The sequence below is a fragment of the Aeromonas sp. 604282 genome (assembly GCF_049170575.1).
Lineage (GTDB): Bacteria > Pseudomonadota > Gammaproteobacteria > Enterobacterales > Aeromonadaceae > Aeromonas > Aeromonas veronii_A.
Map to the genome: position 1 here is coordinate 114,428 of NZ_JAAKMV010000011.1, position 45,672 is coordinate 160,099.

Below are 45,672 nucleotides of genomic sequence, written 5' to 3' on the forward strand. Positions count from 1 at the left end.
GCAAGCTCATCAGCGACAGCCGCATCGTCTGCATGGGGGCGGGGGCTGCCGCCACCGCCTGCATGGACCTGCTGATCAAATGTGGCGCCAGAGCGCACAACATCTTCATGCTGGATCGTCAGGGTGTTATCCACACCGGCCGCAGCGATCTCAACAAGTACAAGCTGCGCTTCGCCAACGAGACCCCGTTGCGCACCCTGATGGATGTCATCGAAGGGGCAGATGTGTTTGTCGGCGTCTCCGGCCCCGATGTGCTGCCCGCCGAAGCGGTCGCCCTGATGGCGCCCAATCCGGTGATCTTCGCCTGCTCCAACCCGGACCCGGAGATCAAGCCGGCGCTGGCCCACGGGGTGCGCAGTGACCTCATCATGGGTACCGGCCGCTCTGACTACCCGAACCAGATCAACAACGTGCTCTGCTTCCCCTTCATCTTCCGCGGTGCCCTCGATGCCCGTGCCAGCCGCATCAACGATGCCATGAAGATTGCCGCGGTCGAGGCGATCCGTGCGCTGGCCAAGGAGCCGGTGCCGGCCGAGGTGCTGACCGCCGCCGGGGTCAGCGAGCTCGCCTTCGGCAAGGATTACGTCATTCCCAAGCCGATGGATGCCCGTCTGCTGCCGCGGGTTGCCCGCGCCGTGGCGCTGGCGGCGGTTGCCTCCGGCGTCGCCCGCATCGAGCTGCCCGCGGACTACATGCTGTAATCCGGCATTGCAAACGGCCCCATAGCGGGGCCGTTTTTATCTCTGCTTCTGGCGACAGCCAGAGACGCCAGCCGGGCGACAGGTTGGGGCATATGGAGGCAAATCGGGTGCAAAGGTGGTCAAACAGCGCTCTCCTCTGACACAATATTGCCACTATGACGCTAACGAGAATCAAGATGCAGCAGCCTGTCAGTGGCCGTTTGGCCCACGCCCTCTCCTTCTTGCGCCATGATGGTCGCCACTTTGCCCAGTTTGTCTGGGGCCGTTTCCAGCAGGACAGATTGACGGTTACCGCCGGTTATCTGGCCTATGTCACCCTGCTTTCACTGGTGCCGATGATCGCCGTGGTCTTTGGCATGATGTCCGCCTTCCCGGTGTTCCAGAGCCTCAAGCAGGCGATGGAGCAGTTCGTCTACCACAACTTTGTGCCGACTGCGGGCGATATGCTCAAGGAGTACATCGACGGCTTCGTCGCCAATGCCACCAACACCACGGCTGTGGGGATCGGGGCGCTGGTGGTGGTGGCGCTGATGCTGATCTCCGCCATCGACAAGAACCTCAACTACATCTGGCGTTCGACCCAGGGCCGCCCGCTGGCGCAGGCCTTTGCCATGTACTGGATGATCCTGACCCTGGGGCCTGTGCTTATCGGGGCCAGTATCGCCATCTCCTCCTATATCTTCTCGCTGCGGCTGTTTGGCGCCGAGAGCCTGTTCGGTATCGGTTATCTGCTGTTGCGCGGTTTGCCGTTCCTCTTCTCGGTGCTCACCTTCCTGCTGGTCTATACCGTGGTGCCGAACTGCAAGGTGCGGCTGATCCACGCCTTTATCGGTGCGCTGGTAGCTGCGACCCTGTTCGAGCTGGCCAAGCGCGGCTTTGCCATCTACATCACCAACTTCCCCTCCTATCAGGCCATCTACGGCGCGCTGGCCACCATCCCGATCCTGTTTGTCTGGGTCTATCTCAGCTGGCTGGTGGTGCTGCTGGGGGCTGAAACCACGGCCTGCCTCGGCGAATACGAGAAACCGGCGAGTGAGGAGCTTGGCTAAGCCATCGCCTTGGCCACCGGTTTATTGGTAGCATCGACGACCGCCCCTGCGAGGGGGCGGTCGTTCTGTTTTCAAAGGAGAGGGATGTGATTGCATTGATTCAGCGGGTCAGCGAGGCCAGCGTGACCGTTGAGGGGGAGGTGACCGGCGCCATCGGTCAGGGGCTGCTGGTACTGCTCGGGGTGGAGCAGGGGGATGATGAGGCCAAGGCCGACAAACTGCTGCACAAGGTGAGCGGCTATCGGGTCTTCAGTGACGAGAACGGCAAGATGAACCTCAATGTCGGCCAGATCGGCGGCAGCCTGCTGGTGGTCTCCCAGTTTACCCTGGCGGCCGATACCAAGAGCGGGATGCGCCCGAGCTTCTCCTGCGGTGCCCACCCGAGCGAGGCCGAGCGCCTCTATGACTACTTCGTGGCGAAGGCCGCCGCTAGCGGCATCCCGACCGCAACCGGGCGTTTTGCCGCCGACATGAAGGTGGCTCTGGTCAACGACGGCCCGGTTACCTTCTGGCTACAGGTCTGAGGATGCCTGATCCCGCGGTATGACGTGGACGATCACGTTGATGAGCCCAGCGACCGGATAGGGGGTAGCGGGGCCAATCCACTGCTCAATCAGTGTCAGGGCGTGGGTTAGCTCCAGTGCGGTGCGCGGCAGCAGGTTGATGACCAGAGTGCCGCAGAGGCGGGGGGCCAGCGCCCGGTAGAGTTGCTCCTGAAACAGCAGCAGCGGGTTGCCATCCTGACTGAAGAGATCGAGCAGGATGAGGTCGTACTGCTGCTCGCTCTGCTCCAGAAAGGCGAGGGCATCGGCCTGATGGAGTGCCGGAACGGCTTGCCCATCGTGCGCCTGATGCTGGAAAAACTGCTGATAAACGGTCAGCACCTCTTCGTCGAGGTCAACGCACTCGTGGCGGGCATCTGGCCAGCGCTGACTCAGATGGCGGGTGAGATCGCCGCCACCCAGCCCAAGTTCGAGAATCTGCTCAGCCCGCTCCGGCAGCAGGCAGGCGATGACCCGTTGATGGGGCAGACAGAGGGTCGCGGGGTTGGCGAGCGACATGGCGGATTGCACCACGCCATCTATCTCCAGCCAGCGGTGCTGCTCATTTTCCTGTACCGTGAGGCGGCGCTGGGGTTTGACGCTGAGGTGCAACAAGTGATCGGCTTGGTACGCTTGCAGATTGAAGTCCATGAATTTGCACGGCAAGATGGTTTCCGACCAGTGTAACTCAAGGATGAAACTATGTACCGGGTAGTCACCCCTCAGACAGTCGCCGAGCTGGATGCCTACTACCAGTTGCGCTGGGAGCTTCTGCGTAAGCCCTTCAATCTGCCGGTCGGTTCCGAGCGGGACGAATACGATACGGTCGCCATTCACCGGCTGATGCTGGCACCCGATGGCACTCCCATCGCGGTAGGCCGCCTCTTTATCGGCGGCGACGAGGCACAGATCCGCTTTATGGCGCTGCGGCCCGAATATCGTGGCCAGGGGCTGGGTGCCCAAATGGTGGAAGATCTCGAGCAGCTGGCCCGCAGCGAGAAGGTGAAACGGCTGGTGATGAACGCCCGCCAGGAGGCGGTGGAGTTCTATCGCAAGTGTGGCTTTCTCGAAGTGGGGGGCGGCCCCGTCTCCTTTGGTCGGATTCCCCATCGCCAGATGATCAAATCCCTGAGCCCGTTGCAGACTATCCAGTACCGGCCGGAGTGGTGTCAGGATCTCACCACCCGCTGGTCACGCGGGGTGCCCATCAGCGAGAAGATGGGGATGCACATCAGCCACTACGACGGCCAGACCTTCCATCTCAAGGCCAATCTGGCGGCCAATTTCAACGTGCATGGCAGCATGTTTGCCGGCAGTGTCTACAGCCAGTGCGTGCTGGCGGGCTGGGGGCTGATCTGGCTGCAGCTTAAAGAGGAGGGGCTGGTGGGTGAGCCGGTGCTGGCCGAGAGCACCATCAAATATCATGGCCCTGTTGATGAGGAGCCGGAGGCGCGAGTGGCCCGCGAGGGTATGCCCGCCGTGCTGCAGCCGCTCAAACGGGGTGAGCCTGCCACCTTCAGCCTCAAGATCCAGCTGTTCAGCGGCAGCAAGCTGGCGGCGGAGTTCTGCGGTCACTACGTGGTGCAGCCACCCCGTCGTCCGGGCCAGTAACCGCGTCGCTTCCCCATCAAACAACAAGGCCTCATCATGAGGCCTTGTCTGTTTTTACCCTTGCTGGCTGTCGCTTGTCTGCCCGGTTTGGGTCTGCACTTGGGCCTGGTTTTGGGCTTTCGTTGCGGGAGCCGGTCGCCAGAGCGGGGCGCTGTTGCCTTGCGGCGGATAGCGTACTCCCACTTCCCAGCCGCAGACGTCCTGCTTCTGCGGGAAGCTCCAGGCCAACGTGGGTTCCGTCAGCGGCCCGCGCCACTGGCCGAGCAGCTCGGCGCAGCGGTTGCCATTGAGGATCCCCAGATCGAGCTGCCACTGTTCGTTGACCAGATCGATCCCCCCTTGCAGCGCCAGCAGATGAGTGATGGTGGAGGCGCCAGCCTGCTCGATCTGCAGTTGCCCCTTGTCGATCTTGCCCTGCAGCTTGATGCGGTAGAAGGGGGTGTCACCCTCCTGCATCGCCTGCCACAGCTGATCCGGCGTCAGGGTGGGCGGGGTCGCCCCCTTGAACCACTCATCCAGCAGCGGGTCTATCTTTACCTTGTCCCAGAACGGCTCGTCGGCATCGAGGGCAAAGCTGCCCTGCAGGGTCTGGCGCCACTCGCCCGCCGTTTTGCCATGTTCGGCTTGCAGATCGGCGCTCACGTCCGCCTTGCCAGCGAACGAGACCGGGGAGTGGAATATCTTGCCCCATTGCTGCAGATCCAGCTTGGTCGCCTGCAGTTGGAGGCGGCTGCTCTGGCCCGGTTCGCGGCCCCACTGGCCACTCAGGCTGAGAGTGCCCTCATCCGGCAGCGAGCTGGTGAGTTTGCCCAGTTGCCAGGAGCTGGGGGTCAGCTCCCCATCCAGCTCGCCGTTGCGGGCGCTGAGGCCATCCCACACCAGCTCGAACCACTTGCTCTCGATACGGGCACGGCCGAGCAGCGGGCCGGGTTGGTTATCGCGCAGGGCGAGATCGCTCAGATAGAGCTGCCAGCCGGTCAGCGACAGAGGGATGGAATCGTCGAAGGAGAGCACCTTAAGCTTGTCGAACGCCAGCTTGCGGATATCCACTTGCTGCGGGCGCCAGCCCTGCCAATCCTGCCACCACCCCTGCGGCAGGCTGATATCCATGCCGCTCAGCGCCACGTCTTTCAGGGTCAGCTTCTGCTGCTGGTTATCGAGGGAGAACTCGACATTGAACTCCCCTTCATAGGCCTTGCCCTGCAGTTCGCCGTCGATCTGCTGGGGTGAGAAGGCGAGCTTGCCCTTGATCTCCTCCAGCTGGAACAGACCACGACCCATGTCGCCCAGGGTGCCGCTCAGATAGCCGGTGGGCTGGTTGCCCGCCTGCCAGTTGAAGGCGGTGAGCTGGCCGCTGAAGTTGTTGAAGGAGAGCTCCTGATTGATGTCGTTGAGGCTGACGCCGTCCAACTGACCGCGATCCAGCGACACCCTTTGCAACGGGAAGCGCTGTGGGAAGCCTTGCTGTGTCAGATCCCCCAGCTCCACCCGCATGCCGCGCGCCTTGAGATCGTGCAGTTGCAGGGTGCGGGCGGGCCAGTCCAGCACCATGCCGGTCTCCAGCAGACCGTCGAACAGGTTGGTCACCAGCTTGTCGGTGCGCAGCACTTCCCCCTCCAGCCGTCCTTGCAGGTTGAGACGGGCGAAGGTGAACTGCGGAGTCTCCAGCTGGCCGATATTGAGGCTCAGGTTGGCCTGTGGTTGCCGTTTCGGGTCGATCAGCTCCCAGTCACTCAGGGTGGCGTTGAGGCCGCGCAGGGTCAGCTCGGGGCTCTCCAGACTGAGCCGGTCTATGGTGCTGTCACTGATGGTGAGGGAGTGCACCGGCAGGTTCGGCAGTTGGTTGGGCAGCGGCAGCTTGATGGCGGGGCGAATGAGATCGAGATGGGCGATGCGCACGTCGCGGCTCAGCCAGTCGATGCTCTCGATCTCCAGATAGATCTTGTCGAGGGAGACCGCATCGCCGTAGCGTACCTGCTCTGCCAGCAGGGTGTAGGGGTGGAGCGGGTTGAACACCAGTCGCCCTATGGTGACCGGTACGCCGGTCTGCTGGCTGATCCAGCTGGCGATGGGGCCTTTGGCGCGCTCGGCGTCGAACAGGCCGAGGGCAACCCAGACAAACAGCAGCAGGAAGGCGAAGGTGTAGAGCAGGCCGCGTAGCCAGGAATTCATGGGTGCTTTCCTCCTGTTTTGGGATTGGTTGTCAGGCGTTTGAGTAGTGGTCTCGCAGACCGAGCCAGCGCCGTATCAAGGGTTCGACATGGCTTGGGTGCCTATCCATAAGGAGATGTGCCCATCTTCTGCATCTACCTCGATCAGGCATTGGAATAGTGATCCCGTAAGCCGAGCCAACGGCGAATCAAGGGTTCGACATGGCTCGGATGCCTATCCATAAGGAAGCGCGCCATCTTTTGCACCTGCGGAATAAGCGGTTGATCCCGCACCAGATCGGCGATCTTGAGATCGGCCAGACCGGTCTGGCGAGTACCGAGCAGTTCCCCCGGGCCGCGCAGTTCCAGATCGCGCTGGGCGATGAGGAAGCCATCGTTGGTCTCACGCAGCACCCCGAGTCGGCTCTGGGCCGTTTTGGACAAGGGGGCATGATAGAGCAGCACGCAGTGAGAGGCTACCGCTCCGCGCCCGACCCGGCCGCGCAGCTGGTGCAGCTGCGCCAGCCCGAGCCGTTCCGGGTTCTCGATGATCATCAGGCTGGCGTTGGGCACGTCCACCCCCACCTCGATGACGGTGGTAGCGACCAGTAGTTGCAGTATGCCTGCCTTGAACTCCTCCATCACCCGCTGTTTCTCGACCGGGCGCATTCGGCCGTGCACCAGCCCGATGTGCAGGCCGGGCAGCAGGTTCTGCAGCTCGGCGGCGGTATCTTCGGCGGCTTGGCACTCCAGCACCTCCGACTCCTCGATCAGGGTGCAGACCCAGTAGGCCTGCTTGCCCTCGGTGCAGGCGAGCTTGACCCGCTCGATCACGTCGCCGCGACGGCTGTCAGGCAGCGCGACTGTGGTGATGGGGGTACGGCCCGGCGGCAGTTCGTCGATGACCGAAGTATCGAGGTCGGCATAGGCGGTCATCGCCAGGGTGCGGGGGATGGGGGTGGCGGTCATGATGAGCTGATGGGGATGTACCCCTTCCCGCTCCCCTTTCTCGCGCAGTGCGAGGCGCTGATGCACCCCGAATCTGTGCTGTTCATCGATGATGACCAGCGCCAGACGCTGGAACACCACCTGCTCCTGAAAGATGGCGTGGGTGCCCACCACCATCTTGACGCTGCCATCTTTGATCGCGGCCAGCGCCTCCTCCCGAGCCTTGCCTTTCTGCTTGCCCGCCAGCCAGCCGACTCCGATGCCGAGCGGCTCCAGCCACTTGGCGAAGTTGATGGCGTGCTGTTCCGCCAGCAGTTCGGTCGGCGCCATCAGCCCCACCTGACAGCCGTTGCCGATGGCCTGCAGGGCGGCCAGTGCTGCGACCAGAGTCTTGCCGGAGCCCACGTCGCCCTGCACCAGCCGCATCATGGGGTGGCTCTGTTGCAGATCCTTGCTTATCTCGGTCACCACCCGGCTCTGGGCGCCGGTGGGCTTGAACGGCAGGGCGTCGAGCAGCTGTTCGACCAGCGCGGGCGCCGGTTTGAGGGCGCGGGCCAGCTGGGTTTGTGCCTGAGCGCGCACCTTGAGTACCGAGAGGTTGTGCGCCAGCAGCTCCTCCAGCACCAGCCGCTGCTGGGCTGGATGTTGGCCGCTTTCCAGTAGCGGCAGCGCCACCGAGGGAGGCGGGCGGTGCAGCAATTTCAGGGCGGCGGCCAGTTCAATCTGATGGGGATAGAGTCCGGCGGGCAGCAGCTCCTCCACGCCATAGAGATCGAGCTGGGCCAGTGCCTGATCGGTGAGGTTGCGCAGGGTGAGCTGGCGCAGTCCTTCGGTGGTCGGGTAGACGGGGGTGAGCGCCTCTTCGGTTTGACCGGCCTGCTCCTCGCCGAGCAGCTTGTACTCGGGGTGGGCCATCTCCAGCCCGTATTTGCCGGGGCGCACCTCGCCAAAGCAGCGGATCAGACGGCCCGCCGCCAGACTGTTTTTCTGGGCGGCGGTGAAGTTGAAGAAGCGCAGGGTGAGGGTGCCGGTGCCATCGCTGATGCGACAGACCATCATGCGGCGGCGCCCCATCACCAGCTGAGTGTCCTGGATTTCGCCCTCGACGGCGCCGTGCAGGCCGGGCGGCAGATCGCCTATGGGCCACACCTGGGTGCGGTCCTCGTAGCGCAGGGGAAGGTGGAACAGCAGATCCTGTACCGTGGCCAGCCCCAGCCGCTCGAGCTTCTCCAGCATCTTGCTGCCGACACCCTTGAGGCTATCGAGAGGAATTTTATCCAATTTCATCAATTAGATGCCCGAAAACACTGTAAATATGTCCAGATGATAGGGGTTGTTGAGGGGCCGATGCAAGCCGAGTTGCTGCTGGCAGGGCCGCCAAGGCGGGGGAAACGGCGGATATAACAAAGGCCTGCCGAAAACGGAAGGCCTTTGTGCGGCTGCCAACAGGCAAGGTTTGGGCGCATGGCGCCCAAGGTCAGATGATGCGTTTTAGCAGCAGGTGGGCCTTGACCCGGTGGATCCGTCCCAGCAGCTTGCGCACCTGTTCCGGGTAGTCCTGGATCTGCTCAACCTGATCGAAGTGGCTGATCCGCTTGGTGTTGGTCAGGATGTTCTCCCGCTCCGCGTTGAACTGGGGACGCAGCAGGTGGCGACGATCGTGTACCAGCAGGCCGTTCTCCAGATCCAGCGCCCAGGCGCGGGGGTTGAGGTTGTTGCCGGTGAGCAGGGCCCACTCGTCATCCACGAAGATCCCCTTGAGATGGTAGGAGTTGCGCTCGCAACACCAGAGCATCAGGTTGAGGCGGCCGTCGTCGATGTGGCGCTGGTTGCGCTCGGCAAACTTGCGCAGGTTGGTCTCGTAGAGATAGGGCAGGCCACCGATGGTGGAGAACTTCTCTTCCGGCGGAATGAAGAAGTCGTTGGCGGTCTTGTCGCCCACTACGATGGTCACCTTGCAACCGCGCTGCAGCAGATCCTCGATATCCTTGCTCAACTCCTTGGGCGGGTTGAAGTAAGGGGTGCAGATGAAGATCTCACGCTCGGTGGCGCGAACCAGATTGCGGATCATCAGGTTGAGCTGATTGTTGCGCTTGCCCAGACCCACCATGGGGGTGACGGCCACCTCCTGGGTGTTGACCGGCATGGTGCTGAAACGGTACTGGCTCTGGCGCAGGCTCTGCTTGAAGCGGCGGATTGGCCCCTTCAGCTGCTTGGCGCTGGGGATATCGCTGTGATCCAGTCGCTGCACCGCGTCGCTCTTCACGAACAGGTCATCCACATAGTTGACCATGCTGCTGGCCAGCTCCGGGCTGGTGATCTGGTGATAGCGATCGAAGCGGTAGCGATCCTGCTGATGCAGGTAGATGTCGTTGAGGCTGGCACCGGAGTAGAGCACCACATCATCAAAGATGAAGCCCTTGAGGTGGAGCACGCCGAGCAGCTCGCGCCCTTTGACCGGCACACCGTAGATTTCGATCTGGTGCTCGTGTTCGGCAGCCATGGCCTGATACATCAGGTGGTTGCCGCCCTGCTTGCTTTTGCCGATCAGGCCGCGCTGGGCACGGTGGAAGTCGACGAACAGCTTGATGTCGAGGGCCGGATTGCGCTGCTTGGCGGCGTAGAGGGCGGCGAGGATCTCCCGGCCGGCTTCGTCATCCTGCAGATAGAGCGCGACCAGATAGATGCGCCGGGTGGCACTGGCGATAAGCGCAAGAATGCGGCGTTTGAAATCCTGGGCGCTGTAGAGCACTTCAAACTGATCCGCTGCGACGGCGATCTGGGGCAGGCGCGCCAGCAGTTGTCGATAATGGGCCGATGAATGCATAGATAAACCTGAAATCACGGGGTTAAGCGTTCCACTCGGAGCGATGAATAGGCGATTCTAGCAATCTCGCCCTCTCAGCCAAAGAAAGAATCATCAGAAAGATGAAAAAGGCCTCACGAGTGAGGCCTTTTTGTCAGCATTTTGCCCTTGTCAGAGGAAGCTGTAGATGATCATCGCCATCACGCCGCCGGTGGTGCCGATGATGGTTTCCATCACGGTCCAGGTCTGCAGGGTCTGCTTCTCGGTCAGGCCGAGGTAGCGGTTCGCCAGCCAGAAACCGGAGTCGTTGACGTGGGAGAGCACGATGGCACCGCCGCCGATGGCGATGGTGACGGCAGCCAGCTGGGCACCGCTCAGGCCGAGGGGTTCCAGCATCGGCAGCACCAGACCGCAGGCGGTCAGCATGGCGACGGTGGCAGAGCCCTGAATCACCCGTACCGCAGCGGCCAGAATGAAGGCCAGCGCGACGATGGGCAGACCGGAGTCGGCCAGCATGTTGCCCAGCGCGGCGCCTACGCCGGAATCAACCAGTACCTGTTTGAACACGCCACCGGCACCGGTCACCAGGATGATGACACCGGCGGGCTGGATGGCGCTGTTGCAGACGCTCATCACCTCGTCACGGGACATGCCGCGGCGAATACCCAGCAGATAGAAGGCGGCCAGACAGGCGACCATGATGGCGGTGAAGGGGTGGCCGATGAACTCCAGCCAGTTGTGCAGGGTGGAGCCTGCCTCGACGAAGCGACCGACGATGGTCTTGAGGCCGATCAGCAGCAGCGGCAGACCGATGAGGCCCATGGCCAGCCCGAAAGAGGGCAGGGATTTGCTGTCATCATGGACGCTGTTCTGGGCATCGGCAGGCAGCGGCACATCGACGATCTTGCTGATGAAGTCACCGAACAGCGGGCCAGCCAGGATCAGCGCCGGTACGGCAGCGATCAGACCGAACAGGATCATGTAGCCGAAGTCGGCACCCAGTTGGGATGCCACCAGGATCGGGCCCGGCGCCGGGATAAGGAAGGCTTGGCAAGTTGCGATACCGGCCAGCAGGGCGATACCGATCTTCACCACGCTGCCGCCGCCACGACGGACGATGGCGAAGGCGACGCCGATCAGCAGCACCACGGCCACGTCAAAGAACAGCGGCAGGGCGCAGACAAAGCCGGTCAGGGCCATGGCCCAGTTGGCGCGCTTGACGCCGAACTTGCCGAGCAGGGTGTGAGCCACCCGGTCGAGGGCACCGGTCACTTCCATCACCTTGCCGAACATGGCGCCCAGCGCCACCACCACGGCGACGAAACCGAGGGTGCCACCCATCCCTTTCTGGATGGTGTTGGCGATATCGGCCGGGTTCATGCCAGCGGCGAGACCCGCCACCATGGAGACCAGGGTCAGGGCTACCACGGCGTGGAGCCGGGCCTTCATCACCAGGAAGAGCAGCAGCACAATCGAGCCGGCGGCTGTCATGATCAGGGAGAGGTCAGACATTGTTATGCGTTCCTTTTTCCAAGTTCAGTCGTGACACCTTGCCGATCCGTCGGCAAACCATATCTTTATGATTTATTTAGATTTATGGCAAGGGCTCAACATCATATGCCCAGGTGACTATGGGTTTGCTCAGTCTGTGGCAGACTTCACATTTTCAATCGTTACCGGTAACATGTTACCGGTAACGTGTTAGATTAGAACCCATCAACAGCTGGTTTTTTGAAAAGTGGGACAGAGGTCAAATTATGGCGGGTAAGTGCATTATCGTGATGGGTGTGTGTGGTAGCGGCAAATCCAGCGTGGGTCTGAAAGTGGCCGAAGCGCTGGGCGCCAAGTTCATCGATGGTGATGACCTGCACCCCAAGGCCAACATCCAGAAGATGGCTGGCGGCAACCCCCTCAACGATGAGGATCGTGCCCCCTGGCTGGAGCGGATCCGCGACGCCGCCTACAGTCTCGAGCAGAAGAACGAGACCGGCATCATTGTCTGTTCCGCCCTCAAAAAGAAGTACCGCGACCAGATCCGCGAAGGCAACGAGTCGGTCAGCTTCATCTTCCTCGATGGCAGCCAGCCGCTGATCCTCGAGCGGATGCGTGCCCGCAAGGGCCACTTCATGCGTGAAAGCATGGTACAAAGTCAGTTCGATACTCTGGAGCGCCCGGATGGCGAAGCCGGTGTATTCCACATTGATATAGACGGCACCTTCGAACAGGTGGTTGACCGCGCCGTCACAGCATTGGAGCAAGCCCAATGATTCATCAGGTAATTTCCGACGTCACCGCCCGCATCCGCGAGCGCAGTGTCGCCCGTCGTCAGGCATTTTTGGCCCGCATCCAGCGTCAAGCAGAGCAGGGCAAGACCCGCGCCGCGCTGGCCTGCGGCAACCTGGCCCACGCCGTGGCCGCCTGCAGCAGTGACGAGAAGGGTCGCATTCTCGATATGACCCGTGCCAACGTCGGCATCGTCACCGCCTACAACGATATGCTGAGCGCCCATCAGCCCTATCAGGGCTATCCGGATCAGATCAAGGCGGTGCTGGCCGAGCTGGGCCACAGCGCCCAGGTCGCCGGCGGCGTGCCCGCCATGTGCGACGGCGTGACTCAGGGTCAGCCGGGGATGGACATGTCCCTCTTCTCCCGCGACCTGATCGCCCAGGCGACCGCACTGTCGCTCTCTCACAACACCTTTGATGCCACCCTGCTGCTCGGTATCTGCGACAAGATCGCTCCGGGTCAGATCATGGGGGCCCTCTCCCACGCTCACCTGCCGACTGCATTTGTTCCTGCTGGCCCGATGGCGAGCGGCATCAGCAATGACGAGAAGGTGAAGGTGCGTCAGAAGTACGCTGCCGGTGAAGTGGGTCGCGATGCCCTGCTGGAGATGGAGTGCGGCGCCTACCACGCGGCAGGCACCTGTACCTTCTACGGCACCGCCAACACCAACCAGCTGGTATTCGAGGCCATGGGCCTGATGCTGCCGGGCTCTGCTTTTGTGCATCCCCATAGCGAGCTGCGCCGCGCCCTGACCGCCGAAGCGGCCCGCCGCATCAGCGCCATGATCCCGGGCTCCCCGGCCTATCGCCCGCTGAGCGAGGTGCTGGATGAGCGCTCGCTGGTCAACGGTCTGGTGGCCCTGCTCGCCTCCGGCGGCAGTACCAACCACAGCATCCACATGGTGGCGCTGGCCCGCGCCGCCGGTCTGGTGCTGACCTGGGATGACATCAGCGATCTCTCCGATGTGGTGCCGCTGCTGGTTCGCATGTATCCGAACGGCCCGGCCGACGTCAACGCCTTCGAACAAGCAGGCGGCGTGCCCGGCCTGATGCGCCGTCTGGCGCAAGAGGGGCTGATCCACATGGACGCCACTCCAGTCTTTGGCGAGATGCAGGATTACCTCAGCCGTCCGGCACTGGTCGATGGCCAGCTGGTATGGCAGCCGGTGGGCGAAAGCGGCGATGCGAGCGTGCTTTCACCTTCCGGCAGCGTGTTCCAGGCCACCGGCGGCACCAAGCTGCTGGCGGGCAATCTGGGCCGCGCCGTGGTCAAGGTCTCCGCCGTGGCTCCCGAGTATCGGGTGATTGAAGCCCCAGCGCGGGTCTTCTCCTCCCAGCATGCGGTGGAAGCGGCCTACAAGGCGGGCGATCTCAATCAGGATGCCGTGATCGTGGTGCGCCACAATGGACCGGCCGCCAACGGTATGCCGGAGCTGCACAAGCTGATGCCGGTGCTCGGCAACCTGCAGAAGGCGGGTTACAAGGTGGCGCTGGTCACCGATGGCCGTCTCTCCGGTGCCTCCGGCAAGATCCCAGCCGCCATCCACGTTACCCCGGAAGCGCTGCACGGCGGGGCCATTGGCCTGCTGGCCGACGGCGATCTGCTGCGGGTTGATGCGGTAAACGGCAGCCTCGACTGCCTGACCGATTTGAGTGGCCGTACCCAGGCCGAGATTGACCTCACTCCGGAACAAGAGGGGTGGGGCCGTGAACTGTTCAGCGTGATGCGTCGCGCGGTATCGAGCGCCGAGTGTGGCGCCACCATCTTTGACTAAGGAAGAGCTATGCAGAACTGGAAAGTGACCCCGGCCGAGGTGTTTGCCGCCTCCCCGCTGGTACCCGTGATGGTTATCAACGAGCTGGATCAAGCCCTGCCGATGGCCAAGGCGCTGCTCGACGGCGGCATCTCTGTCTTCGAAATCACCCTGCGCACCCCGGTGGCGCTCGATGCCATCGCCCTCATTGCCAAGGCGATGCCGGATGCCATGGTCGGTGCTGGTACCGTGCTCAACTGCGAGCAGTTTGACGCAGCCGTTGCCGCCGGTGCCCGCTTCGTCATCTCCCCGGGGATGACGCCGGCCCTGCTGGCTCACGCGGCCAAGAGCACCGCGCCGCTGATCCCGGGTGTGGCAACTCCGTCTGAAGTGATGCAGGCGCTGGAAGCGGGCTATGACCACCTGAAGTTCTTCCCGGCCGAAGCGAACGGCGGCACCAAGGCGCTCTCCGCCATTGCCGCGCCGCTGCCCCAGGTGAAGTTCTGCCCGACCGGCGGTATCGGCCCGAAAAACGTGGCCGACTATCTGGCGCTCAAATGCGTGGCCACTGTCGGCGGCTCCTGGATGCTGCCGGCCGATGCGGTCAAGAGCGGCAACTGGGGAGAGGTGACTCGCCTCTCCCGCGAAGCGGTTGAGTTGGTAAAACGCTAAGCCTCAGTTGTGCAGAAAACCAAACAGGCCACCCTCGGGTGGCCTGTTTGCTATCAGCGTGACTTAAGTGGGTGAGGGAAGGGATTACCCCAGACTCTCCCCGACATAGAGGGAGAAGCCGATATCTTTGCGGGTATCGGGTTGGGATTGGCCGTTGAGACGAGCCAGCAGCATGGTGGCCGCCTCCCGACCGATCGCTTCCCGCGGGGTGGCGATACTGGCCAGTTTGGGGGTCATGGCGTGGCCGATGTCGAGAGCGTTGCAACCGGCGATGGCGATCTGCTGGGGCACCGGGATCCACTTGGCCTGACACTGCAGCAGAGCACCCACCGCCAGGTCATCGTTGGTGCAGAACAGGCCGTCGAGGTCGGGATAGCGTACCAGCGCCTGATCCAGCAGCTCGCCCCCCAGAGTGAAGCTGGAGGATTGTTCGGTCAGCAGATGCTGGCCGGTGAGGCCGAAGTCGGTCATCGCCTGATAGTAACCCTCCATCCGCAGCTGGGTGCGCACGTCGAGCCGCGCCCCCAGATAGACCACCTTGCGTCGGCCCCGGCGCAGCATCTCTGTTACCATGGCCCGGGCCGCGGCTCTATGGTCCATGCCGACCACCATATCGATGGGGGTTTGCGGCAGATCCATGGTCTCCACCACCGGAATGCCGGCGGTGGCGATCATCTTGCGAGTGCGCTCTGTGTGCTGGCTGTCGGAGAGGATGAGGCCATCCACATGGTAGGAGAGTAGGGACGCGACCTGCTCCTCCTCCCGCTCCGGACTGTAGCCGTAGTGGGCCAGCAGGGTCTGGTAGCCGGCCGGTCGGGTCACCGACTCGATGCCGTGGATCACCGCCGAGAATACTTGGTTGGAAAGTGAGGGGATCAGGATGCCGATCGCCTTGCTGGTCGCGTTGGAGAGAATATCCGGCGCCCGATTGGGGATATAACCCAGCTCTTCCACTACAGCTGCGATCCGCTCGCGGGTCCCCTCCGCCACGGTCTGCGGGTCGCGCAGATAGCGGCTGACAGTCATCTTGGTCACGCCGGTCTGGTCGGCGATATCTTGCAGGGTGGGGCGGCGCTTGCGGGTGGGGCTCATAGGGGTGTCCAGCGTGGATGTTACATGTAACATTACCGTTTTTGGCGGATAAAGTCAGCATATGAAGCCGTTTTGGCAGGAGTTTTCCGATGATCAGAGGCAAGCAGTTTGTGGATGTCCGGTTCGAGCAACAGGATGTGGAGGGGGAGCAGTTCTCGGAGTGCCGCTTTATCGGCTGCAACTTCTCCTGGCTGGATCTGAGCGATAGCCGCTTCATCGACTGCAGCTTCTACGATCGGGAGAGCGAACGGGGCTGCCTGTTGCAGGGTTGCGATCTGCGCGAGGCCAGCTTTCTACGCTGCGATCTCACCATGGCCGATTGCAGCCGCAGCCAGTGTCTGGGGTTGGAGATGCGCGACTGTCAGGCGGTCGGTATTAACTTCAGCCATGCCAGCTTCGCCAACCAGATCACCGCCAAAAGCTACTTCTGCGAGGCCCATCTGACCGGCAACAACTTCAGCTATGCCAGCTTCGAGGGCTGCCTGCTGGAGAAGTGCGAGCTGACCGGCAACCGTTGGCAGGGGGCCAACCTGTTTGGTGCCTCGCTGGCGGGTTCCGATCTCAGCGGCTCCGAGTTTGGCCAGATTGACTGGACCAGCTTCAAGCTGCAGGGCTGCGATCTGCGCCAGTGCGATCTGCCAGGGCTGGATCTGCGCCGGGTCGATCTGCAGGGAGTACAGATCAACGAGGATCAGCAGCAGACATTGCTGGAGCAGATAGGTCTGGTTGTCTTCCCCTGAGTCGAGCAAAAAAATAGGTAATTTTTCATCAAATGGGAGTGACAGCGGGTTGCTGTACTCCTGAAACGACAAAAGCCTGCGTGATGCAGGCTTTTGCTAGTGAGCGTGTGATGCGTTTGTCGGCCGGGTTGACTCAACCCTTGGCCAGCCATTTGGTCGGGTTGATGGCCTCGCCCTGATAGCGAATTTCGAAGTAGAGGCCCGGTCTGTCCTGGCCACCACTGTCACCGACCAGTGCCACTGGTTCACCCTGTTCCACATTCTGGCCAACCTGACGCAGCAGCGACTGATTGTGACCGTAGAGGCTCATGTAGCCCTTACCGTGATCGATTACCAGCAGCATACCGAAGCCGTCGAGCCAGTCGGCGTAAACCACTTGTCCCGGTGCGACCGCCTTTACCTGGGTTCCTTCGCTGGCGCCGATCAGGGTTCCTTTCCACTTGAGCTGGGCGGTGCGCGGCGAGCCGTAGGCGATGAGGATCGGCCCCTGTACCGGCCAGCGCAGGCTGCCATTGGTCTTGAGCCCGCTGTAGTAACCTGCGGTCCCAATCCCAGAGCCTCGCTCCGGTTTGGTACTGGACATCTCTTCGACCGGTTCTGCCGGTTTGACGGTTTTGTTCTGCTGGGCGGCAAGTCGTTGTTGCTCGGCGCGGCGCTGCTCGGCCAGCTTGCGCTGACGTTCCTGTTCCGCTTTCAGCTTGGCCAGCCGTTCCCGTTCGGCCCGTTCGCGGCGCTCCTGCTCTTCCCGCTGGCGGCGCAGCTCCTCCAGCCGCGCTTTCAGCGCCTTCTCCGCCTTGACCAGCTTGGAGAGCTTCTGCTCGTCATCCTGTACCGACTGCTGCAACTGGTTGCGCACCTTGGCCCGGCTCTGCTGGCTGGCCAGCAGGGCCTGGTGATGCTCCTGCTGTTCGGCAAGCAGGGTCTGCAGTCTGGTTTCGGTCTCTTTGGTTGCTTGCTGGTTTTTCGCCAGCTTGTCACGGGTGGCGCGCAGGGCGTCGATGGCCTCGATGCGGGCCTTGTTGAGGTAGTCGTAGTAGTCGAGCGAGCGGCTCAGTTTGACCGGATCCTGCTGATTGAGCAGCAGTTTGAGGTAGTCGTGGTTGCCCGCCTGAAAGGCGCTTTCCGCCTGCTTGGCCAGCAACTGCTTTTGATGTTTGGCTTGAACTTCCAGCGCCAGCTTGTCTTTTTGCAGGGTCGCCAGCTTCTGCTGGTTCTGCTTCAACTGCTGCTTGGTCTGGTTGAGTTTGGCGGCGGCGGCCGAGATGGCCTGCTCGTCAGCCTTGAGCTGGGTATTGAGCTTGGCAAGCTCCTGCTTGCTGAGCTTGATGGTCTTCTGTTGCTCTTTGATCTGGGACTGCATGGTGCCCAGCTGCTGATTGGCGGCCAAAGCCGATTTGCTGGCGCCAAACAACAGGCAAAAAAACAGCGCGCCGGCCAACAGGCCGACGCGACTGGTTTTCTGTGAAATAACTTCGCATCCCCGCATGGGGAAGGATTATTTCAGAATCATCAGGGGCTTGCCAGTCATTTCCGGCGGCACCGGCAGACCCATCAGGGTCAGCATGGTGGGGGCCAGATCGGACAGTTTGCCACCTTCAACTACCTCGGCTTTGCGACCGAAATAGATGAGCGGAACCGGCAGATTGGTGTGGGCGGTGTGGGCCTGACCAGTCTCTTCGTCCAGCATCTTCTCGGCGTTGCCGTGGTCGGCAGTGATCAGGCACTCGCCACCCACTTCGGCTAGGGCGTCGGTCACACGGCCGATGCAGTGGTCAACGGCTTCACAGGCTTTGACGGCGGCATCGAACACACCGGTGTGGCCAACCATGTCGCCATTCGGGTAGTTACAGATGATGACGTCGTACTTGCCGCTCTTGATGGCCGCAACCAGCTTGTCGGTCAGCTCTTCGGAGCTCATCTCCGGCTGCAGGTCATAGGTAGCCACTTTCGGGCTGGCGACGATTTCGCGATCTTCGCCAGTGAAGCAGGCCTCTTCGCCACCGTTGAAGAAGAAGGTGACGTGAGCGTACTTCTCGGTTTCGGAGATGCGCAGCTGGGTCTTGCCCTGCTTGGCCAGCCACTCACCCAGGGTGTTGACCAGAGCGGTCGGCGGGTAGGCACAGGCAGTTTTGATGTCGGCCGCGTATTCGGTCAGCATCACGAAGTTCAGCTTCGGCTCAACGGCACGGGCGAAGCCGGTGAAGTCGGTGTCAACGAAGGCGCGGGTGATTTCACGGGCACGGTCGGCACGGAAGTTCATGAAAATCAGCGCATCGCCATCTTCCATCGGTGCCGCTTCGCCGATGCGAGTGGCTTTGACGAACTCGTCGTTCTCGTCGCGGGCATAGGCGGCAGCCAGTGCTTCGGTGGCGCTCTCGGCGGTGAACTCGCCCTTGCCCTGGGTCATCAGGTCATAGGCTTGCTGCACGCGATCCCAGCGGTTGTCACGGTCCATGGCGAAGTAACGGCCGATCATGGAGGCGAAACGACCCTTGCCCAGCTTGGCGAACAGGGCATCGAACAGCTCGATGGAGGACTGGGCGGAGCGCGGCGGAACGTCGCGGCCATCCAGGAAGGCGTGCAGGTAGATCTTCTCGGCGCCACGCTTGGCTGCCATTTCGATCATGCCCATGATGTGCTCTTCGTGGCTGTGTACGCCACCCGGGGACATCAGGCCCATGATGTGAACGGCTTTGCCGTTGGTGACGGCAGTGTCAACAGCCTTGGCCAGCTCGACGTTCTGGAAGAATTCACCGTCCTGGATGTCTTTGGAGATGCGGGTCAGCTCCTGATAGACGATGCGACCGGCACCGATGTTGACGTGACCCACTTCGGAGTTACCCATCTGGCCATCCGGCAGACCGACGTCCAGACCGGAGCCGGAGATCAGGGTGCTGGTGTAGTCACGGGCGAGACGATCGAGGTTGGGAGTCTTGGCGGTAGCGACGGCGTTGTGCTCTTGCTTGGTGCTGTAGCCCCAACCGTCCATGATGACCAGAACCAAAGGTTTCTTAGCTGTTGACATAAGACTATGTCCTCTCGGATTGGAAAAAATGCGGGAAATGAAACTAGCGTAATATTACTACATCTGCCGAAATAGTCACCTGATAGCCAAGGGGCGCTCCCGCGGCCCCGCAAGCCACGCCCTTCCTGCCATGATTGATGCCCAATGAGGATGGGAGCCTGCTCGCGCTTTGCCGCCAAGATGGCTGATCTTATCAATACCCCCATGTATACTCGGGCCCTTGTCTTGGTCCCTGGATAGTAGAAGATGCAAGAGTATTTGGATTTTGCGGCCCGTAACCCGCTGCTGACCGCAGCCTGGTTGGGTCTGGCTGGCACCCTGGTTTACACCACTGTGCGTGCCCGTTTGTCCCCGGTAAAAACCGTCAACAATCACACCGCGACCCTGCTGATCAACCGCGAGAATGCCACCGTGGTGGATATTCGCAGTCAGGAAGAGTACGCCAAGGGTCATCTGGCCGGAGCCCAGCACCTGCCGCTGACCCAGATCCAGAGCAATAATCTGGGCCCGGTTGAAAAGCATAAAGATGCCCCCATCATAGTGGTGTGCGAGTCGGGAATGACTGCGGGCGGCGCGGGCCGTCAGCTGAGCAAAGCTGGCTTCAAGCAGGTTTATGTGCTCGGCGGTGGCATGGCCCAATGGCGTGCAGAAAATCTGCCGGTAACCAAGAAACGCTGATTTAAGCAGGGCCTGAGCCCACTTATCCATATAACAAGGAATCAAACGAAATGGCTGACGAGATCAACAACCAGGAAGTACAACCGGAATTTCACATCCAGCGTGTTTACACCAAGGATGTCTCTTTCGAAGCGCCGAACACCCCGCACATCTTCCAGAAAGAGTGGCAGCCGGACGTCAAGCTGGATATGGATACCAAGACCAACATCCTGGCTGAGAACGTCTACGAGGTTGTCCTGACCCTGACCGTGACTTGCAAACTGGAAACCGAAACTGCCTTCCTGTGCGAAGTACAGCAAGCCGGTATCTTCACCATCGGTAACCTGCCGGAGCCGCAACTGGCTCACTGCCTGGCTGCCTTCTGCCCGAACATCCTGTTCCCATATGCCCGCGAAGCCGTGGCCAACATGGTGAGCAAGGGTTCCTTCCCGCAGCTGAACCTGGCACCGGTCAACTTCGATGCCCTGTTTGCCCAGCACATGGCGCAAGCACAGGCCCAGCAGGCGACTGCGGAAGCCTGATAATGGCTGACCAGATCGCTATCTCGGTCTTGGGGGCGGGGTCTTATGGCTCCGCCCTTGCCATTTCTCTGGCGCGCAACGGTCATCCGACCCTGCTGTGGGGTCACGACCCTGCTCATGTCGCCGAGCTGGAACAAGACCGCTGCAACAAGGCTTTTCTGCCTGATGTTCCTTTTCCTGCCGATCTGCAGCTAACTGCGGATCTGCAACGTGCGGTACAGGCTGCCCCCGTGCTGCTGCTGGTCGTGCCGAGCCATGTATTTGGCGATGTGCTGACCCGGATCAAGCCCTTCTTGCGCCCCGATACCCGTATCGCCTGGGCCACCAAGGGTCTGGAGCCGGACAGTGGCCGTCTGCTGCAGGATGTGGCTCGTGAAGTGCTGGGTGACGAGATGCCGCTGGCGGTCATCTCCGGCCCCACCTTCGCCAAGGAGCTGGCTGCCGGTTTGCCGACCGCCATCTCGGTCGCCTCGACTCACGACGAGTTCGCCGACGATCTCTCCCACCTGCTGCACTGTGGCCGCTCGTTCCGGGTCTATACCAATCCGGACTTCGTCGGTCTACAGCTGGGTGGGGCGGTGAAGAACGTCATCGCCATCGGTGCCGGTCTCTCCGACGGGCTCGGGTTTGGCGCCAATGCCAGAACCGCGCTCATCACCCGGGGTCTGGTGGAGATGCAGCGTCTGGGTGCGGCGCTGGGTGCCGATGCCAAAACCTTTATGGGGATGGCGGGGCTCGGGGATCTGGTGCTCACATGTACCGACAACCAGTCGCGCAACCGTCGCTTCGGGCTGGCCCTCGGGGCTGGCAAGGATGTGAACACCGCCATGACCGAGATCGGTCAGGTGGTGGAGGGGTATCGCAACACCAAAGAGGTGCATCTGCTGGCGGCCCGCTGCGGCGTCGAGATGCCCATCTGCGAGCAGATCTTCAAGGTGCTCTACGAGGGTAAGAACCCGAAAGAGGCGGCCATCGCCCTGCTGTCGCGAGACAAGAAGGACGAGTAATCTGCCGATTGCCCATGCAAAAGGCCCCGCCAGATGGCGGGGCCTTTTCTTTGCTGCAAGGGCTGCAGATCAGTAGTAAGAGTGGTCGCCGCGCTGGTGCTCGGTGGCGTCTTTCACACCGTTGAGCTCACCCGGGAACTTCTCCAGCAGCTGCTTCTCGATCCCCTCTTTCAGGGTGTAATCGACCATGGAGCAACCGTTGCAACCACCGCCAAACTGCAGGATGGCCAGTTTGTCTTCAGTCAGCTCGACCAAGGTTACCTTGCCACCGTGACCGGCCAGCATGGGGTTCACTTCGGACATCAACACGTACTCGATGCGCTCGATTAGCGGCGCGTCGTCGGCCACTTTACGCATCTTGGCGTTCGGTGCTTTCAGGGTGAGCTGGGAGCCCATCTGATCGGTCACGAAGTCGATGGTGGCATCCACCAGGAAGGGGGCGCTCAGGGGATCGACCATGCAGTCGAAGCCGCTGAAGGGCAGGTGTTGATCTTCCGGGTCCACGGCATCGGGTGGGCAATAAGATACGCCACACTCGGCATTCTGGGTTCCCGGATTGACCACAAACACCCGGATATTGGTGCCATCAGGCTGTTTTTCCAGCAGTTTACGGAAATGGGCCTGGGCGGCGTCGGAAATGCTGATCATCACTATCCTCATAAACCTGAGTGTACGACTAGGGTATTCATGATAACGCGGTTATTAATGCTTGGGTAGCATGCCGATGGCTACTTGCTGTGCCGCAGGGTACGACAGATCGCCCACACTTCCACCTTTGTGATGCCGCTCTCATGGAGCAAACGGCTGAGCTGACCAGCGGTGGCGCCTGTGGTCACGACGTCATCGAGCAGGGCGACATGGCGATAGTGGTGGGGGCGGATCCGGAATGCCCCGCGCAGATTGCGCCGCCGCTGCCCGGCGCTCAGGGTTGTTTGTTGCGGGGTCGCCTTGATGCGCTGCAACAGGGTGTTGTCGCAGGGAATGTCGGTGAACTCGCCAAGGGCTTGCGCGATCTCCTCCGCCTGATTGAACCCGCGCCGCCACAGCCGCCACCAGTGCAGGGGAACCGGAATGATCGCCTCCGGCGGCTCGCGGCTATCGAGATGATCGGCCAAGAGGCGTGCCAGTAGCGGCGCCAGCAGGATCTGGCCGGAATATTTAAGCCGGGGGATCAGCATGGGGTAGGGGATTTGGTAGTCGCCGATCACCTGCAACCGCTCCCAGGGGGGAGGTCTGCGCTGGCAGCGACCACAGACCGGTATGCTCTTTTCTATATAGTCAGCCAGCGGTGCGGCGCAGAGGCGGCATCTCGGCTGTGACTGGTGCAGCGCCTGCCGGCACCAGCTGCAGAGCAGGGGCTCGTTGTCACAAGGCTGATGACAGAGGATGCAGCTCCCCTGCCAGTCGGCATGGCTGCCGAGCAGCGGGCTTGCTTTAGCGAGCAGTCGCTTTAACATGCTGACCCCAAGAGCATGAACAGGGATCTTGAGTCTAGATGAGCATATCGGTAGAGCAGTTTGGCCAGGGGCCCGATCTGGTGCTGTTGCACGGTTGGGGGATGAACGGCGCGGTCTGGCATGGCATTGCCCAGCAATTGGCGCTCCACTACAGGGTTCATCTGGTGGATTTGCCCGGTTTTGGCAACAGCCCGCTGGCAGACCAGGTGGATTACAGCCTGACCTGGCTTGCCGAGCAGGTGGCCGCCATCTTGCCACAGAAGTGCCATCTGCTTGGCTGGTCGCTCGGCGGTCTGGTGGCAAGCCAGTTGGCGCTGACGTATCCCGATCGGTTGCACTCCCTGATCACCGTGGCCAGCTCCCCCTGCTTCATGGCCCGTGATGAGTGGCCGGGGATCGCCCCCAAGGTACTGACCGGCTTCAACCAGATGCTGGCGGGGGATTTTCGCCAGACCATAGAGCGCTTTCTGGCGATCCAGGCAATGGGCAGCGAACATGCCCGGGATGATATCCGTCAGTTGCGCCATTGGCTGGCCGAGCGCCCGGCGCCCCAGTTTGCCGCACTCGAGGCCGGGCTGACGCTGTTGGCCGAGATTGACCTGCGCGAACCGCTGCGGGAGCTGGATCTGCCCTGGTTGCGGATCTATGGCCGACTGGATTCATTGGTGCCCAAGGCGGCCATTCCCCTGCTGGACGATCTCTACCCTGTCAGCCGCAGTGTGACCCTCAATAAGGCCTCACACGCACCTTTTATCTCCCATCCTGACGAATTCATTGAAATCGTTCGAGATTTTGTTGGCTAAAAAACAGCCGGCAAGCTTCATTAATCCTCTGGTCTGGCGGATAATTAAGCTGTGACCAGAGGAGTAACACCATGCGTATTGATTCTGCTTTCAACAGCGGGGTACAGGGATTTCAGCGAGCCGAGCAGATTGCCGACAAGGCATCCAATCAGATCGCCCGCCTCAACACCCCCAGCGGGGATCAGGTGCAAGTGACCGATGAGCTCGTCAATCTCAAGGTGGCCGAGCAGCAGGCTGGCGCTTCCGCCAAGGTAGTGCAGACTGCCAGCGATATGATGGGAACCCTGATCGACATCCGGGTGTGAGATGAACATCAATGTCAGTCTGCCCCCTCTTATCCCGACACAGCTGCAACCCCAGGTGGAAGCGGCGAGGACGGATAATCGCCGGGCAGAACTGATCCCGCAGGCTCGAGCGGGCCAAGCCTCCGTTGCCGAATCTGAAGTCGGCTCCCAGAAAGAGAAATCCAAAGCCGGTCAGGCCTCCAGCAATCAGAGCTCCCAGAACAGCCGTGAAACCGGGCAATTAGCGCCGACGACACTGCCAGATAATCGCTTTGTCGAGGCCACCGGTGAGGATGGGCAGCGCAAGCAGCAAGATCCCAAACAGCAGGAGCAGCAACAGCGGCAAGAGCAGCAGGTTCAGGATCTTGTCGAGCGTGACAAGGAGGTGCGCACTCACGAGCAGGCGCACCAGTCTGCGGGTGGAGAGTACGCCAGCTCGCCCACCTATCAGTTTACGCAAGGGCCGGATGGCAAGCGTTATGCGACGGGTGGCGAAGTCCAGATCGATACCAGTGTCGTACCCGGTGACCCTGCCGCCACCATCGCCAAGATGCAGCAGATCCGCTCTGCAGCGCTGGCGCCTGCCGAGCCTTCTGCGCAGGATTTGGCCGTCGCGCGCAGCGCCGCCGCCAGTGAAGCCAAGGCGCGCAAAGAGCTGATGGCCGAGCAGAGCGCAAAATCGGGCGGCGTGCTGAGTGCCTATATGGACAAGCGCAACAGCGTCATCGCGGGCCACTATCAACAGGCTGTCAGCCCGGCCTCGACCCAGTCCCTCAGTCTGCATATCTGAATCCCCCTCACCAAACTTTCAGCTGCTTTGCCTGTTTTGCAACTAACCTGAAGATCAGGCCTATTCCAATTTCACAGGAGCTGTCATGCATTTCGATGAAGTCAAAGCGGAAGATTTCACCACCTTCTCCCGTGTACCGCCCCCCCACCTGCAGATGGAGCAATTTCTGATGCAGCTCGGAGGAGGGGGAACTGAAGGAACCAGTTTCAAGAAGAAAGTGATGCTGGCGGCTGGCTGGAGCCACACCGGCGTCGTCTCTTACGGCAAGTATCCGCAAGAGGCCTGCAAGGCATTCAACCGACTGCGGGAGGTGCTGGCCCAGCATGGAGAGCCCGAGAGCATTCTTGCTGCCCTGGCGCAGTGATCCTGAGCTTCGCGTGTAAAAAAGCCCCTAGCGGGGCTTTTTGCATTCAGAGGCGTTCCGGACGGTGTCGTTACTTTTTCGCTTTGGAGAGCGCTGCCGCGAAGGCGTTGCCCATGGCACCACCCATAGGGGGGTTTTGGCGCGGCTCATTTCTTGGCTTAGCCTTGCCAGCACTGCTGTTGCGTGCTTCAGCTGGTTTGCGGGCGGGTTGCCCGGCCTTTTCGTCGAGGCGCATGGTCAGGCTGATCCGCTTGCGCGGGGCGTCCACTTCCAGCACCTTGACCCGCACAATGTCGCCAGCCTTGACCACCTCACGGGGATCCTTGACGAAACGGTCGGTCAGGGAGGAGATGTGCACCAGACCGTCCTGATGAACACCGATATCGACGAAGGCGCCGAAGTTGGTGACGTTGGTGACCACCCCTTCCAGTACCATCTCTGGCACCAGGTCGCTGATTTGCTCCACACCTTCCTTGAAGGTCGCGGTTTTGAACTCGGGGCGCGGGTCGCGGCCCGGCTTGTCCAGCTCGCCGATGATGTCGGTGACGGTAGGTACGCCGAATTGCTCATCGGTATAGTCGGCCGGTTTCAGGCTGCGCAGCAGGCTGCTGTTGCCGAGCAGGCTCTCCACGGTCTGCTCCAGCTTGGCGAGGATCCGCTCCACCACCGGATAGGACTCCGGGTGCACCGCCGAGCTGTCGAGGGGATTGCTGCTGCCGCGAATGCGCAGGAAGCCGGCGCACTGTTCGAAGGCTTTGGGGCCGAGTCGGCTCACTTTCAGCAACTGCTGACGGCTCTTGAATGCGCCGTGCTCATCCCGGTAGGCAACGATGTTCTGGGCCAACGTCTGGGAGAGGCCGGAAACCCGGTTGAGCAGGGCGACCGAGGCGGTGTTCACATCGACCCCGACCGCGTTTACGCAATCCTCAACCACGGCATCCAGCCGGCGGGCCAGCTGGCTCTGGCCGACGTCGTGCTGATACTGGCCGACCCCGATACTCTTGGGGTCGATTTTGACCAGTTCGGCCAGCGGGTCTTGCAGGCGGCGGGCGATGGAGACGGCGCCACGGATCGAGACGTCGAGATCCGGGAACTCCTGGGAGGCGAGTTCGGAGGCGGAGTAGACCGAGGCCCCCGCTTCGCTGACTACTATCTTCTGCGCCTTGGCGGCGGGGTAGCGCTCGAACAGATCGCTGACCAGCCGGTCGGTTTCCCGCGAGGCGGTGCCGTTTCCGATGCTGATGAGCTCGACCTTGTGTTTCTGGCACAGCTCGCTCAGGGTCTTGAGGCTCTGATCAATCTGGCGTTTTGGTTCGAACGGATAGATGGTGGCGTGATCGACCAGTTTGCCGGTGGCATCCACCACGGCAACCTTGACCCCGGTGCGGATGCCCGGATCCAGCCCCATGGTGCAGCGCATGCCCGCCGGGGCCGCCATCAGCAGATCCTTGAGGTTCATGGCGAACACCTTGATCGCCTCCTCCTCTGCCGACTCGCGGATGCGGCCGATCAGCTCTGTCTCCATCTGAAGCGACAACTTGATCTTCCAGGTCCAGCTCACCACCCCTTGCAGCCATTTGTCGGCCGGGCGGTTCTGCAGATTGAGCTTGAGGTGGTGGGCAATGATCCCTTCGCAGGGGCTGGCACTCTCATCGTCACCGGTGACCAGCGCCAGATTGAGGATCCCTTCATTGCGGCCGCGCAGCATGGCCAGCACCCGGTGGGAGGGGGCCTTGTGCAGTGGTTCGTCGTGTTCGAAATAGTCCTTGAACTTGGCCCCCTCCTGCTCCTTGCCTGCCACCACGCGGGCGCGCAGGGTGGCATTTTGCCACAGGTAGTCCCGCAGCTTCTCCAGCAGGTCGGCCTGCTCGGCGAAGCGCTCCATCAGGATATAGCGGGCGCCATCGAGAGCCGCTTTGCTGTCGGCAATGCCCTGTTCGGGATTGAGGAAGGCGGCCGCCGCTTGCTCGGGATCCTGCATCGGGTCGCTGAGCAGCAGGTTGGCCAGCGGCTCCAACCCGGCTTCGATCGCCATCTGCCCCTTGGTGCGGCGTTTGGGCTTGTAGGGGAGGTAGAGATCTTCCAGTCGGGTCTTGCTGTCGGCGCCATGCAATTCGCGCATCAGCTCGGGGGTCAGCTTGCCCTGCTCTTCGATGGAGCGAATGATCACCTGACGGCGATCTTCCAGTTCACGCAGATAGCCGAGGCGGCTTTCCAGAGTACGTAGCTGGCTGTCGTCCAGACCGCCGGTCACCTCTTTACGGTAACGGGCGATAAAAGGCACGGTCGAGCCTTCATCCAGCAGGCGAACGGCGGCCTGCACCTGCTCCGGGCGAGCATTAAGCTCACCGGCAATCTGTCTCTCTATGGTTTGCATCATGATGTTGTTGAGGGCCTCTGTAGTCGAGTCCGCGCCATCAGGCGCCAAGTGTGAGCACTATATGGGGTCGTGTAGCGGGATGCCACCCTGCGCCGAGGCCACCGCCATGCAGATTGATGGTGCTGCTGGGGGGAGGCACTTATCTTGCCTTGGCACTTGCTGCTCAGGATGTGGCTGTGGCAAGCAGCCCGCCAGCAGTCCCATTATTTGGAATAGCTGATCTCGTTGATATACCAGCAGACGTCACCAACTGGCGTACAGACGATGGCTTCATCCCCAACCTCTTTCTTGAGCAGGGCGCGGGCCATGGGGGAGTCGATGGAGATGTAATCCTTGCGCTCGAAGATCTCGTCATAGCCGACGATGCGAAAGCGTTTGGTCTCGCCCTCTTCGTTTTCCACCTCGACCCAGGCGCCGAAGAAGACCTTGCCCTCCTGCGCGGGGGCATAGTCGACGATCCCCAGCTCTTCGAGGCATTTGCGCAGGTAGCGTACCCGCCGGTCAATCTCCCGCAACCGCTTCTTGTTGTACTGGTAGTCGGCATTTTCACTGCGATCCCCCAGGCTGGCGGCCCATGCCACCTTCCTGGTGACCTCGGGGCGCTCCTGACGCCAGAGGAAATCGAGCTCTTCTTTCAGCTTGTTGTAGCCTTCGCGGGTGATCAGCTTTGTCTTCATGGTGATGCGGACCTGGTCAAAGAGGGGTAATCATCGCTAACTGCTCGGGAATATTAGCTTTTGTCCCTTTGCTGTCGAGATAAATCGTACCGGTCTGGCTGGCTCCCTCGAGAGGGGGGTGGCGAGGTCAGTGACTTGATTGCCATCACGCTATAGAAATGGGTAATAACCGGTAACATATTTATGCTTTGCTCCCGTGATATCCCCCCCTAGTATTGGGGGCAGCGAAAGAATAAGAGGCAAAGCAATGAGTCAGCAGCAATACAAGGTCCTGGTCGTGGACGATGACCTGAAATTACGTTCCCTGTTGGAACGCTATCTCACCGAGCAGGGATTCGTGGTGCGCGGCGTGGCCAATGGTGAACAGGCCGATCGCCTGCTGACTCGTGAAAACTTCAGCCTGATGGTGCTCGATCTGATGTTGCCGGGGGAGGATGGGCTCTCTATCTGCCGTCGTCTGCGGGAAGCGGGCAACCAGATCCCGGTGCTGATGCTCACCGCCAAGGGGGATGAAGTGGATCGCATCGTCGGACTCGAAATGGGTGCCGATGACTATCTGCCCAAGCCGTTCAATCCCCGTGAGTTGCTGGCGCGGATCCGTGCCGTGCTGCGCCGTCATACCGTCGAGTTGCCCGGAGCCCCCTCTGCCGCAGAGAAAGTCGTCAACTTCGGGGCCTTCCAGCTCAATCTGGCGACCCGCGAGTTGAGCCGGGATGGCGAGCCGATGGCGCTCACCAGCGGTGAATTTGCGGTGCTCAAGGTGTTGGTCAGCCATCCGCGCGAGCCGCTTTCCCGCGACAAGTTGATGAATCTGGCACGTGGCCGCGAATATACCGCCACCGAGCGCAGTATCGACGTACAGGTCTCTCGCCTGCGCCGCCTGCTGGAGCAGGACCCGGCCCAACCTCGCTATCTGCAGACCGTCTGGGGTCTGGGGTATGTCTTTGTGCCAGATGGTGACGGTGCATGAAAAAGGTCGGCAGCATGTTTTCCCGCATGCTCTGGTTTCTGGCCGCCGTCCTGGTGGTCTATCAAGCGGTCTCCTACGTCACCTTCTACAACTATCTACTGGCGCCGACCGTCAAGCAGATCAGTCACTTGCTGGCCAATCAGGTCAAGCTGATCTTTCCGGTCAATACCGAGCAACTGGCGTTGAGTGAAGATGCCGAGGCACTGGTCTATGTGACGACCGGTACCGACATCTACACCCAGAGCGAGGCGGTGCAGCATGGCTTCAACGATGCCAAGCCGTACCCCTATCTGGAGGAGAACATCAGCCGTGAACTGGGCGGTCCGGCCAAGGTGCGGGTCGAGATCCAGGATCACTACATCATCTGGATCCAGCCACCGCAGGCCAGCAAAATCTGGGTACGGATCCCGCTGACCGAGATTGAAGATGACGATATTGAACCCCTCATCATCTATCTAAGTGTACTGTTGGTGATCACCCTGTTTGCGGCCTGGCGCTTTGCCCGCCAGCTGGTGCGCCCGCTCGAGGATCTCGAGGCTGGCGCGGTTGCAGTGGCCAGAGGGCATTTCCCGGAGGCACTGGGGGAGCAGGGGTCACGGGAGGTACGCCGTCTGACTCGCACCTTCAACCATATGTCCCACTCCATCAAGAGCCTGATCGAGGAGCGTAACCTGATGATGGCGGGGGTTTCCCACGACCTGCGCACTCCGCTGACCCGCATCCGGCTGGCTACCGAGATGATGTCCTCCGGTGACGAATATCTCAAGGAGAGCATCAACTCAGACATTGATGAGTCCAATGCCATCATCGATCAGTTCATCGACTACATCCGTCCGGATGAGGGGCAGGCTCCGGTACCTGTCGATCTGACCCAGTTGGTGCATGATACCTTGCTGATCTACTCGGAGCAGGGGTTGGAAGTCGATCTGGCGCTGCCACAAGAGGCAGTGAGGGTGGCCTGCAATCCGGTCAGCATCCGACGGGTGCTGAACAACCTCTCAAGCAACTCGCTACGCTATGGGGCGAGCAGGTTGCATGCCGAATTGAAGGACGATGGGCACTGGGTGCGCCTGCGCCTCTCCGATGATGGCCCCGGCATCCCCGAGCAGGACTACTCCCGGGTACTGAAGCCATTTACTCAGGGGAATATCGCCCGCACTGTCGGTGGCAGTGGCTTGGGGTTGGCAATTGTGGCCAAAATTGTCGCCCAGCACCACGGTACTATCCGGTTGGGGAGCTCGGAGCTCGGCGGCTTGCTGGTCGAGATGCGGCTGCCAAAACATCAGCCACAGGAGTGGATGGATTGAGAGAAGTGCGTATCCGTGGATACGCCCTTCTGCATGGTCAGCTCTTTGTCTCGGCTGATGCACGATAGCGTTTGCCGTACTTGAGCTGCTGGATCAGCAGGGCGGCAACGATGAGCGCCAACCCGATGGGGGTGGCCGGATGGATGGCTTCGCCGATCAACAGGTAGAGCAGCACCAGTGAGGCAAACGGCGAGATAAAGATGAGGTTGCTGATGGGGGCCGTGTTGGTGGCATGGCGCAGCGCCATCAGCCAGAGCACGAAACCGAAGCCCATTTCGAACAGTCCCACATAGATGGCTCCAGCCCATCCCTGCCAGGCGGTCATGGCAAAATCGGAGAGCAACCAGGTTGCAACGACGATAAAAGGCAGGCTGATCATAAAGCCGAGCAACAGGCTGACAATGGGATCCCCCTGATTGCGGGTGTTGAGGATCCAGTAGCTTGCCCAGATGAGGGTCGAGACCAGCGCCAGCGTCACGCCGAGGGAACTGTCGAACTGGAGGCCGAATACATCCCCTCTGGTGGCGATCACCAGTGCGCCAAAATACCCCAGCACGATGGCGACGCCATCACGCCGACGCAGCTTCTGGCCGAGGAAGGGGACGGCCAGCAGACTGAGGGTAATGGCCCAGGTGTAGTTGAGGGTCTGTGCCTGCTGGGCAGGCAGCAGGTCATAGGCCTTGAACAGCAACAGGTAATAGAGAAAGGGGTTCAGCACACCCAGAGTCAAGTAGTAGAAAGGGCGGGCCTTGATGTAGCTCCCCAGCAGCGGCAGTTTGCCCTGTTTGGCGACGACGGCTGTCAGCGTGAGAGTTGAGGTGAAGGCGGCCACAAGCAACAGTTGCACGGGTTCGAAATAGGCGAGGGAGATCTTGAAGGCTGTGGCGACCGTCGACCAGAGGGCAACGGCGCAAAGGCCATACTGATAGGCTTTCTTTTGATCTTTGAGCATGGGATGTCGTTCCACTGACGGAGGCAAGCGCACAGTCTACCAGTCTGCTTGTAACATTGTCGTTACCTGGGTGTTGGTAGCAGAGTGCGTTGCCGCAGGCGAGATCCATCTGTTACATAAAACTGCGCATAATCTGTTCGCTCTCCCTTGCGCAAATTTGAAAAATCCGTATAATCCCCTCCGCTTACCCATGAGGTAAGCCAGACGATATGTCTGTTGCTGAGTTTACTGCTTGCAGAGACCAGCCATACAGTCCTCCCGATATGGGAGGAAACGTGAAAAATCGCACCTCTGGCGGGAGAAATCTCGGTCGGGCGGTGTTGATTTATGTTCTTTTATCTATTGGAGCTCTGTCAATGCAGAACCAAAGAATCCGTATCCGCCTGAAGGCTTTTGATCATCGCCTGATTGATCAATCCACTGCGGAAATCGTTGAAACTGCAAAGCGCACTGGCGCGCAGGTTCGCGGTCCTATTCCGCTGCCGACTCGCAAAGAGCGCTTCACCGTCCTGATCTCCCCGCACGTCAACAAAGATGCGCGTGATCAGTACGAGATCCGCACTCACAAGCGTCTGGTAGACATCGTTGAGCCGACTGACAAGACCGTAGACGCCCTGATGCGTCTGGATCTGGCAGCTGGTGTAGACGTCCAGATCAGCCTGGGTTAATTACGGAAAGAGGTTGATAACAATGACAATCGGTCTTGTAGGTCGCAAAGTGGGTATGACTCGCATCTTCACTGAAGATGGCGTTTCTATCCCGGTGACTGTTATCGAAGTTGAAGCTAACCGTGTAACTCAGGTCAAATCTGTAGAAACCGACGGCTACAACGCTATTCAGGTTACCACTGGCGCCAAAAAAGCCAGCCGTGTGACCAAGCCGGAAGCTGGCCACTTCGCCAAAGCTGGTGTAGAAGCCGGTCGCGGTCTGTGGGAATTCCGCCTGAACAACGGTGAAACTTTCACTGTTGGTAGCGAGCTGAAAGTAGATCTTCTCGCTGACGTTAAGCTGGTAGACGTTACCGGCACATCCAAAGGTAAGGGCTTTGCTGGTACTGTTAAGCGCCACAACTTCCGCACCCAGGATATGACCCACGGTAACTCCTTGTCTCACCGCGTTCCGGGTTCTATCGGTCAGAACCAGACTCCGGGTCGTGTATTCAAGGGCAAAAAGATGGCTGGTCACATGGGTGCTGAGCGTGTAACGACTCAGAACCTGGAACTGGTTCGTGTTGACGCTGAACGCAACCTGCTGCTCATCAAAGGTGCAGTACCGGGTGCAACCAACGGCAACGTGATCGTCAAACCTGCCGTCAAAGCGTAACGTCTGAGGAGATAGTAATGGAATTGGTAATGAAAGACGCCAAGAGCGCTCTTGAAGTTTCCGAGACTACCTTCGGGCGCGAATTCAACGAAGCTCTGGTTCACCAGGTCGTCGTTGCATATGCCGCTGGTGCCCGTCAGGGTACTCGTGCGCAGCTGACTCGCTCTGAAGTGTCTGGTGGCGGCAAAAAGCCGTGGCGTCAGAAGGGTACTGGTCGTGCCCGTGCTGGCTCCATCCGTTCGCCCATCTGGCGTTCCGGTGGTGTGACTTTTGCTGCTAAGCCGCAAGATCACAGCCAGAAAGTAAACAAGAAGATGTACCGCGGCGCTATCCGTAGCATTCTGTCCGAGCTGGTACGTCAAGAGCGCCTGATCGTTGTTGAGAAGTTCGGCATCGAAGCTCCGAAGACCAAAGAACTGATCGCCAAGCTGAAAGAAATGGAACTGACTGACGTTCTGATCGTGACTGCTGAAGTCGATGAGAACCTGTTCCTGGCTGCTCGCAACCTGTACAAAGTTGACGTGCGTGACGTTGCCGGTATCGACCCGGTCAGCCTGATCGCTTTCGACAAGGTTCTGATGACTGCTGACGCAGTTAAGCAAATCGAGGAGATGCTGGCATGATCCGTGAAGAGCGTCTGCTGAAAGTTCTGAAGGCTCCGCACATCTCTGAAAAGAGCACCATGGTTGCAGAAAAGCAGAACACTATCGTGTTCAAAGTTGCTGTTGATGCTACCAAGGCGGAAGTCAAAGCTGCAGTTGCGAAACTGTTCGAGGTCGAAGTTGAGACCGTCCGTACCCTGAACATGAAGGGTAAGACCAAGCGCGCAGGTGCACGCGTAGGCCGTCGTTCCGATTGGAAAAAGGCTTATGTGACCCTGAAAGCTGGTCAGGACATCGACTTCATGGGCGCAGCCGAGTAAGAGGAGTTCTCAAAAATGGCAATCGTTAAGTGCAAGCCTACTTCTCCGGGCCGCCGCCACGTCGTCAAGATCGTCAATCAAGAGCTGTACAAGGGCAAGCCCTTCGCCGCTCTGCTGGACAGCAAAAGCAAGTCCGGTGGTCGTAACAACAACGGCCGCATCACTACCCGTCATATCGGTGGTGGTCACAAGCAGCACTACCGTATCGTCGACTTCAAGCGCGACAAAGACGGTATCCCGGCTAAAGTAGAGCGCCTGGAATACGATCCGAACCGTACCGCTAACATCGCTCTGGTGTTGTATGCAGACGGTGAGCGTCGTTACATCCTGGCTCCGAAAGGCCTGAAAGCTGGTGACGCGATCGCTTCTGGTGCTGATGCAGCCATCAAGGTAGGTAACGCCCTGCCGATGCGCAACATCCCGGTTGGTTCTACCGTTCACGCTGTAGAGATGAAGCCTGGTAAAGGTGCCCAGCTGGCTCGTTCCGCTGGTACTTTCATCCAGATCCTGGCTCGTGAAGGTAACTATGTAACTCTGCGTCTGCGTTCCGGCGAAGTACGTAAAGTTCTGGCCGAGTGCCGCGCTACCATCGGTGAAGTCGGTAACTCCGAGCACATGTTGCGTCAACTGGGTAAAGCCGGTGCAAACCGCTGGCGTGGTATTCGTCCGACCGTTCGCGGTATGGCGATGAACCCGGTTGACCACCCGCACGGTGGTGGTGAGGGTCGTAACAAGGGCATGCAGCCTGTGTCCCCATGGGGCCAGAAGGCTAAAGGCTTCAAGACCCGTAAGAACAAGCGTACCGACAAGTACATCGTACGTCGTCGTAACAAGTAATTGTTAACATAGAGGAATCACCATGCCACGTTCTCTCAAGAAGGGTCCATTTATTGACCTGCACTTGCTGAAGAAGGTAGAGAAAGCGGTGGAAAGCGGGGATAAAAAGCCGGTTAAAACCTGGTCCCGTCGTTCAATGATCATCCCGAACATGATCGGTTTGACCATCGCTGTCCATAATGGTCGTCAGCACGTTCCGGTTTTCGTTACCGAAGAAATGATCGGTCACAAACTGGGTGAATTCGCACCGACTCGTACTTATCGCGGCCATGCTGCTGATAAGAAGGCTAAGAAGCGCTAAGGGATAAATGATGGAAGCTATCGCTAAACACCGTTATGCCCGTACTTCTGCCCAGAAAGCTCGTCTGGTAGCCGATCAAGTACGTGGTCTGTCCGTAGACAAGGCTCTGAATATCCTGACCTTCAGCCCGAAAAAGGCTGCAGTGCTGGTTAAGAAAGTGCTGGAATCTGCCATTGCAAACGCTGAGCACAACGAAGGCGCCGATATCGACGCGCTGCGTGTTGCTACTATCATGGTCGACGAAGGTCCCTCCATGAAGCGCATCCGTCCGCGTGCCAAAGGTCGTGCGGATCGTATCCTCAAGCGTACCGCTCACATCACTGTAGTGGTATCCGACGCTAAGGCTGGGAGATAAGCAATGGGTCAGAAAGTACATCCTAATGGCATTCGCCTGGGTATTACCAAGCCTTGGAATTCTACCTGGTTCGCGAACACCAAAGACTTCGCTGACAACCTGTACAGCGATTTTCAAGTACGCCAGTTCCTGACCAAGGAACTGAAAAATGCGTCCTTGTCCAAGATTACCATTGAGCGTCCGGCCAAGAGCATCCGTGTGACCATTCACACCGCTCGTCCGGGTGTTGTCATCGGTAAGAAAGGCGAAGACGTTGAGAAGCTGCGCAAAGCTGTAGCCACTATTGCTGGCGTGCCTGCTCAGATCAACATTTCCGAAGTCCGCAAGCCGGAGCTGGATGGCAAACTCGTTGCCGACAGCATCACTTCCCAGCTGGAGCGTCGTGTAATGTTCCGTCGTGCTATGAAGCGCGCCGTACAGAACGCAATGCGCCTGGGTGCCAAGGGCATCAAAGTGGAAGTTTCCGGTCGTCTGGGCGGCGCTGAAATCGCGCGTACCGAATGGTACCGTGAAGGTCGTGTGCCGTTGCACACCCTGCGTGCCGACATCGACTACGCAACTTCTGAAGCCCACACCACTTACGGTGTGATCGGCGTTAAAGTTTGGATCTTCAAGGGCGAAGTTCTGGGCGGTCTGGCTGCTGTTAACGCTGCCGCTGCTCAAGAGCAAGCTCCTGCAAAGCCCAAGCGTGACAACAAGCGCCGCGCTGCTAAGTAAGGAGATTCGGTAAATGTTGCAACCTAAGCGTACTAAATTCCGCAAGACCCACAAGGGTCGTAACCGCGGTCTGGCCACCTCTGGTAACGAAGTATCCTTCGGTACCTTTGGCCTGAAGGCGACATCCCGTGGTCAACTGACTGCTCGTCAAATCGAAGCAGCCCGTCGTGCCATGACCCGTCACGTTAAGCGTCAAGGTAAGATCTGGATCCGTGTGTTCCCGGACAAGCCCATCACCGAAAAGCCCCTCGAAGTTCGTATGGGTAAAGGTAAGGGTAACGTGGAATACTGGGTTTGCCCGATCCAGCCTGGCAAGGTTCTGTACGAGATGGACGGTGTACCTGAGGCTCTGGCGCGTGAAGCGTTTGCCCTGGCCGCAGCTAAGCTGTCTGTTCAGACCACTTTCGTAATTAAGACGGTGATGTGATGAAAGCCCAAGATCTGCGTCAAAAGAGCGTCGAAGAACTGAACCAGGAGCTGCTGGGCCTGCTGCGTGAGCAATTCAACATGCGCATGCAAGCGTCCACCGGCCAGCTGGCTCAGACTCACACTCTGAAACAAGTGCGTCGTGACGTCGCACGTATCAAGACTGTACTGACTGAGAAGGCAGGTGCGTAATGACTGACAAGATCCGTACTCTGCAAGGTCGTGTAATCAGCGACAAGATGGACAAGTCCATCACTGTTGCTATCGAGCGCAAGGTAAAGCACCCGATCTACGGTAAGATCATCAAGCGCACTACCAAGCTGCACGTGCATGACGAAAACAACGAATGCAAAGCTGGCGACCTCGTGGAAATCCGCGAATGCCGCCCGCTGTCCAAGACCAAGTCCTGGACCCTGGTTGCCGTTGTAGAAAAGGCCTAATCGGTACTTTGTAGTCCAAGCGGCCCCTTTCAGGGGCCGTTTGTTTTTTAGGCTACCTTTTCTGAAAATCCTGTGTTATAGTTTCGCGCCTTTTGAAGGCAGCCAGATCCCATTAGGGATAAGAAGTAAACAAAGCGGAGCACTAAGATGATCCAGATGCAAAGTATGCTGGGTGTTGCCGACAACTCCGGCGCTCGCAGTGTAATGTGTATTAAGGTTCTGGGTGGCTCGCACCGCCGTTACGCCGGCATCGGCGACATCATCAAGGTTTCCATCAAGGAAGCCATTCCTCGCGGTAAAGTGAAGAAAGGTGATGTGTATAACGCGGTGGTCGTACGCACCCGTAAAGGCGTTCGTCGTCCGGACGGCTCTGTCATCCGTTTCGACAACAATGCGGCTGTGTTGCTTAACAACAACCAACAGCCAATCGGTACTCGTATTTTTGGCCCGGTGACCCGTGAACTGCGTAATGAGAAGTTCATGAAGATTGTGTCCCTGGCACCCGAAGTACTGTAAGGAGTCGAACGATGGCAGCTAAAATCCGTCGCGAAGACGAAGTGATTGTTCTTACCGGCAAAGACAAGGGCAAGCGTGGCAAAGTCACTCAGGTTCTGATTGCTAAAGGTAAGGTAATCGTGGAAGGCATCAATCAGGTGAAGAAACACCAGAAGCCGGTACCCGCACTGGGTCAGGCTGGCGGTATCGTCACCAAAGAAGCCCCCATCGATGTATCAAACGTAGCGCTGTTCAACTCTGCCACTGGCAAAGCTGACCGCGTTGGTTTCCGGATTGAAGACGGCAAAAAAGTTCGTTTCTTCAAATCCACCGGCGAACTTGTGAAGTAATTGGAGTTTAACGATGGCGAAACTGCATGATTACTACAAATCCGATGTAGTAAATGAACTGTCAAAGCAGTTCGGTTACAAGACTATCATGCAAGTCCCTCGGATCGAGAAAATCACCCTGAACATGGGTGTTGGTGAAGCGATCTCTGACAAGAAGTTGCTGGAAAATGCTGCTGCCGATATGGCTGCCATTTCCGGTCAGAAGCCGCTGATCACCAAAGCTCGCAAATCTGTTGCGGGCTTCAAGATTCGTGAAGGCTACCCGATAGGTTGTAAAGTAACCCTGCGTGGCGAGCGTATGTGGGAGTTCCTGGAACGGCTGATCTGCATCTCCGTACCGCGTATCCGTGACTTCCGTGGCCTGAACGCTAAAGCGTTCGACGGTCGTGGTAACTACTCCATGGGCGTGCGTGAGCAGATCATCTTCCCGGAAATCGACTATGACAAAGTCGATCGCGTCCGTGGTCTGGATATCACCATCACCACTTCCGCGAATACCGATGAAGAAGGCCGTGCTCTGCTGGCTGCCTTTAACTTCCCATTCCGCAAGTAAGGTTAGGGTTATGGCTAAAACATCCATGAAAGCGCGCGAAGCAAAGCGTGCCAAGCTGGTAGCCAAGTACGCGACCAAGCGTGCCGAGCTGAAAGCTATCATCGTTGACATGAACGCTTCTGAAGAAGCGCGTTGGGATGCTGTACTGCAACTGCAACAGCTGCCCCGTGATTCCAGTCCGTCCCGCCAGCGTAACCGTTGCAATATTACTGGTCGTCCGCACGGTTTCCTGCGCAAGTTTGGCCTGTCTCGCATCAAGGTGCGTGAGCATGCCATGAAGGGCGAAATTCCGGGCCTGAAGAAGGCTTCTTGGTAACGAATCTCGGGAGTTAGACTTATGAGCATGCAAGATCCGATCGCGGATATGCTGACCCGCATCCGTAACGGTCAGGCGGCGAGCAAAGTTGCGGTTTCCATGCCTTCTTCCAAGCTGAAAGTGGCTATCGCCAAAGTGCTGAAAGAAGAAGGTTACATCGCTGGCTACTCCGTAGCTGGTGACGTGAAGCCGGAACTGGAAATTGAACTGAAATATTTCCAGGGCAAGCCAGTTGTAGAACTGATCCAACGCGTGAGCCGTCCCGGCCTGCGTATTTACAAGCGCACTACTGATCTGCCGAAAGTTATGGGCGGTCTCGGTGTTGCTATCGTGTCCACGTCTAAAGGTGTGATGACTGACCGTGCTGCCCGTAAAGCAAGCATGGGCGGTGAGATCATCTGCTACGTCGCTTAATAGGAGGTAGGAAATGTCTCGTGTTGCTAAGGCACCCGTCACTATTCCTGCTGGCGTAGAGGTGACTCTGAACGGCCAGGAACTGTCCATCAAAGGTGGTAAAGGTTCCCTGGTTCGCTCTATTCACGCCGGTGTAGAAGTGACCAAAGAAGACAATGTACTGAAGTTCGCCCCGCGCGACGGCATCGCTGGTGCTGACGCTCAGGCCGGTACTGCCCGTGCATTGGTCAACAACATGGTAATCGGTGTTACCCAAGGCTTCGAGCGCAAGCTGCAGCTGGTTGGTGTAGGTTATAAAGCCTCCATCAAGGGCAATGCTGTTGCGCTGGCTCTGGGCTTCTCTCACCCGGTAGAGCATGCGCTGCCGGCTGGTGTGACCGCTGAGTGCCCGACTGCCACAGAAATCGTTCTGCGTGGTGTCGACAAGCAGCTGGTTGGCCAAGTCGCCGCCGATATCCGTGCTTACCGCGCTCCGGAGCCCTACAAGGGCAAGGGTGTACGCTATGCCAACGAGCAAGTGCGTACTAAAGAAGCTAAGAAGAAGTAAGGTAACACTATGGACAAGAAAGCAGCTCGTCTCCGTCGTGCTACTCGTGCTCGGAAAAAGATGCAGGAACTGGGAGCTACCCGTCTGGTTGTTCACCGTACCCCGCGTCATATCTATGCGCAGGTTATTGCAGCCAACGGTTCCGAAGTTCTGGCCTCTGCTTCCACAGTAGAGAAAGCCATCAGTGAAGCTCTGAAATACACCGGTAACGCAGATGCGGCTACCGCTGTAGGTAAAGCTATCGCTGAGCGTGCTATTGCCAAAGGCGTTCAGAACGTATCTTTCGATCGTTCCGGTTTCAAGTATCACGGTCGCATCGCTGCCCTGGCAGCTGCCGCACGTGACGCTGGTCTTCAGTTCTAAGCTAGGAGTCGAAGATGGCTAAAGTCGAATCTCAAGCCGGCGAACTGCAAGAAAAGCTCATTGCAGTAAACCGTGTTTCGAAAACTGTTAAAGGTGGTCGTATCATGTCCTTCACCGCGTTGACCGTGGTGGGTGATGGTAACGGCCGTGTAGGTTACGGTTACGGTAAAGCCCGTGAAGTTCCGGCTGCTATTCAAAAAGCAATGGAACAGGCCAAGCGTAACCTGAACAAGGTTGAACTGAACAACGGCACCCTGCACCACCCGGTGAAAGGTGTTCACTCCGGTTCCACTGTGTTCATGAAGCCGGCCTCTCAAGGTACTGGTATCATCGCAGGCGGCGCCATGCGTGCCGTTCTGGAAGTTGCTGGTATCCACAACGTGCTGGCTAAGACCTACGGTTCCACCAACCCAATCAACGTTGTTCGCGCAACTGTAGACGCTCTGGTTCACGGTCAGTCACCGGAACAGATCGCTGCCAAGCGTGGTCTGCGCGTTGAAGAAATTCTGGGGTAATGCGACATGGCTAACACTGTAAAAGTAACTCAAACTCGCAGCTCTATCGGCCGTCTGCCAAAGCACAAGGCGACTCTGCGTGGTCTGGGTCTGCGTCGCATTGGTCACACCGTTGAGCTGGAAGATACTCCTTGCGTACGTGGTATGATCAACCAGGTTTATTACATGGTTAAGGTGGAGGGCTAAGCATGCGTCTGAATACTCTGTCTCCGGCCGCTGGTTCCAAGCGCGTTAAGCACCGTCCGGGCCGTGGTATCGGTTCTGGTCTGGGCAAGACCGGTGGTCGTGGTGTTAAAGGTCAAACCTCTCGTTCCGGTGGCGGTAAAGTCCGCAACGGTTTCGAAGGCGGCCAGATGCCTTTGAAAATCCGTCTGCCGAAGTTCGGTTTCTTCTCTCGCAAATCTTTGGTATCTGCCGAAGTGCGCCTGAACGAAATCGCCCTGGTAGAAGGTGATGTAGTCGACGTGAGCACTCTGAAGCAAGCCGGCGTTCTGACCAAGAACATCGTGTTCGCTAAAGTTGTTCTGTCTGGCAACATTGACCGTGCTGTGACCGTTCGTGGTCTGTCCGTCACCAAAGGTGCACGTGCAGCCATCGAGGCCGCTGGCGGTAAAATCGAGGAATAATCAGTACAATGGCTAAGAAACCAGGATTGGATGTTAAAGCACAGGGTGGTCTGAGTGAACTAAAGAGCCGTCTGCTCTTCGTTCTCGGGGCGATTATCGTTTTCCGTGCAGGCTCTTATGTGCCGATTCCTGGTATTGACGCCGCCGTACTGGCCGAGTTGTTCCAGCAACAGAAGGGCACCATCATTGAGATGTTCAACATGTTCAGTGGTGGTGCACTATCGCGTGCTTCTATTCTTGCGTTGGGGATCATGCCGTACATTTCGGCGTCGATCATTATCCAGCTGCTGACAGTGGTTCATCCTGCTCTTGCTGAACTCAAGAAAGAGGGTGAATCCGGCCGTCGCAAGATTAGCCAATATACCCGTTGGGGCACGCTGGTTTTGGGAACTTTCCAGGCCATTGGTATTGCAACCGGTCTGCCGAATATGATGCAAGGACTCGTGACTCATCCGGGTTTGGGCTTCTATTTCACAGCGGTTGTGAGTCTGGTCACCGGTACCATGTTCTTGATGTGGTTGGGTGAGCAGATTACCGAGCGTGGGATTGGTAATGGTATCTCGTTGATTATTTTCACAGGTATCGTTGCTGGTCTGCCGCATGCCATTGGCGCTACGGCCGAACAGGCACGTCAAGGGGAATTGCACATCCTGCTGTTGTTGTTGCTGGGCTTGATTGTTTTCGCAGTGACTTACTTTGTGGTGTTCGTGGAGCGTGGTCAGCGTCGTATCGTCGTTAACTATGCCAAGCGTCAACAAGGCCGCCAGGTATTTGCTGCGCAAAGCACACACCTGCCGTTGAAAGTGAATATGGCTGGTGTGATTCCTGCGATTTTCGCATCCAGTATCATCCTCTTCCCGGGGACCATTACCTCCTGGTTTGGTCAGGGTGAGGGTAAAGTCGCTGATATCCTGCAACAGGTCTCTATGGTCCTGCAGCCGGGTCAGCCGCTTTACGAGATGCTGTATGCAGCAGCCATTATCTTTTTCTGTTTCTTCTATACCGCGCTGGTGTTCAACCCCCGCGAGACAGCAGATAACCTGAAGAAGAGTGGAGCCTTTATCCCGGGGATCCGCCCGGGCGAGCAGACAGCACGTTATATCGATAAGGTTATGACTCGCCTGACATTGGCAGGTGCGCTCTATATAACCTTTATCTGTCTGGTACCCCAGTTCCTGATGACTGCCTGGAACGTACAGTTCTACTTCGGTGGCACTTCGCTGCTGATTATTGTGGTGGTTATCATGGACTTCATGGCTCAGGTACAAACCCATATGATGTCTCATCAATATGGTGACGTCCTGAGGAAGGCCAACCTGAAGGGCTACGGCCGCTAAAGGTCGGCGTAGTTACGGAGTTAAGCAATGAAAGTTCGTGCTTCCGTTAAGGCAATCTGCCGTAACTGCAAAATCATCAAGCGTCACGGTGTGGTGCGTGTGATTTGCAGCGAGCCAAAGCATAAACAGCGCCAAGGCTAATTTTTTACGGTTAGTACTTGCAACAAATAGTTGTGCTGGCTACTATAGCCAGCCAACTTTTGTTGTGTATTGGTTGACCGCCACGTATCCGCTCACGGGCTTTGTGGTGGTCGTAATCTACTATATGTAGGAGTGAATAGTGGCCCGTATCGCTGGCATTAACATTCCTGACCATAAGCATGCAGTCATCGCTTTGACTGCTATTTATGGCGTCGGTCGTACCCGCTCCAAGGCCATCTGTGCCGCAGCCGGTATCGCTGAGAATGTGAAAATTAAAGACCTGGACGAAGCTCAGATCGAGAGTCTGCGTGAACAAGTAGGTAAATTCACCGTTGAAGGTGACCTGCGTCGTCAGATTTCCATGAACATCAAGCGTTTGATGGATCTGGGTTGCTACCGTGGTTTGCGTCACCGTCGTAGCCTGCCTGTTCGTGGTCAACGTACCAAGACCAACGCTCGTACCCGTAAGGGTCCGCGCAAGGCTATCAAGAAGTAACGGGAAGGTAGAAAATGGCTAAAACTCCGACTCGTGCTCGCAAGCGCGTTAAAAAGCAAGTGAGCGACGGTATTGCGCACGTTCATGCATCTTTCAACAACACAATCGTGACCATTACTGACCGTCAGGGCAACGCTCTGTCTTGGGCTACTTCTGGTGGTTCCGGTTTCCGTGGTTCTCGTAAGTCCACCCCGTTCGCTGCTCAGGTAGCTGCTGAACGCGCTGGTGAGATGGCCAAAGAATATGGCGTCAAGAACCTGGAAGTCATGGTCAAAGGTCCGGGTCCCGGTCGTGAGTCTTCCATCCGCGCCCTGAACGCGGCTGGTTTCCGCATCACTAACATTACTGATGTGACTCCGATCCCGCACAACGGTTGTCGTCCTCCCAAGAAGCGCCGCGTGTAACGCTGGTAGCTACTTGGTCTAGGATTGTTGGAGAAAGAAGATGGCAAGATATATCGGTCCTAAGCTTAAGCTTAGCCGTCGTGAGGGCACAGACCTCTTCCTGAAGTCTGGTGTTCGCGCGATTGATTCTAAGTGCAAGATTGACACCGCTCCTGGTCAGCACGGCGCTCGTAAGCCCCGCCTGTCCGACTACGGTGTACAACTGCGCGAGAAACAAAAAGTTCGTCGTATTTACGGCGTATTGGAAAAACAGTTCCGCAACTACTACCGCGACGCTGCCCGTCAAAAGGGTAACACCGGTGAAAACCTGTTGCAGCTGCTGGAAGGTCGTCTGGACAACGTCGTATACCGCATGGGCTTCGGTGCTACCCGCGCTGAATCTCGTCAGCTGGTGAGCCATAAGGCCATCATGGTAAACGGCCGCGTTGTGAACATTCCTTCTTTCCAGGTTTCCCCTGAGGACGTGATCTGCGTTCGTGAGAAGGCTAAGAAGCAAGCGCGTATCAAAGCTGCCCTTGAGGTTGCTGGTCAGCGCGAGAAGCCGACTTGGGTAGAGGTTGATGCCGCTAAAATGGAAGGTGCCTTCAAGCGCCTGCCGGAGCGTTCCGACCTGTCTGCCGACATTAACGAACAGCTGATCGTCGAGCTTTACTCCAAGTAAAGCTAGCTTCTAAAGAGAGGACACAATGCTGGGTTCTGTAACAGATTTTCTTAAACCGCGGCTAGTTGACATCGAGCAAGTTAGCCCGACTCATGCGAAAGTGACTCTTGAGCCACTTGAGCGTGGCTTTGGTCACACGCTGGGTAACGCCCTGCGTCGTATTTTGCTGTCTTCTATGCCCGGTTGTGCAGTTACTGAAGTCGAAATTGACGGTGTACTGCATGAGTACAGCAGCAAAGAAGGTGTACAGGAAGACATTCTTGAAATCCTGCTCAACCTGAAAGGTATCGCTGTGAAGCTGGAAGGCAAGGACGAGGTAACTCTGTCCCTGACCAAGTCTGGAACAGGCCCCGTTACCGCAGGTGATATCACTCACGGTGATGAAGTCGAGATCGTAAACCCGGAGCACGTAATCTGCCACCTGACTGGTGCCAATGCTGAAATCAGCATGCGCCTGAAAGTTCAGCGCGGTCGTGGTTATGTGCCTGCTTCTGCTCGTGTTCACAACGATGATGAAGAGCGTCCTATTGGTCGCCTGCTGCTGGACTCTGCATTCAGCCCCATCGTTCGTATTGCCTACAATGTTGAGGCAGCACGTGTGGAACAGCGTACCGACTTGGACAAGCTGGTTATCGACATGGAGACCAATGGTACTCTGGATCCTGAAGAAGCCATCCGTCGTTCTGCCACTATCTTGGCTGAGCAACTGGAAGCCTTCGTGGATCTGCGCGATGTCAGCGTGCCCGAGAAGAAAGAAGAGAAACCCGAGTTTGATCCGATTCTGCTGCGTCCTGTCGATGATTTGGAGCTGACAGTTCGTTCTGCGAACTGTCTGAAGGCAGAAGCTATCCACTATATTGGTGATCTGGTACAGCGTACCGAAGTTGAGTTGCTTAAAACTCCTAACCTCGGTAAGAAGTCCCTGACTGAGATCAAGGACGTGTTGGCCTCCCGTGGTCTGTCTCTTGGCATGCGCCTTGAGAACTGGCCGCCCGCCAGCATCGCTGACGAGTAATCCAGATTACGGGTTTCACAGATTTAGTTAGAAGGATAAGGTCATGCGCCATCGTTTGAGTGGTCGTCAACTGAACCGGAACAGCAGCCATCGTCAGGCTATGTTCCGCAACATGGCCAGCTCCCTGGTTCGTCATGAGATCATCAAGACGACTCTGCCTAAGGCAAAAGAGCTGCGTCGTGTAGTTGAACCGCTGATCACCCTTGCCAAGACTGATAGCGTTGCTAATCGTCGTCTGGCATTTGCCCGCACTCGCGATAACGCGATCGTGGCTAAGCTGTTCAATGAACTGGGCCCGCGCTACCTGGAGCGCGCCGGCGGTTATACTCGCATTCTGAAATGCGGTTTCCGTGCTGGCGACAACGCCCCTATGGCTTATATTGAGCTGGTAGACCGCCCGGCCGCTGCTGAAGCAGCTGCTGAGTGATAAAGAAAAAGCCGGGCTTGTCCCGGCTTTTCTTTTAAGAGATTTTGATACTGCCTCAACTGCCTCAACTGCCTCAACTGCCTCAACTGCCTCAACTGCCTCAACTGCCTCAACTGCCTCAACTGC

General features: G+C 58.7%; 58 protein-coding genes (1 of these 58 running past the window's edge). 45 read left to right on the forward strand and 13 right to left on the reverse strand.

The genetic code is table 11. The features are described from left to right. The 3 genes from G5367_RS14010 to dtd all read left to right on the forward strand — a co-directional run. A protein-coding gene (locus G5367_RS14010) for a malic enzyme-like NAD(P)-binding protein (RefSeq protein ID WP_287869894.1) crosses the window boundary here: on the forward strand, nucleotides 1-701 show its 3' portion. 541 nt of this gene lie to the left of the window's left edge; the window shows 701 of its 1,242 coding nt (coding positions 542-1,242); the start codon falls outside the window, past its left edge; its stop codon occupies nucleotides 699-701. A gap of 176 nt (nucleotides 702-877) precedes the next feature. Further along, complete coding sequence (locus G5367_RS14015) at nucleotides 878-1,750, forward strand: virulence factor BrkB family protein (protein ID WP_005340664.1); 873 nt, start codon at nucleotides 878-880, stop codon at nucleotides 1,748-1,750. An 86-nt stretch (nucleotides 1,751-1,836) separates the two neighbouring features. After that, the gene (dtd, locus tag G5367_RS14020; RefSeq protein ID WP_005342646.1) at nucleotides 1,837-2,274 is read left to right on the forward strand and encodes a D-aminoacyl-tRNA deacylase; all 438 of its coding nucleotides are present in this window, start codon (nucleotides 1,837-1,839) and stop codon (nucleotides 2,272-2,274) included. Here dtd and G5367_RS14025 read toward each other — a convergent pair. Further along, entirely contained in the window at nucleotides 2,263-2,943 is a 681-nt protein-coding gene (locus tag G5367_RS14025; protein WP_421294532.1) for a spermidine synthase, read from the reverse strand. The two genes, dtd and G5367_RS14025, sit on opposite strands and share 12 nt — an antisense overlap. Nucleotides 2,944-2,994: 51 nt before the next feature. Here G5367_RS14025 and G5367_RS14030 point away from each other — a divergent pair, with 51 nt between their 5' ends. Next, nucleotides 2,995-3,903, forward strand: a complete 909-nt coding sequence (locus tag G5367_RS14030; RefSeq protein WP_115544223.1) for a bifunctional GNAT family N-acetyltransferase/hotdog fold thioesterase — start codon at nucleotides 2,995-2,997, stop codon at nucleotides 3,901-3,903. 54 nt (nucleotides 3,904-3,957) lie between these two features. On the opposite strand, the gene G5367_RS14035 is transcribed toward G5367_RS14030, so the two are convergent. The 4 genes from G5367_RS14035 to gntU form a co-directional block, all read right to left on the reverse strand. Beyond that, nucleotides 3,958-6,075: an AsmA family protein gene (locus G5367_RS14035; protein ID WP_421244479.1), complete on the reverse strand. Its 2,118-nt coding sequence runs from the start codon at nucleotides 6,073-6,075 to the stop codon at nucleotides 3,958-3,960. A 143-nt stretch (nucleotides 6,076-6,218) separates the two neighbouring features. Then, nucleotides 6,219-8,288 (reverse strand): ATP-dependent DNA helicase RecG, encoded by a 2,070-nt coding sequence (gene recG / locus G5367_RS14040; RefSeq protein WP_421244480.1) that lies wholly within the window; start codon nucleotides 8,286-8,288, stop codon nucleotides 6,219-6,221. A gap of 190 nt (nucleotides 8,289-8,478) precedes the next feature. Continuing rightward, a complete protein-coding gene (pssA, locus tag G5367_RS14045; protein ID WP_421244481.1) occupies nucleotides 8,479-9,828 on the reverse strand; it encodes a CDP-diacylglycerol--serine O-phosphatidyltransferase in 1,350 nt (449 codons plus the stop codon). 150 nt (nucleotides 9,829-9,978) lie between these two features. After that, the gene (gntU, locus tag G5367_RS14050) at nucleotides 9,979-11,319 is read right to left on the reverse strand and encodes a gluconate transporter (protein WP_421244482.1); all 1,341 of its coding nucleotides are present in this window, start codon (nucleotides 11,317-11,319) and stop codon (nucleotides 9,979-9,981) included. Nucleotides 11,320-11,564: 245 nt separating this feature from the next. Between gntU and G5367_RS14055 the strand changes: the two genes are divergently transcribed. Genes G5367_RS14055 through G5367_RS14065 form a run of 3 tightly spaced genes read left to right on the forward strand, consistent with a single transcriptional unit; the run spans nucleotide 11,565 to nucleotide 14,518 of the window. Further along, a complete protein-coding gene (locus G5367_RS14055) occupies nucleotides 11,565-12,074 on the forward strand; it encodes a gluconokinase (RefSeq protein ID WP_005340649.1) in 510 nt (169 codons plus the stop codon). Next, complete coding sequence (gene edd / locus G5367_RS14060) at nucleotides 12,071-13,867, forward strand: phosphogluconate dehydratase (RefSeq protein WP_111900466.1); 1,797 nt, start codon at nucleotides 12,071-12,073, stop codon at nucleotides 13,865-13,867. Before G5367_RS14055 ends, edd begins: the two co-directional genes overlap by 4 nt. Before the next feature lie 9 nt (nucleotides 13,868-13,876). Next, the gene (locus tag G5367_RS14065; protein ID WP_421244483.1) at nucleotides 13,877-14,518 is read left to right on the forward strand and encodes a bifunctional 4-hydroxy-2-oxoglutarate aldolase/2-dehydro-3-deoxy-phosphogluconate aldolase; all 642 of its coding nucleotides are present in this window, start codon (nucleotides 13,877-13,879) and stop codon (nucleotides 14,516-14,518) included. An 84-nt stretch (nucleotides 14,519-14,602) separates the two neighbouring features. On the opposite strand, the gene G5367_RS14070 is transcribed toward G5367_RS14065, so the two are convergent. Next, nucleotides 14,603-15,610: a substrate-binding domain-containing protein gene (locus tag G5367_RS14070; RefSeq protein ID WP_076493932.1), complete on the reverse strand. Its 1,008-nt coding sequence runs from the start codon at nucleotides 15,608-15,610 to the stop codon at nucleotides 14,603-14,605. 89 nt (nucleotides 15,611-15,699) lie between these two features. Between G5367_RS14070 and G5367_RS14075 the strand changes: the two genes are divergently transcribed. After that, complete coding sequence (locus G5367_RS14075; RefSeq protein WP_005340643.1) at nucleotides 15,700-16,350, forward strand: Qnr family pentapeptide repeat protein; 651 nt, start codon at nucleotides 15,700-15,702, stop codon at nucleotides 16,348-16,350. Between the two features lie 133 nt (nucleotides 16,351-16,483). Here the strand turns inward: G5367_RS14075 and envC are convergent, their stop codons facing one another. Together envC and gpmM are read right to left on the reverse strand one after the other, a co-directional pair. Then, nucleotides 16,484-17,836 (reverse strand): murein hydrolase activator EnvC, encoded by a 1,353-nt coding sequence (gene envC / locus G5367_RS14080; protein WP_421244484.1) that lies wholly within the window; start codon nucleotides 17,834-17,836, stop codon nucleotides 16,484-16,486. A 9-nt stretch (nucleotides 17,837-17,845) separates the two neighbouring features. Continuing rightward, complete coding sequence (gene gpmM, locus G5367_RS14085; protein WP_421244485.1) at nucleotides 17,846-19,375, reverse strand: 2,3-bisphosphoglycerate-independent phosphoglycerate mutase; 1,530 nt, start codon at nucleotides 19,373-19,375, stop codon at nucleotides 17,846-17,848. A 246-nt stretch (nucleotides 19,376-19,621) separates the two neighbouring features. Here gpmM and G5367_RS14090 point away from each other — a divergent pair, with 246 nt between their 5' ends. From G5367_RS14090 to gpsA, 3 genes are read left to right on the forward strand one after another with little or no spacing between them, the layout of a single operon-like run. Further along, entirely contained in the window at nucleotides 19,622-20,053 is a 432-nt protein-coding gene (locus G5367_RS14090) for a rhodanese-like domain-containing protein (RefSeq protein WP_005340640.1), read from the forward strand. Between the two features lie 50 nt (nucleotides 20,054-20,103). After that, nucleotides 20,104-20,574, forward strand: coding sequence for a protein-export chaperone SecB (gene secB / locus G5367_RS14095; RefSeq protein ID WP_005340639.1), 471 nt, complete (start codon nucleotides 20,104-20,106; stop codon nucleotides 20,572-20,574). Between the two features lie 2 nt (nucleotides 20,575-20,576). Then, entirely contained in the window at nucleotides 20,577-21,581 is a 1,005-nt protein-coding gene (gene gpsA, locus G5367_RS14100) for an NAD(P)H-dependent glycerol-3-phosphate dehydrogenase (protein WP_019445045.1), read from the forward strand. 69 nt (nucleotides 21,582-21,650) lie between these two features. Here the strand turns inward: gpsA and nfuA are convergent, their stop codons facing one another. Continuing rightward, on the reverse strand, nucleotides 21,651-22,229 hold the full coding sequence (nfuA, locus tag G5367_RS14105) for a Fe-S biogenesis protein NfuA (protein ID WP_005340636.1): 579 nt from the start codon (nucleotides 22,227-22,229) through the stop codon (nucleotides 21,651-21,653). Between the two features lie 80 nt (nucleotides 22,230-22,309). Continuing rightward, on the reverse strand, nucleotides 22,310-23,038 hold the full coding sequence (locus G5367_RS14110) for a ComF family protein (RefSeq protein ID WP_421213408.1): 729 nt from the start codon (nucleotides 23,036-23,038) through the stop codon (nucleotides 22,310-22,312). Nucleotides 23,039-23,076: 38 nt separating this feature from the next. On the opposite strand from G5367_RS14110, the gene bioH reads away from it, so the two are divergent. From bioH to G5367_RS14130, 4 genes are all read left to right on the forward strand, one after another. Further along, on the forward strand, nucleotides 23,077-23,841 hold the full coding sequence (gene bioH, locus G5367_RS14115) for a pimeloyl-ACP methyl ester esterase BioH (RefSeq protein WP_421213406.1): 765 nt from the start codon (nucleotides 23,077-23,079) through the stop codon (nucleotides 23,839-23,841). Nucleotides 23,842-23,912: 71 nt separating this feature from the next. Further along, the gene (locus tag G5367_RS14120) at nucleotides 23,913-24,146 is read left to right on the forward strand and encodes a flagellar basal body rod C-terminal domain-containing protein (RefSeq protein WP_005340632.1); all 234 of its coding nucleotides are present in this window, start codon (nucleotides 23,913-23,915) and stop codon (nucleotides 24,144-24,146) included. Between the two features lies 1 nt (nucleotide 24,147). After that, nucleotides 24,148-24,915 carry a putative metalloprotease CJM1_0395 family protein gene (locus tag G5367_RS14125; RefSeq protein WP_058056364.1) on the forward strand — a complete coding sequence of 256 codons (768 nt, stop codon included), beginning with the start codon at nucleotides 24,148-24,150 and terminating at the stop codon, nucleotides 24,913-24,915. 85 nt (nucleotides 24,916-25,000) lie between these two features. Continuing rightward, nucleotides 25,001-25,279, forward strand: a complete 279-nt coding sequence (locus tag G5367_RS14130; RefSeq protein ID WP_005340630.1) for a hypothetical protein — start codon at nucleotides 25,001-25,003, stop codon at nucleotides 25,277-25,279. 70 nt (nucleotides 25,280-25,349) lie between these two features. On the opposite strand, the gene G5367_RS14135 is transcribed toward G5367_RS14130, so the two are convergent. Both G5367_RS14135 and greB read right to left on the reverse strand, forming a co-directional pair. Next, entirely contained in the window at nucleotides 25,350-27,659 is a 2,310-nt protein-coding gene (locus G5367_RS14135; protein ID WP_421244486.1) for a Tex family protein, read from the reverse strand. 203 nt (nucleotides 27,660-27,862) lie between these two features. Then, nucleotides 27,863-28,336 (reverse strand): transcription elongation factor GreB, encoded by a 474-nt coding sequence (gene greB, locus G5367_RS14140; RefSeq protein ID WP_421244487.1) that lies wholly within the window; start codon nucleotides 28,334-28,336, stop codon nucleotides 27,863-27,865. Nucleotides 28,337-28,583: 247 nt separating this feature from the next. Between greB and ompR the strand changes: the two genes are divergently transcribed. Together ompR and envZ are read left to right on the forward strand one after the other, a co-directional pair. Then, complete coding sequence (gene ompR / locus G5367_RS14145; protein ID WP_005340625.1) at nucleotides 28,584-29,306, forward strand: two-component system response regulator OmpR; 723 nt, start codon at nucleotides 28,584-28,586, stop codon at nucleotides 29,304-29,306. Beyond that, nucleotides 29,303-30,613 (forward strand): two-component system sensor histidine kinase EnvZ, encoded by a 1,311-nt coding sequence (gene envZ / locus G5367_RS14150; RefSeq protein ID WP_199415582.1) that lies wholly within the window; start codon nucleotides 29,303-29,305, stop codon nucleotides 30,611-30,613. Before ompR ends, envZ begins: the two co-directional genes overlap by 4 nt. Before the next feature lie 37 nt (nucleotides 30,614-30,650). On the opposite strand, the gene G5367_RS14155 is transcribed toward envZ, so the two are convergent. Further along, nucleotides 30,651-31,565, reverse strand: coding sequence for a DMT family transporter (locus G5367_RS14155; protein ID WP_199415583.1), 915 nt, complete (start codon nucleotides 31,563-31,565; stop codon nucleotides 30,651-30,653). Between the two features lie 356 nt (nucleotides 31,566-31,921). Between G5367_RS14155 and rpsJ the strand changes: the two genes are divergently transcribed. The 28 genes from rpsJ (at nucleotide 31,922) to rplQ (ending at nucleotide 45,546) form a co-directional block, all read left to right on the forward strand. Continuing rightward, nucleotides 31,922-32,233: a 30S ribosomal protein S10 gene (gene rpsJ / locus G5367_RS14160; protein WP_005307944.1), complete on the forward strand. Its 312-nt coding sequence runs from the start codon at nucleotides 31,922-31,924 to the stop codon at nucleotides 32,231-32,233. A 22-nt stretch (nucleotides 32,234-32,255) separates the two neighbouring features. Then, nucleotides 32,256-32,888 carry a 50S ribosomal protein L3 gene (gene rplC / locus G5367_RS14165; RefSeq protein ID WP_005340620.1) on the forward strand — a complete coding sequence of 211 codons (633 nt, stop codon included), beginning with the start codon at nucleotides 32,256-32,258 and terminating at the stop codon, nucleotides 32,886-32,888. A gap of 17 nt (nucleotides 32,889-32,905) precedes the next feature. Then, nucleotides 32,906-33,511 (forward strand): 50S ribosomal protein L4, encoded by a 606-nt coding sequence (gene rplD, locus G5367_RS14170; protein ID WP_005340616.1) that lies wholly within the window; start codon nucleotides 32,906-32,908, stop codon nucleotides 33,509-33,511. After that, nucleotides 33,508-33,810 (forward strand): 50S ribosomal protein L23, encoded by a 303-nt coding sequence (gene rplW, locus G5367_RS14175; protein ID WP_005307955.1) that lies wholly within the window; start codon nucleotides 33,508-33,510, stop codon nucleotides 33,808-33,810. The genes rplD and rplW overlap by 4 nt, the downstream gene beginning before the upstream one ends. Nucleotides 33,811-33,825: 15 nt before the next feature. Next, nucleotides 33,826-34,647, forward strand: a complete 822-nt coding sequence (gene rplB, locus G5367_RS14180) for a 50S ribosomal protein L2 (protein ID WP_005340614.1) — start codon at nucleotides 33,826-33,828, stop codon at nucleotides 34,645-34,647. Between the two features lie 22 nt (nucleotides 34,648-34,669). After that, complete coding sequence (gene rpsS, locus G5367_RS14185) at nucleotides 34,670-34,948, forward strand: 30S ribosomal protein S19 (RefSeq protein WP_005307960.1); 279 nt, start codon at nucleotides 34,670-34,672, stop codon at nucleotides 34,946-34,948. Nucleotides 34,949-34,958: 10 nt separating this feature from the next. Then, nucleotides 34,959-35,303, forward strand: a complete 345-nt coding sequence (gene rplV / locus G5367_RS14190) for a 50S ribosomal protein L22 (protein ID WP_005319741.1) — start codon at nucleotides 34,959-34,961, stop codon at nucleotides 35,301-35,303. Between the two features lie 3 nt (nucleotides 35,304-35,306). Beyond that, complete coding sequence (gene rpsC / locus G5367_RS14195; RefSeq protein ID WP_005307962.1) at nucleotides 35,307-36,020, forward strand: 30S ribosomal protein S3; 714 nt, start codon at nucleotides 35,307-35,309, stop codon at nucleotides 36,018-36,020. A 13-nt stretch (nucleotides 36,021-36,033) separates the two neighbouring features. After that, a complete protein-coding gene (gene rplP / locus G5367_RS14200) occupies nucleotides 36,034-36,447 on the forward strand; it encodes a 50S ribosomal protein L16 (RefSeq protein ID WP_005340612.1) in 414 nt (137 codons plus the stop codon). Continuing rightward, complete coding sequence (rpmC, locus tag G5367_RS14205; protein WP_005307965.1) at nucleotides 36,447-36,638, forward strand: 50S ribosomal protein L29; 192 nt, start codon at nucleotides 36,447-36,449, stop codon at nucleotides 36,636-36,638. The genes rplP and rpmC overlap by 1 nt, the downstream gene beginning before the upstream one ends. Next, nucleotides 36,638-36,886: a 30S ribosomal protein S17 gene (gene rpsQ / locus G5367_RS14210; RefSeq protein ID WP_005307966.1), complete on the forward strand. Its 249-nt coding sequence runs from the start codon at nucleotides 36,638-36,640 to the stop codon at nucleotides 36,884-36,886. Before rpmC ends, rpsQ begins: the two co-directional genes overlap by 1 nt. 147 nt (nucleotides 36,887-37,033) lie before the next feature. After that, the gene (gene rplN, locus G5367_RS14215) at nucleotides 37,034-37,402 is read left to right on the forward strand and encodes a 50S ribosomal protein L14 (RefSeq protein WP_005307975.1); all 369 of its coding nucleotides are present in this window, start codon (nucleotides 37,034-37,036) and stop codon (nucleotides 37,400-37,402) included. Nucleotides 37,403-37,413: 11 nt separating this feature from the next. Beyond that, nucleotides 37,414-37,731, forward strand: a complete 318-nt coding sequence (gene rplX, locus G5367_RS14220) for a 50S ribosomal protein L24 (RefSeq protein ID WP_005307977.1) — start codon at nucleotides 37,414-37,416, stop codon at nucleotides 37,729-37,731. Nucleotides 37,732-37,744: 13 nt separating this feature from the next. Next, the gene (gene rplE, locus G5367_RS14225) at nucleotides 37,745-38,284 is read left to right on the forward strand and encodes a 50S ribosomal protein L5 (protein ID WP_005331162.1); all 540 of its coding nucleotides are present in this window, start codon (nucleotides 37,745-37,747) and stop codon (nucleotides 38,282-38,284) included. A 10-nt stretch (nucleotides 38,285-38,294) separates the two neighbouring features. After that, nucleotides 38,295-38,600: a 30S ribosomal protein S14 gene (rpsN, locus tag G5367_RS14230; protein ID WP_005340609.1), complete on the forward strand. Its 306-nt coding sequence runs from the start codon at nucleotides 38,295-38,297 to the stop codon at nucleotides 38,598-38,600. 21 nt (nucleotides 38,601-38,621) lie between these two features. Further along, nucleotides 38,622-39,014, forward strand: a complete 393-nt coding sequence (gene rpsH / locus G5367_RS14235) for a 30S ribosomal protein S8 (protein ID WP_005307980.1) — start codon at nucleotides 38,622-38,624, stop codon at nucleotides 39,012-39,014. A gap of 13 nt (nucleotides 39,015-39,027) precedes the next feature. Then, the gene (gene rplF / locus G5367_RS14240) at nucleotides 39,028-39,561 is read left to right on the forward strand and encodes a 50S ribosomal protein L6 (RefSeq protein ID WP_005307981.1); all 534 of its coding nucleotides are present in this window, start codon (nucleotides 39,028-39,030) and stop codon (nucleotides 39,559-39,561) included. A 9-nt stretch (nucleotides 39,562-39,570) separates the two neighbouring features. Continuing rightward, on the forward strand, nucleotides 39,571-39,924 hold the full coding sequence (gene rplR, locus G5367_RS14245) for a 50S ribosomal protein L18 (RefSeq protein ID WP_005340606.1): 354 nt from the start codon (nucleotides 39,571-39,573) through the stop codon (nucleotides 39,922-39,924). A 14-nt stretch (nucleotides 39,925-39,938) separates the two neighbouring features. Next, on the forward strand, nucleotides 39,939-40,439 hold the full coding sequence (gene rpsE / locus G5367_RS14250; RefSeq protein ID WP_005342686.1) for a 30S ribosomal protein S5: 501 nt from the start codon (nucleotides 39,939-39,941) through the stop codon (nucleotides 40,437-40,439). 6 nt (nucleotides 40,440-40,445) lie between these two features. After that, entirely contained in the window at nucleotides 40,446-40,625 is a 180-nt protein-coding gene (gene rpmD / locus G5367_RS14255; protein WP_005307985.1) for a 50S ribosomal protein L30, read from the forward strand. A gap of 2 nt (nucleotides 40,626-40,627) precedes the next feature. Continuing rightward, nucleotides 40,628-41,065, forward strand: a complete 438-nt coding sequence (rplO, locus tag G5367_RS14260; RefSeq protein WP_005342691.1) for a 50S ribosomal protein L15 — start codon at nucleotides 40,628-40,630, stop codon at nucleotides 41,063-41,065. Nucleotides 41,066-41,073: 8 nt separating this feature from the next. Beyond that, nucleotides 41,074-42,402 (forward strand): preprotein translocase subunit SecY, encoded by a 1,329-nt coding sequence (gene secY, locus G5367_RS14265; protein ID WP_005307989.1) that lies wholly within the window; start codon nucleotides 41,074-41,076, stop codon nucleotides 42,400-42,402. A gap of 27 nt (nucleotides 42,403-42,429) precedes the next feature. Next, the gene (gene rpmJ / locus G5367_RS14270; RefSeq protein WP_005319705.1) at nucleotides 42,430-42,543 is read left to right on the forward strand and encodes a 50S ribosomal protein L36; all 114 of its coding nucleotides are present in this window, start codon (nucleotides 42,430-42,432) and stop codon (nucleotides 42,541-42,543) included. 139 nt (nucleotides 42,544-42,682) lie between these two features. Then, on the forward strand, nucleotides 42,683-43,039 hold the full coding sequence (rpsM, locus tag G5367_RS14275; RefSeq protein ID WP_005307991.1) for a 30S ribosomal protein S13: 357 nt from the start codon (nucleotides 42,683-42,685) through the stop codon (nucleotides 43,037-43,039). A 14-nt stretch (nucleotides 43,040-43,053) separates the two neighbouring features. Further along, nucleotides 43,054-43,443 (forward strand): 30S ribosomal protein S11, encoded by a 390-nt coding sequence (rpsK, locus tag G5367_RS14280; RefSeq protein WP_005307993.1) that lies wholly within the window; start codon nucleotides 43,054-43,056, stop codon nucleotides 43,441-43,443. Between the two features lie 40 nt (nucleotides 43,444-43,483). Further along, nucleotides 43,484-44,104, forward strand: coding sequence for a 30S ribosomal protein S4 (gene rpsD, locus G5367_RS14285; RefSeq protein ID WP_005342696.1), 621 nt, complete (start codon nucleotides 43,484-43,486; stop codon nucleotides 44,102-44,104). Between the two features lie 25 nt (nucleotides 44,105-44,129). Further along, nucleotides 44,130-45,119: a DNA-directed RNA polymerase subunit alpha gene (locus tag G5367_RS14290; protein WP_005307997.1), complete on the forward strand. Its 990-nt coding sequence runs from the start codon at nucleotides 44,130-44,132 to the stop codon at nucleotides 45,117-45,119. A gap of 43 nt (nucleotides 45,120-45,162) precedes the next feature. Next, entirely contained in the window at nucleotides 45,163-45,546 is a 384-nt protein-coding gene (gene rplQ / locus G5367_RS14295) for a 50S ribosomal protein L17 (protein WP_005307999.1), read from the forward strand. The last annotated feature ends 126 nt before the right edge of the window (nucleotides 45,547-45,672 follow it).

Excerpts from the sequence above, each read along its gene's own strand:
- G5367_RS14015 (WP_005340664.1), top strand. The coding sequence starts at position 878 with ATGCAGCAGCCTGTCAGTGGCCGTTTGGCCCACGCCCTCTCCTTCTTG.
- G5367_RS14025 (WP_421294532.1), bottom strand. The coding sequence starts at position 2,943 with ATGGACTTCAATCTGCAAGCGTACCAAGCCGATCACTTGTTGCACCTC.
- G5367_RS14030 (WP_115544223.1), top strand. The coding sequence starts at position 2,995 with ATGTACCGGGTAGTCACCCCTCAGACAGTCGCCGAGCTGGATGCCTAC.
- G5367_RS14035 (WP_421244479.1), bottom strand. The coding sequence starts at position 6,075 with ATGAATTCCTGGCTACGCGGCCTGCTCTACACCTTCGCCTTCCTGCTG.
- recG (WP_421244480.1), bottom strand. The coding sequence starts at position 8,288 with ATGAAATTGGATAAAATTCCTCTCGATAGCCTCAAGGGTGTCGGCAGC.
- pssA (WP_421244481.1), bottom strand. The coding sequence starts at position 9,828 with ATGCATTCATCGGCCCATTATCGACAACTGCTGGCGCGCCTGCCCCAG.
- gntU (WP_421244482.1), bottom strand. The coding sequence starts at position 11,319 with ATGTCTGACCTCTCCCTGATCATGACAGCCGCCGGCTCGATTGTGCTG.
- G5367_RS14055 (WP_005340649.1), top strand. The coding sequence starts at position 11,565 with ATGGCGGGTAAGTGCATTATCGTGATGGGTGTGTGTGGTAGCGGCAAA.
- edd (WP_111900466.1), top strand. The coding sequence starts at position 12,071 with ATGATTCATCAGGTAATTTCCGACGTCACCGCCCGCATCCGCGAGCGC.
- G5367_RS14065 (WP_421244483.1), top strand. The coding sequence starts at position 13,877 with ATGCAGAACTGGAAAGTGACCCCGGCCGAGGTGTTTGCCGCCTCCCCG.
- G5367_RS14070 (WP_076493932.1), bottom strand. The coding sequence starts at position 15,610 with ATGAGCCCCACCCGCAAGCGCCGCCCCACCCTGCAAGATATCGCCGAC.
- G5367_RS14075 (WP_005340643.1), top strand. The coding sequence starts at position 15,700 with ATGATCAGAGGCAAGCAGTTTGTGGATGTCCGGTTCGAGCAACAGGAT.
- envC (WP_421244484.1), bottom strand. The coding sequence starts at position 17,836 with ATGCGGGGATGCGAAGTTATTTCACAGAAAACCAGTCGCGTCGGCCTG.
- gpmM (WP_421244485.1), bottom strand. The coding sequence starts at position 19,375 with ATGTCAACAGCTAAGAAACCTTTGGTTCTGGTCATCATGGACGGTTGG.
- G5367_RS14090 (WP_005340640.1), top strand. The coding sequence starts at position 19,622 with ATGCAAGAGTATTTGGATTTTGCGGCCCGTAACCCGCTGCTGACCGCA.
- secB (WP_005340639.1), top strand. The coding sequence starts at position 20,104 with ATGGCTGACGAGATCAACAACCAGGAAGTACAACCGGAATTTCACATC.
- gpsA (WP_019445045.1), top strand. The coding sequence starts at position 20,577 with ATGGCTGACCAGATCGCTATCTCGGTCTTGGGGGCGGGGTCTTATGGC.
- nfuA (WP_005340636.1), bottom strand. The coding sequence starts at position 22,229 with ATGATCAGCATTTCCGACGCCGCCCAGGCCCATTTCCGTAAACTGCTG.
- G5367_RS14110 (WP_421213408.1), bottom strand. The coding sequence starts at position 23,038 with ATGTTAAAGCGACTGCTCGCTAAAGCAAGCCCGCTGCTCGGCAGCCAT.
- bioH (WP_421213406.1), top strand. The coding sequence starts at position 23,077 with ATGAGCATATCGGTAGAGCAGTTTGGCCAGGGGCCCGATCTGGTGCTG.
- G5367_RS14120 (WP_005340632.1), top strand. The coding sequence starts at position 23,913 with ATGCGTATTGATTCTGCTTTCAACAGCGGGGTACAGGGATTTCAGCGA.
- G5367_RS14125 (WP_058056364.1), top strand. The coding sequence starts at position 24,148 with ATGAACATCAATGTCAGTCTGCCCCCTCTTATCCCGACACAGCTGCAA.
- G5367_RS14130 (WP_005340630.1), top strand. The coding sequence starts at position 25,001 with ATGCATTTCGATGAAGTCAAAGCGGAAGATTTCACCACCTTCTCCCGT.
- G5367_RS14135 (WP_421244486.1), bottom strand. The coding sequence starts at position 27,659 with ATGATGCAAACCATAGAGAGACAGATTGCCGGTGAGCTTAATGCTCGC.
- greB (WP_421244487.1), bottom strand. The coding sequence starts at position 28,336 with ATGAAGACAAAGCTGATCACCCGCGAAGGCTACAACAAGCTGAAAGAA.
- ompR (WP_005340625.1), top strand. The coding sequence starts at position 28,584 with ATGAGTCAGCAGCAATACAAGGTCCTGGTCGTGGACGATGACCTGAAA.
- envZ (WP_199415582.1), top strand. The coding sequence starts at position 29,303 with ATGAAAAAGGTCGGCAGCATGTTTTCCCGCATGCTCTGGTTTCTGGCC.
- G5367_RS14155 (WP_199415583.1), bottom strand. The coding sequence starts at position 31,565 with ATGCTCAAAGATCAAAAGAAAGCCTATCAGTATGGCCTTTGCGCCGTT.
- rpsJ (WP_005307944.1), top strand. The coding sequence starts at position 31,922 with ATGCAGAACCAAAGAATCCGTATCCGCCTGAAGGCTTTTGATCATCGC.
- rplC (WP_005340620.1), top strand. The coding sequence starts at position 32,256 with ATGACAATCGGTCTTGTAGGTCGCAAAGTGGGTATGACTCGCATCTTC.
- rplD (WP_005340616.1), top strand. The coding sequence starts at position 32,906 with ATGGAATTGGTAATGAAAGACGCCAAGAGCGCTCTTGAAGTTTCCGAG.
- rplW (WP_005307955.1), top strand. The coding sequence starts at position 33,508 with ATGATCCGTGAAGAGCGTCTGCTGAAAGTTCTGAAGGCTCCGCACATC.
- rplB (WP_005340614.1), top strand. The coding sequence starts at position 33,826 with ATGGCAATCGTTAAGTGCAAGCCTACTTCTCCGGGCCGCCGCCACGTC.
- rpsS (WP_005307960.1), top strand. The coding sequence starts at position 34,670 with ATGCCACGTTCTCTCAAGAAGGGTCCATTTATTGACCTGCACTTGCTG.
- rplV (WP_005319741.1), top strand. The coding sequence starts at position 34,959 with ATGGAAGCTATCGCTAAACACCGTTATGCCCGTACTTCTGCCCAGAAA.
- rpsC (WP_005307962.1), top strand. The coding sequence starts at position 35,307 with ATGGGTCAGAAAGTACATCCTAATGGCATTCGCCTGGGTATTACCAAG.
- rplP (WP_005340612.1), top strand. The coding sequence starts at position 36,034 with ATGTTGCAACCTAAGCGTACTAAATTCCGCAAGACCCACAAGGGTCGT.
- rpmC (WP_005307965.1), top strand. The coding sequence starts at position 36,447 with ATGAAAGCCCAAGATCTGCGTCAAAAGAGCGTCGAAGAACTGAACCAG.
- rpsQ (WP_005307966.1), top strand. The coding sequence starts at position 36,638 with ATGACTGACAAGATCCGTACTCTGCAAGGTCGTGTAATCAGCGACAAG.
- rplN (WP_005307975.1), top strand. The coding sequence starts at position 37,034 with ATGATCCAGATGCAAAGTATGCTGGGTGTTGCCGACAACTCCGGCGCT.
- rplX (WP_005307977.1), top strand. The coding sequence starts at position 37,414 with ATGGCAGCTAAAATCCGTCGCGAAGACGAAGTGATTGTTCTTACCGGC.
- rplE (WP_005331162.1), top strand. The coding sequence starts at position 37,745 with ATGGCGAAACTGCATGATTACTACAAATCCGATGTAGTAAATGAACTG.
- rpsN (WP_005340609.1), top strand. The coding sequence starts at position 38,295 with ATGGCTAAAACATCCATGAAAGCGCGCGAAGCAAAGCGTGCCAAGCTG.
- rpsH (WP_005307980.1), top strand. The coding sequence starts at position 38,622 with ATGAGCATGCAAGATCCGATCGCGGATATGCTGACCCGCATCCGTAAC.
- rplF (WP_005307981.1), top strand. The coding sequence starts at position 39,028 with ATGTCTCGTGTTGCTAAGGCACCCGTCACTATTCCTGCTGGCGTAGAG.
- rplR (WP_005340606.1), top strand. The coding sequence starts at position 39,571 with ATGGACAAGAAAGCAGCTCGTCTCCGTCGTGCTACTCGTGCTCGGAAA.
- rpsE (WP_005342686.1), top strand. The coding sequence starts at position 39,939 with ATGGCTAAAGTCGAATCTCAAGCCGGCGAACTGCAAGAAAAGCTCATT.
- rpmD (WP_005307985.1), top strand. The coding sequence starts at position 40,446 with ATGGCTAACACTGTAAAAGTAACTCAAACTCGCAGCTCTATCGGCCGT.
- rplO (WP_005342691.1), top strand. The coding sequence starts at position 40,628 with ATGCGTCTGAATACTCTGTCTCCGGCCGCTGGTTCCAAGCGCGTTAAG.
- secY (WP_005307989.1), top strand. The coding sequence starts at position 41,074 with ATGGCTAAGAAACCAGGATTGGATGTTAAAGCACAGGGTGGTCTGAGT.
- rpmJ (WP_005319705.1), top strand. The coding sequence starts at position 42,430 with ATGAAAGTTCGTGCTTCCGTTAAGGCAATCTGCCGTAACTGCAAAATC.
- rpsK (WP_005307993.1), top strand. The coding sequence starts at position 43,054 with ATGGCTAAAACTCCGACTCGTGCTCGCAAGCGCGTTAAAAAGCAAGTG.
- rpsD (WP_005342696.1), top strand. The coding sequence starts at position 43,484 with ATGGCAAGATATATCGGTCCTAAGCTTAAGCTTAGCCGTCGTGAGGGC.
- G5367_RS14290 (WP_005307997.1), top strand. The coding sequence starts at position 44,130 with ATGCTGGGTTCTGTAACAGATTTTCTTAAACCGCGGCTAGTTGACATC.
- rplQ (WP_005307999.1), top strand. The coding sequence starts at position 45,163 with ATGCGCCATCGTTTGAGTGGTCGTCAACTGAACCGGAACAGCAGCCAT.